Here is a 56,666-nt window from a genome sequence, read left to right as displayed (position 1 = left end):
CCCCACGCCCCCTCGCGTCAGCCCGTACCCGCTTATGGCCGCCCGCCGCGTGTCCCCTAGGGAAGAGCTCATCCGCCGGGTCGAGATGCCGGGACGGCCGCGCGCCGAGAATGGACAGGTCAACTGACCCCGTCTCAGAAGAGAGAGCCCGAACCGTCATGGCCCGACGTCTCACCCCTCTTGTCGTTCTCTCCTGCACGGCGGCGGCCCTGCTGACGGCCGGCTGTTCGATGGTCGACGGGCCGACGAAGAAGGCCGAGCGGACGTACACGCTCGACGGCGAGGTCAAGGTCGTCGACGCCGCGACCAGCGGCGGGAACATCACGATCGTCCCCATGGAGAGCGGCGGCGGACCGGTCCGGGTGACGGAGAAGTACGAGTACAGCAGCCGGAAGCCCAGCCCCGAGCACAGCCTCAAGGACGGCCGCTTCAAGCTGGAGCGCGACGACTGCGGCGGATCGGGCCACCGGTGCACGGTGAACGTCGAGGTGCTGGTGCCCCGCACGGTGGCCGTCGACCTGCGCACCAGCGGCGGCAACATCACCGTGCGCGGCACCTCCGGCGAGATCGCCGCGCACACCAGCGGCGGCGACATCACCATCGAGGACTCCGCGGCGAAGAAAGCGGTCGCGCGCACGAGCGGCGGCAACGTCACGGAGACCTTCACCGTCACCCCGGACCGGGCGGAGGGCCGCACGAGCGGCGGCGACGTCAAGATCCACGTGCCGCGCGACTCCTACGCGGTGGAAGCCTCCACATCGGGCGGCACCCGCAAGGTCACGGTCCCCACGGACGACCGCTCCTCACACAGGATCACGGCGCACACGCAGGGCGGGGACGTGACGGTGGCGTCGTGAGAAGCGCACACCGGCCCGCACCCGGTTGCCGTACGGTGATCGGGGACCCTTGGGAGGACTCATGACCACGCAGCCGGTTCACGACGGTGGGGCGCTGATCCCCAGACCCGAGAAGACGTTTCCCGCGCTGCGGGCGGCTCTCGCGCAGGTCGCGCCGTCGCGGCTGGCGGAGATGACCTCGGAGCGGGACACGGTCTTCACGATGGCCACCCAGTCCAACAGCTTCGGGCCGATCGCCATGTTCCAGCTGAAGTGGGCCACGGTGATCGAGATCGAGCGGTACCCCGGCGTGGCCCGGCGGCTGCGCGCGGCCGAGCACGCCGCCCAGACGCTGGACCGCGAGGACCCGGCGTGGCGGGCGGCCATGGACGAGATCCGGGAGATCATGGACGCCGCCCGCGCGCAGGTCACCGGTGGGTGACTGGGGCTGGGAGTACGACCCCGACGCCCGGCACGTCATCGGCGACACCCCGAACCTCGCCTTCGTCGCGCGGGTGGAGGAGCGCGCCGACGAACTCGTCCGGGCCGCGGCCGCCCTCTATCTCGACGGCACGGCGTATCAAGGGCCGTCACCCGGTGTGCGGGAGGAAGTCATCCCCGCCGGGATGTTCCAGTACCTGACGGTCGTCCGGCAGCAGCGCCTGTACATCGTCCAGGTCACCGCCTGGCCCCTCTGACCGCGGGCGTGCGGGACATTCCGGGGTGACCGCCGTCCGGCCGCGGCTGTCGGTGCCCCGTCGTACGCTGGGACCCAGCCCCGGCCCGTATCCACGCGTCGGGTCGTTCGCGTTGCCCACCCCCGGGACGGAAGCCCTTCATGAGTCTGCACGGTCTGCTCGACGCCGTCGTCAATGATCCGGCGCTCGCCGAAGCGGTGAAGGCCGCCGCCGACGGTCACCGGCCGCATGTCGACCTGGTCGGTCCGCCCGCCGCGCGCGCCTTCGCCGTCGCCGCCCTCGCCCGCGAGGCGGGGCGGCCCGTGCTCGCGGTGACCGCCACCGGGCGGGAGGCGGAGGATCTGGCCGCGGCCCTGCGCTCGCTGCTGCCGCCGGACGGCGTCGCGGAGTATCCGGCCTGGGAGACGCTGCCGCACGAGCGGCTGTCGCCGCGTTCGGACACGGTGGGCCGGCGGCTCGCCGTGCTGCGCCGGCTGGCGCACCCGAGCGCGGACGACCCGGCGGCGGGTCCGGTGAGCGTGGTCGTCGCGCCCGTGCGCTCCGTGCTCCAGCCGCAGGTCAAGGGGCTCGGCGACCTGGTGCCCGTCTCCTTGCGCACCGGGCAGAGTGCCGACCTCGGCGAGGTCACCGAGGCGCTGGCCGCCGCCGCGTACGCCCGGGTCGAACTGGTCGAGAAGCGCGGCGAGTTCGCGGTCCGCGGCGGCATCCTGGACGTCTTCCCGCCCACGGAGGAGCACCCGCTGCGGGTGGAGTTCTGGGGCGACGACGTCGAGGAGATCCGCTACTTCAAGGTCGCGGACCAGCGGTCCCTGGAGGCCGCCGAGCACGGCCTGTGGGCGCCGCCCTGCCGTGAGCTGCTGCTGACCGACAGCGTTCGCGAGCGGGCCGCCGCGCTCGCCGAGGAGCACCCGGAGCTGGGCGAGCTCCTCGGCAAGATCGCCGAGGGCATCGCGGTGGAGGGCATGGAGTCCCTCGCCCCGGTCCTGGTGGACGACATGGAGCTGCTGCTGGACGTCCTCCCGGTGGGCAGCATGGCGGTCGTCTGCGACCCGGAGCGGGTGCGGACCCGGGCCGCCGATCTCGTGGCCACCAGCCAGGAGTTCCTGCAGGCGTCCTGGGCGGCGACCGCGGGCGGCGGCGAGGCGCCGATCGACGTGGACGCGGCGTCCCTGTGGGGCATCGCGGACGTCCGCGACCGGGCGCGCGAGCTGGGCATGATGTGGTGGTCGGTCAGTCAGTTCGCCTCTGGCGACAATGGACTCAGTGCTGCTGATGAGGAGGGTGACGGCGACACCCTCAAGCTGGGCATGCACGCCCCCGAGAGCTACCGCGGCGACACCGCCCGCGCCCTGGCGGACACCAAGGGCTGGCTGGCCGACGGCTGGCGCACCGTCTTCGTCACCGAGGGCCACGGCCCCGCGGCCCGTACGGTCGAGGTGCTGGGCGGCGAGGGGATCGCGGCCCGGCTGGACGCCGACATCGACGCTCTCGCGCCGTCCGTCGTGCACGTCTCGTGCGGCAGCCTCGACAACGGCTTCGTCGACCCCGGCCTGAAGATCGCCGTGCTCACGGAGACGGACCTCTCCGGCCAGAAGTCGGTGAGCAAGGACCTGGGCCGGATGCCGGTCCGCCGCCGCAAGACCATCGACCCGCTGACGCTCCAGGCCGGTGACTACATCGTCCACGAGCAGCACGGCGTCGGCCGCTACGTCGAGATGGTGCAGCGCACCGTCCAGGGCGCCACCCGTGAGTACCTGCTGGTGGAGTACGCGCCCGCCAAGCGCGGCCAGCCCGGCGACCGGCTCTACATCCCCACCGACCAGCTGGAGCAGGTCACGAAGTACGTCGGCGGGGAGGCGCCCACGCTGCACCGCCTGGGCGGCGCGGACTGGACGAAGACGAAGGCGCGGGCGAAGAAGGCGGTCAAGGAGATCGCCGCCGACCTGATCAAGCTGTATTCGGCGCGGATGGCCGCGCCCGGCCACACCTTCTCCCCGGACACCCCCTGGCAGCGCGAGCTGGAGGACGCCTTCCCGTACGCGGAGACGCCCGACCAGCTCACCACCATCGCCGAGGTCAAGGAGGACATGGAGAAGTCCGTCCCCATGGACCGCCTGGTGTGCGGCGACGTCGGTTACGGCAAGACGGAGATCGCGGTCCGCGCGGCCTTCAAGGCGGTGCAGGACGGCAAGCAGGTGGCGGTGCTGGTGCCCACCACCCTGCTGGTGCAGCAGCACTTCGGCACCTTCTCCGAGCGCTACTCCCAGTTCCCGGTCGTGGTGAAGGCGCTGTCGCGCTTCCAGACGGACACCGAGGCGAAGGCGGTGCTGGAGGGGCTGCGGGACGGCTCGGTCGACATCGTCATCGGCACGCACCGGCTGTTCTCGTCGGAGACGAAGTTCAAGGACCTGGGCCTGGTCATCGTCGACGAGGAGCAGCGCTTCGGCGTCGAGCACAAGGAGCAGCTGAAGAAGCTGCGTGCCAATGTCGACGTGCTGACGATGTCCGCGACGCCCATTCCGCGCACGCTGGAGATGGCCGTCACCGGCATCCGCGAGATGTCGACGATCACGACCCCGCCGGAGGAGCGGCACCCGGTGCTGACCTTCGTCGGTCCGTACGACCAGAAGCAGATCGGCGCGGCCATCCGGCGCGAGCTGCTGCGCGAGGGCCAGGTCTTCTACATCCACAACCGTGTGGAGTCCATCGACCGGGCGGCCGCGCGGCTGCGGGAGATCGTGCCGGAGGCCCGGATCCAGACGGCGCACGGGCAGATGGGGGAGAGCGCGCTGGAGCAGGTCGTGGTCGACTTCTGGGAGAAGAAGTTCGACGTGCTGGTCTCCACGACGATCGTGGAGTCGGGCATCGACATCTCCAACGCCAACACCCTGATCGTGGAGCGCGGTGACAACTTCGGCCTGTCGCAGCTGCACCAGCTGCGCGGCCGGGTGGGCCGCAGCCGCGAGCGCGGTTACGCCTATTTCCTGTATCCGCCGGAGAAGCCGCTCACCGAGACCGCGCACGAGCGGCTGGCCACGATCGCCCAGCACACGGAGATGGGCGCGGGCATGTACGTGGCGATGAAGGACCTGGAGATCCGCGGCGCGGGCAATCTCCTCGGCGGCGAGCAGTCCGGTCACATCGCGGGCGTCGGCTTCGACCTCTACATCCGGATGGTCGGCGAGGCGGTGGCCGACTACCGCGCTTCGCTGGAGGGCGGCGTGGAGGAGGAGGCGCCGCTGGAGGTGAAGATCGAGCTGCCGGTGGACGCGCACGTCCCGCACGACTACGCGCCGGGCGAGCGGCTGCGCCTCCAGGCGTACCGGGCGATCGCCTCGGCGAACAGCGAGGAGGACATCCGCGCGGTCCGCGAGGAGCTCACTGACCGCTACGGCAAGCTGCCGGAGCCGGTGGAGAATCTGCTGCTGGTCGCGGGCCTGCGGATGCTGGCGCGCGCGTGCGGGGTCTCGGACATCACCCTCCAGGGCGCGAACGTGCGGTTCGGCCCGGTGGAGCTGCGGGAGTCGCAGGAGCTGCGGCTGAAGCGGCTGTATCCGCGTACGGTCATGAAGCCCGCGACGCAGCAGATCCTGGTGCCGCGCCCGGCGACCCGCCCCATCGGGGGGAAGCCGCTGGTGGGCCGGGAGCTGCTGGCGTGGACGGGCGAGTTCCTGACGACGATCCTGGGGTCGTGAGGCCGGTCACGGCGCGGTCGGCCGCACCCGTTCGAGTACGGCGTAGCCGCCGTCGCTGCCCAGGAGGGTGTAGCGGGCGCCGGGGTGCAGCTTCTCGGCGTCGGCTATGAGGTCGGCGGGTGCCCTGCCGTCGAGGACGTGCTGGGCCACGTAGTCGGGGGTGATGCCGCGGGTGTCGCCGATCCAGAAGACGCGGCAGCGGCCCGCGAGCCGGCTGATGGGGCCGACGTCGGATTCGACGGTGGCGTCGTCGGGGATGCGGCCGAGCAGTTGCTCGGCGGCGCGCACGCTGTCGGTCACGCGGTAGGTGGCGCCCTGGGTCAGGGAGTACAGCGGCAGCGAGGCGGTGAGCGCGAGCGCGGCGGCGAGGACGGCGCCGGGCAGGTGGCTCGCGTAGGAGCGCAGCCAGGGCCGGGGGCTGCGGCCGGCGCCGGTGAGCGCGTCGGTGAGGGCGATGAAGACGACTGGCATGAGGACGGCGCTGTAGTGCCAGTCGGTGCCCCAGTAGTGCTCCTCGTGGGAGACGAACCGCCAGCCGAGGGTGGGCAGGGCGACGATCAGCAGGGGTGAGCGCAGGGCCAGCAGTCCGGTGGTGGGCAGCAGGGTCCACAGCAGGGTGCGCACCGCGGTGTCGAGGGGGATGACGGGGGCGGGGCCGTCGCCGCCCTTGAGCTTGTCCCAGTAGTCGTACGCGCCGCCGCTGTTGAAGCTCGGGATGATCACGCCGAGGGTGAGGGCGGTGGCGGCGAGCCCGAAGGCCAGCAGGCCACAGGCGAGGGCGGTGGCGCGGGTGTCGCGCTGTTTTCCGGAGCGCAGCCGGACGAGAATGAGCGCGCCGATGGCGGCGGCGGTGATGCCGAGGTCCTCCTTGACGAGGACGAGCGGCGCGGCCCACCAGACCGCGGCCTTCCACCGCTTGCGGACGACCGCTTCCAGGGAGAACGCCAGCAGCGGCATGGCGAACGCGATCTCGTGGAAGTCGAAGTCGACGGCGCGCTGCACCCCCCAGGACAGTCCGTACGCGATGCCGATGGCCAGCCCCCGCTTGCGGCCCAGCAGCCCGGCCGCGAGCCGGGCCACCGGTATCGCGGACAGGGCGAACAGCGCCGCCTGGACGACGAGCAGGGTGACGGGGGAGGGGAAGAGCCGGTAGAAGGGCGCGACGAGCGCGGTGACCGGGCTGAAGTGGTCGCCGAGGATGTTCGTGCCGGGGCCCTTGAGGTCGACTACGGGCGCCTGGAGGTGGGCGTAGCCGCGTATCGCCTGTTCGAAGATGCCCAGGTCCCAGGACATGGTGAGCATGCGGCGGTGCCGGCACACGGACAGCGCGGTGAAGAGGACGAAGAGGGCGCCGGCCAGCCAGTACGGGTCGAGCCGGGGTGCGCGCAGGTTCGTGCCGGGCCGGGTGCGGGGTGCTTCCTCGGCCGCTCGCCGGGCGGGTGCCGGTCCGGTGGCGGCTGCGGCCGAGTCCATGCGGGTGTCCTCTTCTTCTCTGGTTCTTCTCTGGTCTTCTCCGGGGCTCCGGGGGTCTCCGGGGCCTCAGTGAAGTGTCCAGGATGCGGCGTGTCCCTGTGACGGCTGTCGGAAATCTCCGCGCGGACACGGTCGCGGGGTGTCCGGCCCTTTCAGAGGGACGAGTGGCGGCTCTGTGTGGTTCAACCCGATTCGGCCGGTCTTCGATCGATCTTGCTTTCGCTCCGGGCGGTGTCAGGCGGTCTTCTTCCAGTTCGCGCAGCCGTTGGTCTTGAAGTACGCGTCCTGGGGGGTGATCGTCACGATGCCGCTGCCGGTGACGTTCTCGTTGGCCTCGATGGAGTCCATGCCGTGCAGGGCGTCCTTGTCGCGCTCCCAGTAGCAGCCGGACTTGTTGCCGTCGGCCTTGTAGGTGCCGGGGGCGATGTCGACGCCCACGCGGTACATGCCGTTGCCGGACACCTCGCTCTTCGGGGTGCCGGTCTTCTCGTCGGTGACGAGGTTCCAGCCCTTGCAGCCGCGGGTCTTGAAGAGCTTGTCGTCGGCGGCGATCGTCACATAACCGGAGCCCACGACGTTGTCGTTGGCGAGGATGGAGTCCAGCTCGCCCTTGGAGTCCTTGGCCCGCTCCCAGTAGCAGCCGAGCTTGTTGCCCGTGGAGCGGTAGGTGCCGGGCTTGATGTCCTTGCCGACCTGGTAGGTGCCGCTGCCGGACATGTCGGCCTTCTTCTTCGCCTTGTCGCCGCCCCCGCTCTTTTCCGCGGTGTTCTCCGCACCGGTGGCGGCGGTGGCCTTGTCGTCGCCGTCACCGCTGCCGCCGCCGACAGCGGCGCCGACGGCGATCACCGCGACGATCGCGCCGGCCGCGGTGAGCACCTTGTGCCGGGCGAACCAGTTCCGCTGCCCGGGCTGGTGGTGGGCGTGGTGAGCCATGACTGACACCTTTCGGCGTGGAGGAGTTCAATGAACCGATGGGTCAATCACAACAGACGCTGTGAACCGAGTCAACATGGTTCACAGGGATTGGTCGATTCACGCCTGTGAAGGGGTTCGCCCCACCCCCGCGGGTATGCTCGGCACCACAGCGAATGGCTCGAAAGACGATGGGAACGAGGGGGAGGAGCCCGGTGCCGGACAGCGCAGCCGAGGTGACCGCGGCCGGAATCGCCCGGCTGGCCGGAGTGGGCCGGGCGGCGGTCAGCAACTGGCGCCGCCGCCACGCCGACTTCCCCCAGCCCGTCGGCGGCACCGAGACCAGCCCCGCCTTCGCCCTCGCCGAGGTCGAGGACTGGCTGCGCCGCCAGGGCAAGCTCGCCGAGGTGTCCCCGGACGAGCGGACCTGGCAGCAGCTCACGGGCCACCCCGCCGGAGCGGCCACCGCCCTCCGGCACGCGGGCGCCGTCCTCCTCCTCGTCCGCGACCGGCCCGCCACCTGGCTCCGGCTGGCCGCGCTCACCGACTCCGAGCTGGCCGCGGAACTGCCCGCCGCCCTGGACGCCGTGCTCACCGCCCGGCTCGGGCGGGGCCACCCCGTCGCCCTGCCCACCGCCGACGGACTGGCCGCCTCCACCGCCCTCGTGCGCGGCGCCGCCGAACTCGCCGCGCACCGCGGCGCCGACGGGGTCTACGAGTTCCTGCTCGGCCGCCACCTCGACGCCAACCCCCGGCAGTACACCCTCACCCCGCAGGGCCCCGCCGAGCTCATGGCCGACCTCGCCCGCGGCACCGGCCACCGGGCGAAGGGCACCGTCCTCGACCCCGCCTGCGGCACCGGCGGCCTGCTGCACGCGGCGGCCGCCCCCGGCGTCACCCTCCACGGCCAGGAGACCGACCCCGACCTCGCCGCCCTCACCGCGCTCCGCCTCGCCCTGCGCACCGACGCCCCCGTACGTGTCCACGCGGGCGACAGCCTGCGCGCCGACGCCTTCCCGGAGACGGCCGCCGACGCGGTCCTGTGCCACCCCCCGTTCAACGAGCGCAACTGGGGCCACGACGAGCTGGCCTACGACCCCCGCTGGGAGTACGGCTTCCCCGCCCGCACCGAATCCGAGCTCGCCTGGGTCCAGCACGCCCTCGCCCGGCTGCGCGACGGCGGCACCGCCGTCCTGCTGATGCCCCCGGCCGCCGCCTCCCGCCGCTCCGGCCGCCGGATCCGCGCCGACCTGCTGCGCCGCGGCGCGCTCCGCGCCGTCATCGCCCTGCCCGCCGGCGCCGCCCCGCCCTACGGGATCCCCCTGCACCTGTGGGTGCTGCGCAGGCCCGGCGCCCACCAGTCGCCCACCCCGCACGTCCTCCTCGTCGACACCACGGGCACCGCCGCCGGCGCCACCGGCACCCCCGGACCGGCGCCCGCGGGCCGCGACAAACTGCCCTGGCAGGCGGTGCGGACCGCGGTCCTCGACGCCTGGGAGGACTTCGACCGCGACGGCACCGTGCCGGAGAGGCCCGGAGCCTGCCGCTCCCTGCCCGTCATCGACCTGCTCGACGACGATGTGGACCTCGCCCCCGCCCGCCACCTCCCGCCGCCCGCCCCCGGCGGCGGCACCGCCGAGCTCGCCGACGTCCACGACCGGCTCACCCTCGCCCTGCGCCGCACGGCCGAACTCGCCCCCGCCCGGCCCGCCGCCCCCGCCGACCCGGCCCGCTGGCCCACCACCACCGTCGGCGAACTCGCCCGCGCCGGAGCCCTGGTGCTGCGCGCCGGCGGCCCCGGCGCCGTGCCCGGCCCCGGCGAGCCCGCGCCGCCCGTCCTCACCGACCACGACGTGAAGTCCGGCGGCGCGCCCTCCGGCACCCTCCCCGAGGGCCCCGCCGAGGAACCCGTCCTCCTCCGGCGCGACGACGTCGTCGTGCCCGTGCTGGGCGACGTCACCGCCGCCCGCGTCGTCGACGAGGCCACCGCCGGAGCCGCACTCGGGCGCGGGCTGTTCCTGCTGCGCCCCGACCCGGCCGCGCTCGATCCCTGGTTCCTCGCCGGATTCCTGCGCGGCACCGCGGGCCGCCGCCAGGCCAGCAGCTACGCCTCCACCGCCACCCGCCTCGACGTGCGCCGCCTCCAGGTCCCCCGCATGCCCCCCGCCGACCAGCACCGCTACGGCGAGCGCTTCCGCGCGCTCGCCGCCTTCGAAGCGGCACTGCGCGACGCCGAACGCCTCGGCGAGCACCTCGTGCAGGGGCTCTACGACGGGCTGGCGGACGGAACGGTCCGGCCGGAGTGACCTGTTACACCGTCTGATCCGTACAACTGGGGCAGCCGTGCCGGAGTCGGTAGATAGGCTCAGGTACAACCAGGACCCCAGGAGCAGCAATGAACGGCCCCGGCCACACTCCGCCTCGGCGACCCAGCAGGGAAATGGTGATCACCATTCGGGTGGTCGTCATCGTGCTCACCGTGTGCCTGGTGGGGATCCTGTGCTGGGTGCCGGTGCTCCGGCTCGCGATCGTGCGCCGACGGGCCCAGGACTGGGCGCTGTTCTGGGTCGTGCTGGTGGTGTCCTTCGGACTGCTGTCGATGATGCGTCCGTCCCTGAGCGGCACCGGCTGGGACGACGCGGGCCTGGCCGGCCTGATGCTCCTCGCCGCGGCCACGCTCACCCACTACATCCGCGGCGACGTGAGGTTCCAGCGGGAACAGGGCGGCGGGCCGCAGGTCCTGGCCGCCCCGGCGTTCCCGGCCGCCCCGCCGTACGGTGGCGGTTACGGCTACCCGCAGCCGCAGCCGCAGCCGCAGCCGCAGCCGCAGCCGCAGCCGCAGCCGCAGCCGCAGCCGCAGCCGCAGCCGCAGCCGCAGCCGTACGCCCCGCCGCAGTCGCAGCCGTACGGTCAGGCGCCCGCTCCGGACCTGCACCAGCACCTGACGCAGCCTCAGAGCATGACGCCCCCTCAGCCCGCGCCCGTCCCGGGGCAGATGGGCAACCCGCAGTACGCGCCGCCTCAGCCGCCGCCCCCGCGCCGCCCCCGGCACGCGCGGCCGCAGCCCTCGCCGGAGTCGGCGCAGGCCATGACCGCGGACCAGGCGCCGCCCATGCCCCGGCGGCCCGGGCCCCCGCAGCCCCCGCCCGGGCCGCCCGGCCACCGGCCGCAGGCAAGGCCCCACCAGCCGCAGCGCATCGACCAGGTGCGCGCGGAACTCGACGAACTCAGTGATCTGCTCCGCAGGGAGCCCCGGGACCACAGGGAGCACGGGCAGTGAACGGCCGTGTCATCGCCGACCGCTACGAACTGTCCACCGTCATCGGCCAGGGCGGCATGGGCCAGGTCTGGACGGCCTACGACCGCCGCCTGGACCGCCGCGTCGCCGTCAAGCTGCTGCGCCCCGACCGGATGGCCGGGACCGAGGGCGCCGACGAGATGCGCCGCCGCTTCGTCCGCGAGTGCCGCGTCACCGCGCAGGTCGACCACCGCGGTCTGGTCACCGTCCACGACGCGGGCAGCGACGGCGAGGAGCTCTACCTCGTCATGCAGTACGTCGAGGGCGCCGACCTCGCCGACCACCTCGCCGAGCACGACCCCTACCCCTGGCAGTGGGCCGTCTCGGTGGCCGCGCAGCTCTGCTCGGTGCTCTCCGCCGTGCACGCCGTGCCGATCGTGCACCGCGACCTCAAGCCGCGGAACGTCATGGTCCGCCCGGACGGCTCCGTGCTCGTCCTCGACCTCGGCGTCGCGGCCGTCCTCGACGCCGACACCACCCGCCTGACCCGCACCGGTTCCCCCATCGGCAGCCCCGCCTACATGGCTCCCGAGCAGGCCATGGGCGGTGCCGTCGGCCCGTACACCGACCTCTACGCGCTGGGTGTGCTGCTGCACGAACTCCTCAGCGGCGAAGTGCCGTTCGCCGGGTCCACGGCCCTGGGCGTGCTGCACCGCCACCTCTACGAGCCGCCGATACCCGTGCGCAGGCTCCGCCCGGAGGTGCCGCAGGCGCTCGAGGAGCTCGTCCTCCGGCTGCTCGCGAAGGACCCGCTGCACCGCCTCGCCGACGCGCAGGAGGCCTACCGCGCCCTCGCGCCCCTGCTCCCCGTGCCAGGGCAGGCGGGCGGCGCGCCGCTCGGGCCGATGAACCCCACCCGCCCCTTCCTCCTGCCGCACGCGCCCTGGCCCGAACGAGCCGCCACCGCCTCCGGCCCCGTGCCGCCCGCCGCGACCGCGCTCGTCGGCCCGCCGCCCCCGGCCCCCAGCGGCCCCGATGTCGCCGAGGCCGTCGAGGAGGTCAAGCGCCTGCTCGACCAGGGCGGCATCACCCAGGCGGTCGACCTCCTCGGCTCCATCCTCCCGGCCGCCGCCGCGGAACACGGCGAGCGCTCCACGGTCGTACGGACCCTGCGCAAGCAGTACGCCGCCACCTTGATGGACGACGGCCAGTACCGGCGCGCCCTGCCCGAACTGCGGCTGCTCGCCGAGGAGTACGCGGCCGAGAGCGGCCCGCACGCGGCCCGCCAGGTGCTGCGCTTCCAGTACGACGCCGCCCAGTGCCTGGAGCAACTGGGCGAGGCCGTCGCCGCCCTGACGGAGTACCGGGCGCTGCTCCCGCTCTTCGAGCGCCACCCCGACGACCCCGCCACCCCGCTGGAGATCCGCCGCCGCGTGGGCCATCTGCTGCTGTCACTCGGCGACCGGCAGGCCGCGCACGACACGCTGGCCGCCCTCCTCCACGACGCGGAACGGCTGCACGGACCGCACCATCCGCTGCCCGCCGAGATCCGGCACACCCTCCGATGGCTGGGCCAAGTGAGGGCCTGAACACCTCAACCACCCGCGAATCGTTGGTCGTACGGGTGGCCCGGACCACACGGACTCCCTAACATCGATCACCACCAGGTCCAGGTACCGTCGCACGATCTCTGCCGGGAGGCTCCATGATCCGCCGAAGGACCGCGCTCTCCGTCTCCGCCGTCGCCCTCCTCGCCGCGGCACCGGCCCTCACCGCCTGCGGCTCGGCCGCGCACCCGGGCGCCGCGGCCGTCGTGGGCAAGGACCGGATCACCGTCACCCAGCTCCAGAGCCAGGTGTCGGACGTACGCGACGCGCAGCGGTCCTCCCCGCAGGGGCAGCAGCTCATGGCGAACAGCGCCCGGCTCGGCCAGGACACCCTCATCCGGCTCATCCAGTACCGCATCGTCGAGCGGGCCGGCAAGGACAACGGCATCGAGGTGACCCGCCGCGAGCTCCAGGAGCAGCGCACGGCGGTCGAGCGGGCGAACGGCGGCGCGACCGCGGTGCGCGGCCGCTTCCTGACGCTCGGCATCGCCCCCGACCAGATCGACCAGGCCCTGACGATGGACCTCACAAGGGCGAAGCTGGACGCGAAGTTCGGCACGGCACGGACGAACGAGATCCTGATGCGGACGTCCGAGGCGATGCGCGTGGATGTCAACCCGCGCTACGGCGTCTGGGACGCGAAGAGGGGAACGGCGCAGCCGTTGCAGGAACCGTGGCTGCACGTGACCCAAACGGCGCTCGACTCCCGGGGCTCCGCCCCGGCCCCCGAGGCACGCTGAAGCCAGCTGCGGTTCGCGAAATCAGCCCGTCCGGCGTTTGAGGACAGCGCGCGGAGCGTGCTTCGGGGTCTGGGGCGGAGCCCCGGCCTCGGCGGAGCCGAGCATCAGATGCTGTGGGAAGGGGCGGGGTGGGGGAAAGGCCCGCCGCAGGCGTGACGGCGCCGCACATGTGAGCCCGCCCAGAACAAGCCGTAGGGTCGGAGCGTGAACGACTCCGGCCGCATCATCCTGCTCACCACCAGCCACCGCGTAGCCCCCGGCCTCCTCTCATGGCCCGCCTGGCAGGCCATGCGCGCAGCCGACCGCGTCCTCTGCTCGGACCCGGCGCACCCGCAGCTCCCCTACCTGCGGGAGGCCGGGATCGACGTCGAGCACGCCTCGGCCACCGCCCGCGAGCTCGTGGACCACTGCGTGGCGGGCGGCCGGGACGTCGTCGTCCTCACCTCCGCCGAGGGCGACCCCGCGCTCACCGACGGACTGGCCCGGCTCGCCGGCTCCGGCCGCGAGAACATGCCGGCCCTGGAGCTGCTCCCCGGCGCGTACGACCTGCCGGGCGCCCGCCTCCTCGACCTGGTGCAGGTCATGGACCGGATCCGGGTCGCCTGCCCGTGGAGCGGCATCCGCACCCACGAGGACCTGGCGAAGTACGGGCTGGAGGAGACGTACGAACTCCTGGAGGCCATCGAGACCGGCGACCGGGAGTCGCTGCGCGAGGAGCTGGGCGATGTGCTGCTCCAGGTCGTCTTCCACGCCCGGATCGCGCAGGACGACCCGGACGAGCCGTTCTCGGTCGACGACGTGGCGGGCACGATCGTCGACAAGCTCATCCACCGCCACCCGCACGTCTTCGGCGAGGAGTCCGCGCGGACCCCGGAGGACGTCAAGGCGCACTGGCTGCGGGCGAAGGCGGACGAGAAGCGCCGCGACTCGGTGACCGAGGGCGTGCCGCTGGGCCAGCCCGCCCTGGCCCTGGCCGCGAAGCTGGCCTCGCGGGTCCGGACGGAGGGCATCGACGTCACGCTCCCGGCGGGCGACGGCGTCGGCTACGACCTGCTGGCACTGGCGGCCCGGGCGGAAGCGGACGGGGTGGACCCGGAAACGGCGCTGCGGGCGGCGGCCCGTGTCTATCGCGACGCGATCCGCTCGGCCGAGGGCGCGGGATAGCGGCCGGGCACCCGTTCGGCCTATAAATCGACTTTTCCGGGGGGTCGGCGGGTACCCGAGTCCCATGCGCATCGAGCACACCTTCCTCGCCGCCCCCGACTGGCTCGGGGGTATCGCCCAGTTCATCGTCGGCATCTGTGTCGTCGCCCTGCTGATCATCGCCGTCGTCGTCGGCTTCCGGAAGCGCGACAAGGAGCCGCCCCCGCCGTCCCAGCCCCAGCGGCGCTCGGGCGCGTGGCAGACGCGGCAGGAACACGACACGGGCCCGGTCTCGCCCGACCACGGCCCGGGCCACAACGACGACGAGGAAAACGTGGTCGGCTATGTCACCGAGCACCGCGAATCCGACGAGCTCCACCCCGAGGCGGAAGGGGAACGCGTCCTCCCGCACGAGGTCAGGAACCCCGGCAGCCACGCGGAGGAGCTCAGCGAGGAACGCAAGAAGTGGAACCCGGGCGGCAGCGGCGGCTTCGGCAGTGGCGGCGGAGGTCATACGTGACCTGGGCAAAATCAGCCCGTCCGGCGCTTGAGGACACCGCGCGGAGCGCGGTCCGGGGTCCGGGGCGGAGCCCCGGTTTCGGGAAGGGGCGGGGCTGGGGAACAAGCCCGCCGCAGGCGTGACGGGCCCGCACCCGGAAGCGGACCGCACTCCGCCCGGTAGCGTCAATGACGTGCAAGACAAGACCACCCCCACCCCCGTCCCCGCCCTCTTCACCTGGGAATTCGCCGCCGACCCCTACCCCACCTACGCCTGGCTCCGCGGACACGCCCCCGTGCACCGCACCGCCCTCCCCAGCGGCGTGGACGCCTGGCTGGTCACCCGCTACGCCGACGCCCGGCAGGCGCTCGCCGACCAGCGGCTGTCGAAGAACCCCGTGCACCACTCCGAGTCCGCCCACGGCAAGGGCAAGGTCGGCATCCCGGGCGAGCGCAGCGCCAATCTGATGACGCACCTGCTCAACATCGACCCGCCGGACCACACCCGGCTGCGCCGGCTGGTCTCCAAGGCGTTCACGCCGGGGCGCGTCGCCGAGTTCGCGCCGCGGGTCCAGGAGCTGACCGACCGGCTCATCGACGACTTCTGTGAGAAGGGGAGCGCCGACCTCATTCACGAGTTCGCCTTTCCCCTCCCCATCTACGCCATCTGCGACCTGCTCGGGGTGCCGGGCGAGGACCAGGACGACTTCCGCGACTGGGCGGGCATGATGATCCGCCACGGCGGCGGGCCGCGCGGCGGTGTCGCCCGCGCGGTGAAGAAGATGCGCACCTATCTGGCGGAACTGATCCACCGAAAGCGGGAGAACCCCGGCGAGGATCTGATTTCCGGGCTGATCAGGGCAAGCGACCACGGTGAGCACCTCACCGAGAACGAGGCCGCGGCCATGGCCTTCATTCTGCTCTTTGCGGGTTTTGAAACAACTGTGAACCTGATCGGTAACGGTCTCCACGCCCTGCTGCGCAATCCCGGGCAGCGCGAGCGGCTCCAACTAGCGCTGGCCGAGGGGGACGAGAGCCTGCTCGCCACGGGGGTGGAGGAACTGCTGCGGTATGACGGCCCGGTGGAGCTCGCGACCTGGCGGTTCGCCAAGCAGGAGCTGACGATCGGGGGGCAGCGCATCGCCGAGGGAGACCCCGTGCTGGTCGTCCTCGCGGCCGCCGACCGGGACCCCGAGCGGTTCGCCGAACCGGACACCCTCGACCTCTCCAGGGCCGACAACCAGCACCTCGGGTACGGGCACGGAATCCACTACTGTCTGGGTGCTCCGCTCGCCCGGCTGGAGGGCAGGACGGCGCTGGCGACGCTGCTGCGCCGCCTTCCTGACCTGCGGTTGGCCGTGGATCCGGAGGAGCTGCGCTGGCGCGGCGGGCTCATCATGCGCGGACTGCGCACACTGCCGGTCGAGTTCGACGTCCCCGCGGGATGACCCTGCGTCAACTGGCGTGACCGCCGCGTGACCTCCGCTACACCGGCTTGTGACTACCGTGGCCCGTCGCTATGTTCGACGACCATATTCGCCGCCACACGAGAGGCCATCGCATGCGCTCCGGGAACGGTCGACATCGTCGCCCCCGTCAGGTACCCGCCGTCGTGGTCGCAGCGGGGGTGACGGGGTCGGCCCTCGCCATGCCGCTGCTCGCGGCCACCGGCGCCAACGCCGCCGACGCCCCCACGTGGGACCGCGTCGCCCAGTGCGAGAGCGGCGGCACGTGGAGCACCAACTCCGGCAACGGCGCGTACGGCGGTCTGCAGATGACCCAGGAGCTCTGGGAGCAGTACGGCGGCCGGACGTACGCCCCGCGCCCCGACCTCGCCAGCCGGCAGCAGCAGATCGCCGTCGCCGACAAGGTCCTGAACGCGAACGGCACGGGAGCCTGGCAGGCCTGCGGTACCTCCGCGGGTCTCGCCAAGGACGGCAAGGCGCCGGACGTGAACCCCGGCAGTGCCAAGGAACCCTCGTACGACGCTCCCGCGCCGCGCGCGCCGGAGCACGCGCCTTCCGCGCCCACGACGGGCGGCTCCGCGCCGTCGGGCTCCACCGCCTCCCCGGCTGCCCCGGCCTCGCCGTCCGCAAACCCGGACGCGAAGCCTTCTCCCGGGACGCCCTCGCCCGCCATGAGCGGCAAGCCGGACGGCGGCAAGCACCGCAAGGACCCGGGCGGCCCGACGACCGGTCCCTCGACCGGCCCGACGGGCGACCCCACCGAAATCCCCACGCCGGGAACGCCGTCCACGCAGCCGCCGGCCAACCCGCCTTCCGGTACGGGTCCCGCGGACCCCGCAAAGCCGGATTCGCCGTCCGCCGAAGCCCCGGAGTCCGGTTCCGGCGCGGGCTCGGGCAAGCACCGCGCCGAGCCGTCGCGTTCGGACGACGGGGGCCGCGCCTCGCGGGGCGGCGGTGATTCCCGCGCCGCGAAGCCCGGCGCCGGCGACTACACCGTGCGGCCGGGTGACAATCTGTCAGTCATCGCGGAGGCCCACTCCGTTAATGGCGGATGGCATTCCCTGTACCAGCGCAACGAGAAAGTTGTCGGTTCCGATCCCGATCTGATCCTTCCTGGTCAGCGGCTTGAGGTCGGCAAATAGACCGGCAGTTCGGGGGGAATGTCCGTTCCAGTCGAAAGTGAGACATGGGTCTCGTTGAACTCTCGCGGAACGGACCCCTCCAAAACTTGACGGACCCGCTTTCACCTGCGGAAATGTCAGGTTTCTCTGGGTAACAAGAGGCAACTGTGGCTGGAAAGAGGGGTTTGAACCCGTCGGCCCAAAGTGCTTACCGTCATGACCGCTCGCCACCGCGAGCACCACGGTCGCCACGCCGAATCCTGCCGGCGACCGGCGGAGTCGTCGCGAAAGCGCCGTAGGCAGGAGCGGGGGAACCAAGGTAGGCGCCGGAACGGCCCGCGAGGACCGGGACGGCTAGGGGTGAAGCCGAGTGTGCTCGCACACGAGGCCGGGCGAACTCACAGCCCGAACCCGACAGCTCACCTCGTAGGCGTCGGTGAGGAAACGACTCATGTCCAAGGGCAAGCACCGTCGTCCGTCCAAGGCCGTCCGCATCGTCACGCTCGCCGGTGTCACCGGCGCCGCGGTCGCGGCCCCGCTGATGATCGCGACCTCCGCGAACGCCGCCTCCGTCCAGACCTGGGACAAGGTCGCCCAGTGCGAGTCCGGCGGCAACTGGTCCATCAACACCGGCAACGGCTACTACGGCGGCCTGCAGTTCTCGCAGTCCTCCTGGAACGCCGCCGGCGGCCAGTCCTACGCCGACCGGGCCGACCACGCCTCCAAGTCCCAGCAGATCGCCGTCGCCGAGAAGCTGCTCGCCATGCAGGGCCCCGGTGCCTGGGGCTGTGCCGGCGCGGGCAACCTGACCTCCGGTGGCGCGAAGGCCGACGTCGACACCTCCGACGACTCGTCCTCCGCCTCCCGTGGCACCTCCACGAAGTCGCACGCCGACCGCAGCGAGCGCCAGACCGCGCCGAAGAAGACCACCCCGAAGCACGCCGCTCCGCAGGCGCAGACCGCCGACGAGGACGAGTCGGAGGCCGCCCCGGCCCCGAAGCAGACCGCGCCGAAGCACGCTGCCCCGAAGCCCGTGAAGCAGGGTGACGGCGAGTACGAGGTCAAGGCCGGCGACACCCTCTCCAAGATCGCAGACGCCAAGAAGGTCAAGGGCGGCTGGGAGAAGCTCTACGACCTGAACAAGAGCATCGTGGACAACGCGGACCTGATCTACGAGGGCCAGCACCTGCACCTCAGCTGATCCCCGCCCACAGCGGCACCGCCCCGCTCCGACGCGTACCCCGAGCGCGCCGGAGCGGGGCTTCGCCGTTCCCGGGGCCCCCGGGGAGCGCGAGCCGCGGGCTTCATCGCTCAGCGAACATTGCCGCTGTTCGCCCCGCGATCTGCACGTTTATGCCATTTTTCGCCCCACGCGGTGTCCCGACGGCAGGGCAACCCCCCGCCGCCCGTTAGGCTCGTGCTCGCAGAACTCCAGACACACACGAAGGAGACCCTCGTGCCGTCCATCGACGTCGTCGTAGCTCGCGAGATCCTCGACTCGCGAGGCAACCCCACGGTCGAGGTCGAGGTCGGCCTCGACGACGGCTCCACGGGCCGTGCCGCCGTGCCGTCCGGTGCCTCGACCGGTGCCTTCGAGGCCATCGAGCTCCGTGACGGTGACAAGAACCGTTACCTCGGCAAGGGCGTCGAGAAGGCCGTCCTGGCCGTCATCGAGCAGATCGGCCCGGAGCTCGTCGGCTACGACGCCACCGAGCAGCGCCTGATCGACCAGGCCATGTTCGACCTGGACGCCACCGACAACAAGGGCTCGCTCGGCGCCAACGCCATCCTCGGCGTCTCCCTCGCCGTCGCGCACGCCGCGTCCGAGGCCTCCGACCTGCCGCTGTTCCGCTACCTGGGCGGCCCGAACGCGCACCTGCTGCCCGTTCCGATGATGAACATCCTCAACGGTGGGTCGCACGCCGACTCCAACGTGGACATCCAGGAGTTCATGATCGCCCCGATCGGCGCGGAGTCCTTCTCCGAGGCCCTGCGCTGGGGCGCCGAGGTCTACCACACCCTCAAGTCCGTCCTGAAGGCCAAGGGCCTGTCCACCGGCCTCGGCGACGAGGGCGGCTTCGCCCCGAACCTGGGCTCCAACCGCGAGGCCCTCGACCTCATCCTCGAGGCCATCAAGCAGGCCGGCTACACCCCCGGCCAGGACATCGCGCTCGCCCTGGACGTCGCCGCCTCCGAGTTCTACAAGGACGGCTCGTACAACTTCGAGGGCAAGTCCCGCTCGGCCTCCGAGATGACGGACTATTACGCCGAGCTCGTCGCCGCGTACCCGCTGGTCTCCATCGAGGACCCGCTGTTCGAGGACGACTGGGACGGCTGGAAGACCCTCACCGAGCGCCTCGGCGACAAGGTGCAGATCGTCGGCGACGACCTGTTCGTCACCAACCCCGAGCGCCTCGGCCGCGGCATCGAGGAGGGCGCCGCCAACGCCCTGCTGGTCAAGGTCAACCAGATCGGCTCGCTGACCGAGACCCTCGACGCCGTCGAGCTGGCCCAGCGCAACGGCTTCAAGTGCATGATGTCGCACCGCTCCGGCGAGACCGAGGACGTCACCATCGCCGACCTCGCCGTCGCCACCAACTGCGGCCAGATCAAGACCGGCGCCCCGGCCCGCTCCGAGCGCGTCGCGAAGTACAACCAGCTGCTGCGCATCGAGGAGATCCTCGACGACGCCGCGGTGTACGCCGGCCGCAGCGCGTTCCCGCGCTTCAAGGGCTGAGCACCCCGCCTCACGGGCTGACCCCCGCGGGGAAGAAAACCTCCCGGCGACAAACGGCAGCCTCACTACGTCCCCGGCCACGGTCCCGTACCGTGGCCGGGGACGTACGTTCGTAGCGGCTGTCGGGTGACCACGGGGAGGCGAAGTGGCGGGCGACCGGTTCTCGACCGCGGCCAGGCTCAAGGCGCTGGTGCGGGGCCCGCGGGCCCGGGTCTATCGCGCGAGGACCCGCCGCCGCGGCAGGCTCACCGGGCGCGCGGCGCTGCTCGCGCTCGTCGTCTGCTCCCTGGTCGTCGCCCTCGCCTACCCCATGCGCCAATGGGTCACCCAGCGCTCGGACATCGCCGACCAGCGGCACCGCACCGAGCAGGCCCGCAAGCAGGTGCAGCGGCTGCTGGACGAGAAGGCGCGCCTGGAGGACCCGGCGTACGTCGAGCAGCAGGCCCGCGAGCACCTGCACTATCTGCGCCCCGGCGAGACCGGCTACAGCGTGGTCGACGGCAGCGGCGCCGCCCGGCGGCCCAAGGACCAGGGCGCCGCCGACCGGCCCTGGTACAGCAACCTCTGGGACGGCGTGGACCAGGCGGACGCCTCGGGCGCCTCCGGGCCCGGCCGCTGACCGCACCGCACCCCCACTTCCACCGAGATCGAGTACGAGCGAGCACATGGACACCCCTCCTCCGAAGACCGAGCCCACCGAGCCCACCGACGCGGACATCGCGGCGTTCAAGGAGCAGCTGGGCCGCCCGCCGCGGGGCCTGCGCGCCATCGCCCACCGCTGCCCCTGCGGCAACCCGGACGTCGTCGAGACCCAGCCTCGGCTGGAGGACGGCACGCCCTTCCCGACGCTCTACTACCTGACCTGCCCGCGGGCCGCGTCCGCGATCGGCACGCTGGAGGCGGACGGCGTCATGAAGGAGATGACGGAGCGCCTGAAGACCGATCCGGAGCTCGCCGCCGCGTACGAGAAGGCGCACGAGGACTACATCACCCGCCGTGACGCGATCGAGGTCCTGGAGGGCTTCCCCAGCGCCGGTGGCATGCCGGACCGGGTCAAGTGCCTGCACGTGCTCGTGGGCCACTCGCTGGCCGCGGGCCCGGGCGTCAACCCGCTGGGCGACGAGGCGATCGCCATGCTGCCCGAGTGGTGGGCCAAGGGTCCGTGCGTGAACCCGTGCGGAGGCGAGGAGAAGTGACCCGCGTAGCCGCCGTCGACTGCGGCACGAACTCGATCCGTCTGCTCGTCGCCGATCTCGACCCGGCGACCGGTGACTTCACCGAGCTGGACCGGCGGATGCGGATCGTCCGGCTCGGCCAGGGCGTGGACCGCACGGGCCGGCTGGCGGACGAGGCGCTGGAGCGCACGTTCGCCGCGTGCCGGGAGTACGCGGAGGTGATCCGCGACCTGAAGGCCGAGCGGACCCGCTTCGTGGCGACCTCCGCGTCCCGTGACGCCGAGAACCGCGAGGAGTTCGTGCGCGGGGTCGTGGAGATCCTGGGCGTGGCGCCCGAGGTGATCACCGGCGACCAGGAGGCGGAGTTCTCCTTCACCGGCGCGACCAAGGAGCTCACCGGCCGCGACGACATGGCCAGGCCGTATCTGGTCGTGGACATCGGCGGCGGCTCCACGGAGTTCGTCGTCGGCGGTGACCACGTGCTGGCCGCGCGCAGCGTGGACGTCGGCTGCGTCCGCATGACCGAGCGTCATCTCGCGGTGGACGGCGTGGTCGCCGACCCCCCGGCGGCCGGCGGGCTCGCCGGGATGCGGGCCGACATCGAGGCGGCGCTGGACCTGGCGCAGGAGACCGTGCCGATCGGCTCGGCGCACACCCTCGTCGGCCTGGCCGGCTCGGTCACCACGGTCGCGGCGATCGCGCTGGGGCTGCCGGAGTACGACTCCGCGGCGATCCACCACGCACGGATCTCGCTGGCCCAGGTCCGGGAGATCACCGGGATGCTGCTGGAGTCGACGCACGAGCAGCGCGCGGCGATCCCGGCGATACACCCGGGCCGGGTCGACGTGATCGCGGCGGGCGCGCTGGTGCTGCAGTCGGTGATGGAGCGGACGGGCGCCCAGGAGGTCGTGGTGAGCGAGCACGACATCTTGGACGGCATCGCCTGGAGCATCGCCCGAGAGGGCCGCTGACGGGCCCCGCAGGGGCTCCTGAGGGCCCCTGCGGGGGCCTTCGGAGGCCCTTCCCGGGCCCTCGCCGAAGAAAGTTCGTGAAATCCTTCACATGAAAAATCGGCGCGTTCGGCAAGCGGAAGCGCCGAAGTGCCCCGTTTGGGTCGTTCCAAACCTTCGGCGGTCGGAAAGCGTCTGGTATCGGCTGAGTTAAAGAGACGTTTATGCGAGCTGTCGTACGGCAGTGGTCTACCCGGCGGCGGTGCCGCAAGCCCAGTTCAGCAGGGGTGACCAACGCATGCGCCGACGCGGTGGTTCCCTTTCGGGGGTATGGCATCGGTCACGGCGGCGGCGGAGTGTAGCAGACCCCTCCCGACTCCTTGTGAAGGGGCTCACGAGCACCCCCGTCCGGAGTGCTGGATACTCGAAACATGAGCACCACGGAGCGTCCACGGATCCTCGTAGTAGGCGGTGGGTACGTCGGCCTGTACGCGGCGCGCCGCATCCTTAAGAAGATGCGGTACGGCGAGGCGACCGTCACGGTCGTCGACCCGCGCTCGTACATGACGTACCAGCCCTTCCTGCCCGAAGCAGCTGCCGGCAGTATCTCCCCCCGCCACGTCGTGGTGCCGCTGCGACGCGTGCTCCCCAAGGCGGAGGTCCTCACCGGCCGCGTCACGACCATCGACCAGGACCGCAAGGTAGCCACGATCGCGCCGCTCGTCGGCGAGGCCTACGAGCTGCCCTTCGACTACCTGGTCGTCGCGCTCGGCGCCGTCTCCCGCACCTTCCCGATCCCCGGCCTGGCCGAGAACGGCATCGGCATGAAGGGCATCGAGGAGGCCATCGGCCTGCGCAACCACGTCCTCGAGCAGCTCGACAAGGCCGACTCGACCACCGACGAGGAGATCCGCCGCAAGGCGCTCACCTTCGTCTTCATCGGCGGCGGCTTCGCCGGCGCGGAGACGGTCGGCGAGGTCGAGGACATGGCCCGCGACGCCGCGAAGTACTACCCGAACGTCAAGCGCGAGGACATGCGCTTCGTTCTGGTCGACGCCGCCGACAAGATCCTTCCCGAGGTCGGGCCGAAGCTCGGCGCGTACGGCAAGGAGCACCTGGAGAGCCGTGGGGTCGAGATCCACCTCTCCACCTCGATGGACTCCTGCATCGACGGCCACGTCGTGCTGAAGAACGGCCTCGAGGTCGACTCCAACACGATCGTGTGGACCGCGGGCGTCAAGCCCAACCCGGCGCTGGCCCGCTTCGGCCTGCCGCTCGGTCCGCGCGGCCACGTCGACACCTCCGAGACCCTCCAGGTCCAGGGCACCGACTACATCTGGGCCGCGGGCGACAACGCCCAGGTCCCGGACATGATCGGCCGCAAGGCGGGCAACGAGAACGCCTGGTGCCCGCCGAACGCCCAGCACGCGCTGCGCCAGGCCAAGGTTCTCGGCGACAACGTGGTCTCGGGCATGCGGGGCTTCCCGCAGAAGACGTACGAGCACGCCAACAAGGGTGCGGTGGCGGGCCTCGGCCTCCACAAGGGCGTCGCGATGATCGTCATGGGCAAGATGAAGATCAAGCTCAAGGGCCGTCTCGCCTGGTACATGCACCGCGGCTACCACGGCATGGCCATGCCGACCTGGAACCGCAAGATCCGCGTCTTCGCGGACTGGACCCTGGGCATGTTCCTCAAGCGCGAGGTCGTCTCGCTCGGCGCCATGGAGAACCCCCGCGAGGAGTTCTACGAGGCCGCCAAGCCCGCCCCGCAGATGAAGAAGGACGCCCCCGCCGACAGCACGAAGGCGAAGGCTTCCTGACCTCGGGTCACCGCCGCGGCGTCCCCGCGGTCAACTTGCCGGAAGGCGTCCACCAATCCGTGGGGTGGGCGCCTTCCGGCGTATCCGGTCACGCACCGCCGATCTAATCTGACGGAACGGGACTACCGGACCCGCTCTTGGTGTTTAGGTGTCAGTTGAACGTTTCTCCTGACCTTGCATCATGGAGGTGTGCGACATGGCCGACGCCGCTCGACGGCTCACCACGCTCGTGGAAGACGTGCTGGGAACTCCGCTCCCGGTCCGGATCCGCGCCTGGGACCGCAGCGAGTACGGCCCTCCGGGTACCCCCACCCTCGTCATCCGCCACCGCCGCGCCCTGCGCCGACTGCTCTGGAAGCCCGGTGAGCTGGGCCTCGCCCGCGCCTGGGTCGCGGGCGACATCGACGTCGAGGGCGATCTCTACCGAGCGCTCGAACTGCTCGCCGGCACCCTCTGGGAGCGCGGCGAGGACACCGACCGGCGCAGTGGCCTCGCCGCCCTGCTGACCGCCGCGCGCGACCCGCGCCTGCGGGCCGCGGCCGCCGAACTGGCCAGGCTGGGCGGCCCCGGCCTCCCGCCGCGCCCCCCGCGCGAGGAGGCCCGCAGGACCGGCGGCCGCCTGCACACCCCGCGCCGCGACAAAGAGGCCATCAGCCACCACTACGACGTCGGCAACGCCTTCTACGAGAAGGTCCTCGGCCCCTCCATGGTCTACTCCTGCGCCTACTGGGAGAGCCCCGACAGCACTCTCGAGGACGCCCAGCGGGCCAAGCTCGACCTGGTCTGCCGCAAGCTGGACCTCCGGCCCGGACAGCGGCTGCTGGACGTGGGCTGCGGCTGGGGCTCCATGGTGCTGCACGCGGCCCGGGAGTACGGCGTCGGCGCGGTCGGCATCACCCTCTCCGAGGAGCAGGCCGCGTACGCCCGAAAGCGCGTCGCCGAGGCCGGTCTGACGGACCGTGTCGAGATCCGGGTGCAGGACTACCGCGAGATCTCCGACGGCCCCTTCGACGCCGTCTCCTCGATCGGCATGGCCGAGCACGTCGGCTCCGCGCGCTACGCGGAGTACGCCGCCGACCTCTTCGCCCTCCTCGTGCCGGGCGGCAGGCTGCTCAACCACCAGATCGCGCGGCGGCCGCTGATGGACGAAGAGGCGTACGAGACGGACGAGTTCATAGACCGCTACGTCTTCCCGGACGGCGAGCTGGCGCCGGTCGGCCGGACGGTGGCGCAGCTGGAGGAGGCCGGGTTCGAGGTCCGGGACGTGGAGGCGATCCGCGAGCACTACGCGCTGACGCTGCGTCAGTGGGTGGCGAACCTGGAGACCCACTGGGACGAGGCCGCGCGCCTGACGTCCCCCGGCCGGGCACGGGTCTGGCGTCTGTACATGGCGGCCTCCGCGCTGTCCTTCGAGCGCAACCGCATCGGCGTGAACCAGGTCCTGGCCGTCCGCACGCCGGAGTCCGGTGCGTCCGGTGTGCCGCTGCGGGCGCGGGACTGGCGCGGCTGAACGCAGAACGGGCTGGAATCAGCTGAGTTCAGCCGATTCCAGCCCGTCCGGGTGCTGGCGCGGAACTACTCCGCCTTGATCGCCGACAGCATGTTCAGCTTGGCGGCCCGGCGGGCGGGCCACAGGGCGGCCAGGACGCCCACGAGGGCGGCCAGCAGGAGGAAGACGAGCATCCGGGTCCAGGGGAGGACCAGCTCGAAGTCGGCCATGGACTTGCCTATCAGGCGGCCGCCGGCCCAGCCGAAGAAGACGCCGAGGCCGATGCCGAGCACACCGCCGAAGAGCGAGATGATCAGCGACTCCAGGCGGACCATCCGCTTGATGCCCTTGCGGTCCAGGCCGATGGCCCGCAGCATCCCGATCTCCTGGGAGCGCTCGAAGACCGACATCGCCAGGGTGTTGATGACCCCGAGCACCGCCACGATCACGGCCATGGCGAGCAGCCCGTAGAGGATGTTCAGCATCATGTTGATCGCCTTGGCGATCTCGTTGGAGATGTCCTGCTTGGTCTTGATCGCGATGGCGGGGTTGTCGCCGAGCGTCTTGGCGATCGAGTCCTTGGCGGAGGAGCTGACCCCGGCCTTGGTCTTGACCAGGACCTGCATGTCGACGATCTCGGACTGGTGCGGCGCCAGGGTCGTGTTGTCGACCATGATGCCGCGGATCAGGTCGTTGCCCTTGTAGACACCGGAGACCGTCAGCCTGCCCTGCTTGCCGTCCTCGAAGGTGGTGGCGAAGGAGGAGCCGAGCTTCCAGCCGTGGTTCCGGGCGGTCTTGTCGTCGACGACGGCCTTGCCGCCGGAGAGCCCGGCGAAGGAGCCGGCCGTGAAGTCGACCTTCGTCAGGTCGGCGATGCTCTTGCCGTTGACACCGGTCAGCGACTGGCGGCCGCCGTCGATGCGGGCCTCGGACGTCCGCAGCGGGCTGACGGCGGCGACGTCGGGGCTGGCGCCGAGCTTCTTCTCCACGTCCGGGGAGAGCGGCGTCATGCTCGCCATGGAGACCGTGTAGTCGGCCTTGATGGCGCCGGAGGCCATCTTGTCGATGGCGACCTGGAGGCTGCCGGCGAGCACGGTCATGCCGGTGATCAGCGTCAGGCCGATCATCAGGGCGGAGGCGGTCGCGGCGGTGCGGCGCGGGTTGCGGACCGCGTTCTGCCGGGCGAGCTTGCCGGAGATCCCGAAGGGGCGCAGCAGCGGCCCCGCAGCGGCGATCAGCGGCCGGGACAGCAGCGGGGTCAGCACGAAGACGCCGATGAGCAGCAGACCCGCGCCGAGAGCCATGATCGACTGCGAGCCGGCGACGAGGACGAGCGCGGCGCCGAGGCCGCTGAAGGCCGCGCCGATGCTGTTGCGCACCACGAGGGAGCGCGGGGTGGCCACCGCGTGCACGCTGTTCATCGCGGCGACCGGCGGGATCTTCGCGGCGCGGCGGCCGGGCAGCCAGGCGGCGAGCATGGTGACCACGACGCCGACGGCCAGCGAGGCGACGACCGTGCCGGGGGAGACGACGAGCGGGCCGTCCGGCAGGCTCGCGCCCGCGGAGTTCAGGATCGAGCGCAGCCCCGCGCCGATGCCGATGCCCGCGACGAGACCGGTGACCGCGGCGACCACGCCGACGACGAACGCCTCGAGGAGGACGGAGCGGGTGACCTGGCCGCGGCTCGCGCCGACGGCGCGCATCAGCGCGAGCTCCTTGGTGCGCTGGGCGACCAGCATGGTGAAGGTGTTGGCGATGATGAAGATGCCCACGAAGAGGGCGATGCCCGCGAAGGTCAGCAGGGTGGTCTTCATCGTGTCCATGCCGGAGGCGATGAGCTTCGCCTGGTCCTCGGCCAGCGTCTTGCCGGTCTGGGACTCGGTGTCGCGCGGCAGGACCTTGTCGACCGCGGCCTTGAGGGCGGTCTGCGAGGTGCCCGCGGCGGCCTTGACGTCGATCTCGCCGAACTCGCCGGCCTTGGCGTAGTACTTCTGCGCCGTGGCGGTGTCGAAGAGGGCGAGGCTGCCACCCGCGGCGACGTTGCCGTCGTCGGTGGTGAAGATGCCGGTGACCTTCTGCTCGAGGACCGGGCCGTCGACGGACATCCGTACGGTGTCGCCGACCTTGTACCCCGCGCGGTCCGCGGTCTTCGCGTCGAGGGCGACCTCGTTCGCGGCCTGCGGGGCGCGGCCGGACTTCATCGGATAGCGGGGGTCCTTGCCGTCCGCACCCGGGTAGTAGTTGGCGCCGGAGGAGTTGAAGCCCTCGCCGACCAGCTTGCCGTCCTTGCCGGAGACGGCGGCGAAGCCGTTGACCGAGCCGGTGACCGCGGCGGCGCCGGGCACCTTGGCGATCTTGTCGAGGGTGGCCTGGGTGAGCTTGGGCGCGGCGCCCGGGTTGCCCTTGTCGCGGTCCTCCTTGTGCGGGGTGACGGCGACGTCGACGCCGGTGAAGCCCTTCTCGGAGCTCTTCTGGTAGGCGTCGGAGATCGTGTTGGTGAAGACCAGGGTGCCGGAGACGAAGGCCACGCCGAGCAGCACGGCGAGTACGGTCATCAGCAGCCTGGCCTTGTGCGCGAGCACATTGCGCAAGGCGGTACGGAACATGGGCGGTCAGTCCTGGGGGAGTGGGCTGGCGTGAGCTGGCGGTGCGGGCTGCGTGATCAGCTCGTACGGCCCTTGGCGTCGAAGCGCTTCATGCGGTCGAGGACGGCGTCGGCGGTGGGCCCGTGCAGCTCGTCGACGATGCGGCCGTCGGCGAGGAAGACGACGCGGTCGGCGTAGGAGGCGGCGACGGGGTCGTGGGTGACCATGACGACGGTCTGGCCCAGCTCGCGGACGGAGTTGCGCAGGAAGCCGAGGACCTCGGCGCCGGAGCGGGAGTCGAGGTTTCCGGTGGGCTCGTCGGCGAACATGATCTCGGGCTTGCCGGCCAGGGCGCGGGCCACGGCCACGCGCTGCTGCTGGCCGCCGGAGAGCTGGTTCGGCCGGTGCTTCAGGCGCCCGGAGAGGCCGACGGTGTCGACGACCATGTCCAGCCACTTCTGGTCGGGCCTGCGGCCGGCGATGTCCATGGGGAGCGTGATGTTCTCCAGGGCGGTCAGGGTCGGCAGCAGGTTGAACGCCTGGAAGATGAAGCCGATCTTGTCGCGCCGGAGGCGGGTGAGCTTCTTGTCGCCCAGGTTGGTCAGCTCGGTGTCACCGATGCGGGCGGATCCGCGGGAGACGGTGTCGAGGCCGGCCATGCAGTGCATCAGCGTGGACTTGCCGGAGCCGGAGGGGCCCATGATCGCGGTGAACTCGGCCTGCCGGAACTCCACGGAGACCGAGTCCAGCGCGACCACCTGGGTCTCGCCGTGTCCGTAGACCTTGGTGAGATCCGTGGCGTGGGCCGCCACCGCGGTCGGGCGGGCGGCGGTCTGGACGCCGAGGGGGGAGCTGGAGGGGTGCACGGTGGAGCGCTCCGATCGGGACGGGTGCGGGGGACTTACACCATCGTCCGTGGTGGAACGCTCCGGGGGATCAGCCCCAGCTACCGTTCCCGGGGCAGACCACGGAGGTATCCGGGAGGGGCCGCATCCTCCTTGGGTATGACGGGTACCCCGGCCCCGCGGGGTCGCGGGGGCGTCGAGATTGCGACAATTCCGGTCGGCGCCGGGGGCGGGGCACGGAGCAGGGGGTATCGGCCCGTGGCATGTGCCTTTGACGCGGTCCTTGCGCTGATGCACCCTCAGTTGCCAATAAAATAAGACAACCTCGGGTCCTCGTTCCGCTGTTTGGGGGGCGCTCCCGGGCTAGGCTCATCCTGCTCTCCTTGTAAGAGAGGCTCGCGCGCCTTCCCGCTCGCACGCCCGAGAGCCCTGCCCGGATGGTGGAATGCAGACACGGCGAGCTTAAACCTCGCTGGCCCTTCGGGCCGTGCCGGTTCAAGTCCGGCTCCGGGCACTCTTCTGCTTCATGGCGCCCACTCTCCGTAGGGAACCGACTGCCCCCGGTTCTCGTTCTCCTCCAGAGGCAGGGGAGAAAAGATCGTCCCCCGGTACGAGCCCGTTCCTTTGCCCAGCCATTACCCTGGTTCGCAAGGCCGCGCACGGTGGCCATGGAGGAGTGAGATGAGGAGCAGCAACCCGGTCTTCTCGCGAGGGTGGCGCGACAACAACGGCTACGCGGGCTTCACACCCGGGCCGCAGGCCGGGACCGCGGCCCAGGGCAACCCGTACGCGAGCGACCCCTACGCGCAGCCCACCAACCCGTACGCACAGGGCGGGCCGGACCTCCGGCAGGGCGCCCCCGCCCAGCCGGGCCGGATGACGATGGACGACGTCGTCATGCGTACGGCGATGACGCTGGGCCTGGTCGTCGTCGGTGCCGCCTTCGGCTGGGTCACCGACCTGCCCCCGATGCTCGGCTTCGGCGCCGCCATCGTCGCGGCGGTGCTCGCCATCGTCCAGACGTTCAAGGCGAAGCCCTCCCCGGCGCTGATCCTCGGCTACGCCCTCTTCGAGGGTGTCTTCCTCGGCGTCGTCAGCAAGGCGTACAACCACTACGCGGACGGCGCCCCCGTGCAGGCGGTGCTGGGCACGATGGCGGTCGCCGTCGGCACCCTCGTCGCCTACAAGACCGGTCTGATCCGGGTCAACAACCGCTTCTACCGCGTGGTGACGGCCGCCGCCATCGGCTTCTTCCTGCTGATGATGGTCAACCTGCTGTTCGCCGCCTTCGGCGGCGGTGACGGCCTCGGCCTGCGCAGCGGCGCGCTCGGCATCGGCGTCGGTGTCATCGGCGTGCTGCTCGGCGCGGCCTATCTGGCGATGGACTTCAAGGAGATCGAGGACGGCGTGCGGTACGGTGCCCCCCGCCACGCCTCCTGGAGCGCCGCCTTCGGCCTCACCATGTCGCTGGTGTGGATCTACCTGGAGATGCTGCGCCTGGTCTCCATCCTCAACGGCGACGACTGACCCCACGGGGCGGTCGGCGACGGCTGACGAAGGGCCCGGGAGCCACCTGACAGGTGGCTCCCGGGCCCTTCGCCGTGGGTGCCCCGTTGCGCGCCGTCGTGTCTGTGTCGGGGTGACCTTGAGTGTGTACGTCCGCTACCGCAGCTTGCGTGCCGCCCGCCGGAGGTCGTACTCGTGGACTATGGCCTTGGCGTGGCCATAAGCGAGGTCGTGCTCTCCGCGCAGCCAGCTGACCTTCTCCTCGAAGCGGAGGAGCGAGGGGCCCTCTTCGACCGTGCGCAGCCAGTCGGCGACTTCACGGCCGGTGCAGTGAGGGATTCGGGAGAGCAGATTCCGGTGGGTCTCGTCGGAGAAGACGTGGGACATCGGCGCCTCCGGACGCGTCGGATGATGGTCCTTCCTGTCACCGTGCCTGAGTGTTCAGACGTTGGCAACAGTCCGTCCACAGCGCATAGGCTCACGCTGTGGATGATGTGACGTCTCTTCTGGCCGCCGTGGACGGTTTCGCCGACCGGCTGCGTGCCCTGCCGCAGTCCCGCCTGAGCAGGGGAGCCGCCGCGGACGCGCTGGCACTCGCTCGCGAGTTGGCCGCGTGGACCCAGCGCATCGAGGAACCGGAGGTCACCGAACCGAGGGAAATGCCGGAAGCGGGCATGTTCGCGGTCGCCGACCAAGTGGCCGTGGCCGGTCACGATTTGGCCGAAGCGCTCACCGCGGGCGGCGGAAAGCCGCTGCCCGACGGGGTCGGGGCGGCCGAGGCGACCGCGCTGATCGAGGCCGCGGCGCAGCGCTGCGGGCTGTGACCGGGGCCGCCCGCTACAGCGAGGCGATGACCCGGTCGGCGAGTACGTAGATCCGCTCCGCCGCGCAGCCGAACGTCAGGGAGTACGCGCCGGACACACCGGAACCGCCCAGCAGCACCGGCGCGTCCCCGGCGCGCAGCGCGTCCGCGAGGCGCTCGGCGGTCTCGCGGTGGCCGGGGGTCATACAGATCGTGGTGCCGTCGGCGAAGACGTAGACATCGAGGGTGCCGAGCGGGCCGGGGCGCACGTCGGTGAGCGGTATACGGGCATCCGCGAGCTCGGTGAGCCGCTCGACGGTGCTCTCGTGGTCGCCCACGAGCGGCATGGGCGTGAAGTCGGGGTGCGAGGGGTGGCGGCGGCGCGCGGCGGCCAGCTCCGGGGACTCCGCGGCCTCGGACTCGGCCGCCGGGTCGAGCGGCTCCAGCCCGACGAAGTCGGCCTGCCGGGGCAGGTACGGGCCGCCGTACGGGCCCTCGGGGGACATCAGGTCGTCACCGAACCCGGGCAGCCCGCCCAGCAGTGACGGGGCGTCGGCGGCGGTGCTGAGGTCCCGGCTCTCCTGGGCGGCCCAGAACGCGCGGGCCTCGGCCAGCTCCCGCTCCCGCTCCTCGGCGAGGGCGTCGGCGACGGCCGCCCGTATCTCGGAGAGCTCCGCGGCGGGCGCGGTGCGCGCGGCGGGCACCGGGGCGGGGGCGCGCCGGTCGGCACCGGCGGCGGCCGCGAGGTCGGCACGCAGGGCGCTGATCTGCCGGCGGAGGCCGCGGGTGCTGTGCAGGGCGGCGGCTCCCGCGGCCGTCGCCGTGGCAGCGGCCAGCAGCAGGGCAAGGTTCATGGCGCTCACTGACGTACTCCCGGTTGCTATGGATCCCCCAGATTCCTACCTCAGGTTGACGGCCCGCGTCGTACGGGCACAGTGCAAAACGTCATGAAATGGACGGGACTTAGGGCCCGGACGTTGTTCCTTCAACATCCCTGACCTGGGGAAACGAATCGCCCTCACGACGTTGGTCACATCATGGGGGCGATTCGGTCACGTTCACATACGGAATGCCGTGTAACTGTTCGTGATCAGCTCAGCCGCTCGATGACCATCGCCATGCCCTGGCCGCCGCCCACGCACATCGTCTCCAGGCCGAACTGCTTGTCGTGCCACTGGAGCGAGTTGATGAGCGTGCCCGTGATGCGGGCGCCGGTCATGCCGAAGGGGTGGCCGACCGCGATCGCGCCGCCGTTGACGTTGACCTTGTCCAGGTCGGCGCCCAGCGCGCGGTAGGAGGGGATGACCTGCGCCGCGAACGCCTCGTTGATCTCGATCAGGTCGATGTCGCCGATGCCGAGCCCGGCCCGCCGCAGCGCCTGCTCGCTCGCCGCGACCGGGCCGAAGCCCATGATCTCGGGGGAGAGGGCGGAGACGCCGGTGGAGACGATCCGGGCGAGGGGGGTGAGGCCCAGCTCCCGCGCCTTGGTGTCGGACATGATCACCAGGGCGGCGGCGCCGTCGTTCAGCGGGCAGCAGTTGCCCGGCGTGATCAGGCCGTCGGGGCGGAAGGACGGCTTCAGACCCTGGACGCCCTCCATGGTCACGCCCGCGCGCGGGCCGTCGTCCTTGGATACGACCGTGCCGTCGGGGGTGGTGACCGGGGTGATCTCGCGCTCCCAGAAGCCCTTCTTGATGGCTTCCTCGGCGAGGTTCTGCGAGCGGACGCCGAACTCGTCCATCTCCTGGCGGGTGATCCCCTTCAGGCGGGCCAGGTTCTCCGCGGTCTGGCCCATCGCGATGTACGCGTCCGGCACCAGGCCGTCCTCGCGCGGGTCGTGCCACTCGTCCGCCCCCTGCTCGGCGCGGGCCACCGTACGGGCCTCGGCCTCGGCGAAGAAGGGGTTGTGGCTGCCCGGCATGCCGTCGGAGGAGCCGTTGACGCTCCGGGAGACCGTCTCGACGCCCGCCGAGATGAAGACGTCGCCCTCGCCGGCCTTGATGGCGTGCAGCGCCATCCGCGACGTCTGCAGCGACGAGGAGCAGTAGCGGGTGATCGTGCAGCCCGGCAGGTGGTCCATGCCCATCTGCACGGCCACGATCCGGCCCAGGTTGTGGCCCTGCTCGCCGCCGGGCAGGCCGCAGCCGAGCATCAGGTCGTCGATGTCGCGCGGGTCGAGCTCGGGGACCTTGGCGAGGGCGGCCCCGATGATCGTCGCGGTCAGGTCGTCGGCCCGCATGTCCTTCAGCGAGCCCTTGAAGGCGCGACCGATCGGGGAACGGGCGGTTGAGACGATCACGGCTTCGGGCATCACGGCTCCAGGGGCGTGAGAAGGCTGGACTCTCATGGAAGTTACCCGCGCGTAGGTCCGTGGTCACGGGGACATCACTGTGATGCGGACCTCTTTTCTAAGCGTACGCTCAGGCTGCGCGGGTTGAATCAGCCCGTCCGGCGTTTGAGGACGCGCCCGCAGGGCGCTCCCGCCGCAGGCGGCAACGGACCCGCACCCGGAGGTGGCAGCCCGCAAGGGCTAGCCGCGCGTCGCGCGGGACCAGACGTGGTGCGGGGTCGCCTCCGTGTGGGACGGCAGGCGACGCCGCTTGCGGTGCTTCAGGAGCGCCCAGCGCCCGCGCGCCGCCGTCACCTCCGTACCACCCTCCGCCGCCGCCTCGGCCGCCGCACGGGCCACCGGCAGGATGCCCTCGCGGCGCGCCGCGTCCGGCCGTTCCTCGTCCTCCGGCCACAGGCCGAGCGCCGCGCAGAGCGTGGGGAGTACGGCCATGGCCGCCGTCGCGTAGCCCTCGGCGGAGGGGTGGTAGTTGTCCGGACCGAACAGCTCCCGGGGGTTCTGTTCGAACTCAGGCCCCAGCAGGGCGCCCAGCGAGACCGTACGGCCCCCGGCCTCCAGCACCCCTATCGTCTGCGCCGCCGCCAGCTGCCTGCTCTGCCGCCGCGCCACCCACCGCAGCGGCTGGTAGACGGGCTCGATCGTGCCCAGGTCCGGGCAGGTGCCCACCACGACCTCGCAGCCGGCCTCGCGCAGCCTGCGGACGGCGTCGGACAGCAGGCGCACGGAACGGGCCGCGGGCATCCCGTGGGTGACGTCATTGGCGCCGATCATGATCACGCATACGTCGGGGGCGCGCTCGCCCTCCTCGACCAGCAGGGTCACCTGGCGGTCCAGGTCGTGGGACTGGGCGCCGGACAGCGCCACGTTGCGCAGCTGCACCGGCCGCTCGGCGACCGCCGCGAGCCCCGAGGCCAGCAGGGCCCCGGGCGTCTGGCGGGGCCGGTGCACGCCCTGGCCCGCGGCCGTGGAGTCGCCGAGGACGCCCAGCAGCAGCGGCTCGCGGCCGAGCCGGTGGACGAAGGCGGAGCCGTAGCGGCCGTCCGCGTGCGGCGGCGGCTCGTGCCGCCCGCCGACGATCCGCCGGGCCAGGCGTGCCTCCGTGAGCAGGATGCCGAACGCGGTGGCGCCCAGCAGCCCGATTCCGCCGCCGCCGTACGCGGCGGCCGCCGCGATCCGCCGTGCCGCTCGCGCCCTCGACATGGACATGGTGCGCTCACCTCCTGCTCTGGTTCTTTCCCCGCCCCGCCCCTTCCCATAACTGGGGGCTCCGCCCCCAGACCCCCGGGGGTGCGCAGATTCAGCCCGTCCGGCGATTGAGGACGCTCCCGCAGGGAGCTCCCGCCGCAGGCGGCAACAAACCCGCACTCGACGACCAAGATCCACCCCGTCCCCGCCCAACGGCAAGCGCACCCGCATAGGCTGGAGATATGGGCACGCGACTGACCGCTAGTGCCCCCGACCGCGGAGATCACCGTGCAGTATCACGATTCGATGATTGAGCTCATTGGCAATACCCCGCTGGTGAAGCTCAACAGCGTGACCGAAGGCATTCAGGCCACTGTCCTTGCCAAGGTCGAGTACCTCAACCCCGGTGGTTCGGTGAAGGACCGCATCGCCGTGCGGATGATCGAAGCCGCGGAGAAGTCCGGCGAGCTCAAGCCGGGCGGGACGATCGTGGAGCCGACCTCCGGCAACACGGGTGTGGGGCTTGCGATCGTGGCCCAGCAGAAGGGCTACAAGTGCATCTTCGTCTGCCCGGACAAGGTGTCCATGGACAAGATCAATGTGCTGCGGGCCTACGGTGCCGAGGTCGTGGTCTGCCCGACCGCCGTCGCTCCCGAGCACCCCGACTCGTACTACAACGTCTCGGACCGCCTCGTCCGTGAGACGCCCAACGCCTGGAAGCCCGACCAGTACAGCAACCCCAACAACCCGCTGTCCCACTACGAGACCACCGGTCCGGAGATCTGGGAGCAGACGGAGGGGAAGATCACCCACTTCGTCACGGGCGTCGGCACCGGCGGCACCATCAGCGGCACCGGCCGCTATCTGAGGGACGCCAGCGGCGGCAAGGTCAAGGTCATCGGCTCCGACCCGGAGGGCTCGGTCTACAGCGGCGGTTCGGGCCGTCCGTATCTGATCGAGGGCGTCGGCGAGGACTTCTGGCCGACCGCCTATGACCAGTCCATCGCGGACGAGATCGTTCCGGTTTCCGACAAGGACGCCTTCCAGATGACGCGCCGCCTCGCCAAGGAGGAGGGCCTGCTGGTCGGCGGCTCCTGCGGCATGGCCGTCGTCTCCGCGCTGCGCGTCGCCGAGCGGCTCGGCCCGGACGACGTCGTGGTCGTGCTGCTGCCCGACAGCGGTCGCGGTTACCTCAGCAAGATCTTCAACGACGAGTGGATGGCCAACTACGGCTTCCTGGACGAGGGCGGCGCCACCGCCCGCGTCGCCGACGTGCTCAAGCGCAAGGACGGCGAGCTCCCGTCGCTGGTGCACATGCACCCCGAGGAGACCGTCGGCGAGGCCATCGAGGTGCTCCGCGAGTACGGCGTCTCGCAGATGCCCATCGTCAAGCCGGGCGCGGGTCACCCCGATGTGATGGCCGCCGAGGTCGTCGGCTCGGTCGTCGAACGGGAGCTGCTGGACGCGCTGTTCACCAAGCGCGCCTCGCTCTCCGACCCGCTGGAGAAGCACATGTGCGCCCCGCTGCCGCAGGTCGGTTCCGGCGAGCCGGTCGCGGACCTGATGGCCGTGCTCGGCACCGCGGACGCGGCGGTCGTGCTGGTCGAGGGCAAGCCCAAGGGCGTGGTGAGCCGTCAGGACCTGCTCGCCTTCCTCGCCGAGGACGCGAGCGCCGCCGCGGCCAAGTAGGCCCGCACCGCCGCCGCGTGGGCCCGCCGCCGTCAAGTGAACGGCAAGAGGCGCAGGCGATCCGTAAAGGGTACGTATGCGTCACGCGCCCGCAGCACGGACTTAACAACGGTCCGGCATATTGAGGGGTGTCGGCAGGGAGAACGCTCCCGGCCGGCGCCCCGAATACGGCGGCAGGACCTCCGGAGCGGCTCCCGGACTCCACAGCCGTCCGGATGCGGAGGACCGGCCCAGGCCGGGGCCCGTGTCCTCGCGGGGACCGCCGTCGTCCCGATCCCGGCCTCGGCCGGGGTGCGGCGGTTCCCGCGCTTCCCCACCGCATCCCGACGGAGCGTCACTTCCAGTCGGAGTCCTGGTCCCGCTTCTGGCGGCCCGGCCAGGGGAACGCCCCCGACACATTCAGGGCGTTGACGCCCACGATGCCCGCCCAGCACACCAGCAGGCCCGGCAACTGTGCGTTGACCACGGCGATGGCGGACAGCGGGATCGCCAGCACCAGGGAGATCGCGGCGAAGCCGAAGCGCTCGCCGAAACTGCCGATGCCCACCTCGCCCGCCCCGGTGCGGGCGCCGCGGGCGACGCTCATCTGCTGTTCGGCGAGGTGCCTGCGCACCCGTCGGTCGATCGCCTCGTCGAGCTTGCCGTCGACTTTCTCCAGGAAGCTGTCGACCAGCTCCTGCTCGTACTCCGGCCCCAGCTCCTTGCGGGTCTGGAGCGTCGTGTCGAGTTCCTTGCGCAGTTCGGTCTTGAGGTCAGGGTCATGGGCCGTCATGGCTATGACGATACGGTCGGAGCGGCCCCGCGTCGCTGGGGCCAGCACCCGTATCCGCAGTGGGGGATGTCCCCGGGCCTCCCCCGGACCGCCCCCGTGGAAGGAGCAGTACGTGCACGGACCGACCGTACCCCTGCTTGCGTCCCTGACCGCCGGGACCGACTCCGCCGACGCCCTCACCGTCGCCGGGCGCCCCTGCTCGCGCGAGGAACTGCTGGGCGCCGCCCGCGCGGTGGCCGCCCGCGTCGCAGGCGCGCCCTGTGCGGCCGTGCAGGCGGAGGCGACGCTGGAGACCGTGGTGGCCGTCGTGGGCGGACTGCTCGCCGGGGTGCCCGTGGTGCCCCTGCCGCCGGACGCCGGGCCCGCCGAACGCGACCACATCCTGCGGGACTCCGGCGCCGCGCTGGTGCTGGGCCCCGGGGGAGACGTTCCCGTCGACATACGGGAGCGGGCCGACTGGACCGGCCCCGAGCCGGATCCCGCGGCCACCGCCCTGATCCTCTACACCTCGGGCACCACCGGGTCCCCCAAGGGCGTCGAGATCCCGCGCGCGGCCGTCGCCGCGGGCCTGGACGGGCTGGCCGACGCCTGGCAGTGGAGCGCCGAGGACACCCTCGTGCACGGCCTGCCGCTCTTCCACGTGCACGGCCTCGTCCTCGGCGTGCTGGGCGCGCTGCGCACCGGCAGCCGCCTGGTGCACACCGGCCGCCCGACCCCCGGGGCGTACGCGGCGGCGGGCGGCAGCCTCTACTTCGGTGTGCCGACCGTGTGGTCCCGCGTCGTCCGCGACCCGGCCGCCGCCCGCGCGCTGGGCAAGGCGCGGCTGCTGGTGTCGGGCAGCGCCGCGCTGCCCGCGCCCGTCTTCCGTGACCTGGAGGAGCTCACCGGGCAGCGGCCCGTCGAGCGCTACGGCATGACCGAGACCCTCATCACCCTCTCCACCCGCGCCGACGGCGAGCGCCGCCCGGGCTCGGTGGGCCTGCCGCTGCCGGGCGTGCGGACGCGGCTCGCGGAGGCCGAGAACGGCATCGGCGAGCTGGAGCTGTGCGGGCCGACGCTCTTCGCCGGCTATCTGGGCCGCCCGGAGGCGACCGCGGCGGCGTACACGGCCGACGGCTGGTTCCGTACGGGCGACATCGCCACCGTCGAGCCGGACGGCATGCACCGCATCGTGGGCCGCGCCTCCACCGACCTCATCAAGTCCGGCGGCTACCGCATCGGCGCGGGCGAGGTCGAGAACGCGCTGCTCGACCACCCGGCCGTGAGCGAGGCCGCCGTCGTGGGCGTCCCGCACGACGACCTCGGCCAGGAGATCGTGGCCTATGTCGTGGCCGAAGGGGTGAGCGAGCAGGCGCTGATCGACTTCGTGGCGGGACACCTGTCCGTGCACAAGCGGCCGCGGCGCGTCCGTTTCCTGGAGGCGTTGCCGCGCAACGCGATGGGCAAGCCGCAGAAGAAGCTGCTTCCGCCCGTGTGAGTCCGCCGTGCGAGACGCGCGCCCGTCCCGGGCCCTGCATAATTCCATGCAGAGCCCGGGATCGGTGAATGGCCGATGTGGTCCGGGACCGCGCACCGCCGACGACCGATGGAGGGCCCGATGAGCGACAACGGGGGCGAACCCGAAGCCACCGCACGGCTGCAGAAGCTCTTCGAGGGCCACCGGCTGACCCCCACCCAGCGGCGCATCGCCCACTGCATGGTGCGGCGCTCCGCCGACGCGCCCTTCCTCTCCAGCGTCGAGCTCGCCGAGCTCGCCGGCGTCAGCCAGCCGTCCGTGACCCGCTTCGCCGTCGCCCTCGGCTTCGACGGCTATCCGGCGCTCCGCCGCCATCTGCGCGACGTCGTCCCCGCCGCCACGACGACCGGCGACAGCTCGTACAACGAGTACCAGCAGGCCGTCCAGGCCGAGATCGACAACCTCCGCCACCTCTCCTCGCTGCTCGCCGACCCCGGGCCCGTCGCCCGCGCCGGACAGCTGCTCGCCCGGTCCCGTCCGCTGCCCGTGCTCGGGCTGCGCGCCGCCACCGCGCAGGCCGCCGGGTTCGCCTACTTCGCGCGCAAGGTCCACCCCGACGTGCGGCTCCTGGACGAGGGCGGCACGCTGCTCGCCGACCGCATCGACGCGGCCGTGCGCGCCGGGGCGAGCACCCTGCTGTGCTTCGCGCTGCCCCGCCACCCGCGCGAGGTCGTCGAGGCGCTGGAGTACGCGCGGGGCGAAGGGCTGACGATCGTCACCGTCGCGGACTCCACCTTCGCCCCCGTCGCCCGCCACAGCGACCTCCTCCTCCCCGCAGCCGTCGGCACGGGCCTCGCCTTCGACACCGCGTGCGCGCCGATGCTCCTGGGGCGGGTGCTGCTGGAGTCCATGTGCGACGCGCTGCCGGACGCGCAGGCGCGGCTGGAGGAGTTCGACGCGAAGGCGGCGGCGCGGGGGCTGTTCGTCGAATGAGGGCAGCAGGGACGGAGCGCCGGTGTACGCGCTGTGCTCGGAGCCTCCCACGCGGCGGAGCCGCAAATCGATGCAGCCGGGAAGGGGCGGGGTGGGGAGCAAAACCGCCGGATTCTCAGCCCGCGCTCAGAATCGTTGGCTAACCTGCCGCGTGACGAGACCTGGAACCCGGCGAAAGGGAGGAAACGACGATGGGGCGCGGCTCATACGCACTGGCGCGAGTAGCGGTGATCGTCAGAGCACCCGCCGCATGGCTGTGGTGGCCGGGGCTGCTGAGCGCGGCCGTCGGCGTGCTCGTCCCCGGGCTCACCGGGCGGCGGATCGGGCTGCTCGCCGGAGCGGCCCTCTTCCTGATCGTGGCCGGTGCGGTCTTCCTGGCCCGGCGCGGCCGCTACCGGGAGCTCGCGCGCGGCGCCTCCCGCGCGGGCAGGTCGGTCTTCCTCCAGGACCGCCGGGTGACCGTGCGCAACTGGCGGCGCGCACGCCGCTGGTGGCTGCTGATCGCCTTCCTCGCGGCCGTCGGCTCGTCCTTCGCCGTGCCCGCCGCGGCCGGTCTGGCGCTCGCCGGTGCCGGTGCGGGCCTGTGGGCGAAGGCGCTCTGGTTCGGCGGGCTGGAGCGGAAGGGCGAGTCGCTGCTCTGGGTGCGTACGGAGTGGGCGCAGGGCAGCCCCGTCGCCAAGCCCGTGAGCGGCTATCTCGCCACCGGGCTCGCCGCGGGCGACGCGCTGCCCGGCGGCGCCCGTCGCCCGGGCCGCGGGCCGGGCCGTGCCGCGGGCGGCGCGGCGGTCAGCGCAGCGCGCTGAGCCCGGTGGCGTGGTCGGCACCGCTCTCGGCGACCAGCTCGTCCAGACTCTGCGGGGCGCGCACGGTGACGAATCGCGTGTGACCTTCTGTCGACGCGTAGCCGTAAACCCCCGGGCGGGGCAGTGAGTTGTACGCGAAGTGGTTCGAGAAGTAGTACGCGCCGGTGTCCAGCAGCGCCACATGGTCGCCCGGCTCCAGCGGCGGCAGCGGGCGGTCCACGGCGATCAGGTCGCCCGCGAAGCAGCACGGTCCCGCGACGGTCTGCGGCACCGGCACGCCCCGCTTGGGGCGCCCCTGCGCGTCGTACGCGAGAACCCGCAGCGGCCAGGACTCCGGCGCGAAGACCGTACGCGTGGCCACCTGCGCGCCCGCGTGCGTCACGGCGATCCGGCGGCCGCCCGCCGACTTGGTGTACTCCACCCTCGCCAGCACCATGCCGCTCTTCGCCAGCAGCGACCGGCCGAATTCGGTCACCACGCCGTAGCGGCCGTCGAACAGGCCCGGCACCGTGGCCGCCAGGAGCCGCGCGTACTCCTCGAACGTGGGCGTGACCTCGTCCGAGGCGAAGTTCACCGGCAGGCCGCCGCCGATGTCCAGGGTCCGCACCTGCCGTCGGCCCACAGTCCGGTTGATCTCCTCGGCCAGTTCGTACACGGCCCGTACGCCCTCCGCCATCAGCGGCGGCGGGCAGCCCTGCGAACCGACGTGCGCGTGCAGCCGGGTCAGCCACGGCCGCTCCACGAATGCCCTCACCAGCCACTCCCGCGCTCCCTCGTCCCGCAGGGCAACCCCGAACTTCGAGGTCTCCGTGGCCGTGCTCAGGGCCGCGATGCTGCCGGTGCCGATCTGCGGGTTGACCCGGATCCCGATCGGGGAGGCCGTGGGTGCCTCCCCTGTGAGCCGGTCCAGGCGGGCGAGCTCCTGTCCGTTGTCCGCGTTGACAGCGATGCCGTGCGCCAGTGCCTCGCGCAGTTCGTCCGTGGTCTTGGCGGGGGAGTCCAGGACGATGCGGTCCGGCGGGACACCGGCCCTGCGGGCCAGGGCCAGCTCGCCGGGGCTGGCGACCTCGCAGCCGATGCGCGCTCCGGCGAGCAGGTGGAGCACGGGGATCAGTGGCGCGGCTTTGACGGCGAAGGTGTGGAGGGTGCCGGGGCCGGGGAAGGCGGTGTGGAGGGCTGTGGTGGTGCGGCGGATGTGCGCTACGTCCAGGAGGCCGGCAAGGGGATCGCGGGGGCCGACGACGCCCTGCGCGACGGCTTCGCGTACGGCCAGGTCTCTGGTGGTCATGGGGGCTCCCTTTCGGTGGCTCCGTACTGATTGCCCCGAAGTCGCGCGGCGAATACCCGGCAGGGCCCACTTCCATTTCCGGCGGGCCGACCTGTTGACTGGCGGTATTCACTGCCACAAGATGTGAAGTGTTCTATTCAATGGATCTCTTCAGACCACCGGTTCTCACCGGAGCAGCGCCAGGGAGGCAGGGCCCATGTCCGGACCGCGACCCGTCCGAGCACCGCGAGGCACGCAGCTGAGCACCCTGGGGTGGCAGCAGGAAGCCGCCCTGCGCATGCTCCAGAACAACCTCGACCCCGAGGTCGCCGAGCACCCGGACAAGCTGGTCGTCTACGGCGGCACCGGCAAGGCGGCCCGCGACTGGCGCTCCTTCGACGCCATGGTCCGCACGCTGCAGACGCTGAAGCAGGACGAGACGATGCTCGTCCAGTCCGGCCGCCCGGTCGGTGTGATGCAGACCCACGAGTGGGCCCCGCGCGTCCTCATCGCCAACTCCAACCTCGTCGGCGACTGGGCCAACTGGGAGGAGTTCCGGCGTCTTGAGGCCCTCGGCCTCACCATGTACGGCCAGATGACGGCCGGTTCGTGGATCTACATCGGCACGCAGGGCATCCTCCAGGGCACCTACGAGACGTTCGCCGCCGTCGCCGCCAAGCTGCATTCAATGGGTAAAGGAGGGGTCGGCGGCACGCTCGCCGGGACGATCACCCTGACCGCCGGGCTCGGCGGCATGGGCGGTGCCCAGCCGCTCGCCGTCACCATGAACGACGGCGTCGCCCTGTGCATCGACTGCGACCCGCGCGCCATCGAGCGCCGCATCGAGCACCGCTACCTCGACGTCAAGGCCGACTCCCTCGACCACGCCCTCCAGCTCGCGGTCGAGGCGCGCGACGCCCGCCGCCCGCTGTCGATCGGCGTCCTCGGCAACGCGGCGGAGCTCGTGTCGCAGCTGCTCGCCATGAACGCGCCCATCGACATCGTCACGGACCAGACCTCCGCCCACGACCCGCTCGCCTATCTGCCGGTCGGCGTCGACTTCGACGAGATGGCCTCGTACGCGGCCGAGAAGCCCGCCGACTTCACCCAGCGCGCCCGGGAGTCGATGGCCCGTCATGTGGAGGCCATGGTCGGCTTCATGGACGCCGGGGCCGAAGTCTTCGACTACGGCAACTCCATCCGCGGCGAGGCACAGCTCGCGGGCTACGACCGGGCCTTCGCGTTCCCCGGCTTCGTGCCCGCCTACATCCGCCCCCTGTTCTGCGAGGGCAAGGGCCCCTTCCGGTGGGCGGCGCTGTCCGGCGACCCCAAGGACATCCACGCCACGGACAAGGCGATCCTCGACCTCTTCCCCGAGAACGAGTCCCTCGCGCGCTGGATCAAGATGGCGCAGGAGCGCGTCCACTTCCAGGGCCTGCCGGCCCGCATCTGCTGGCTCGGCTACGGCGAGCGGGACCGCGCGGGCGAGCGCTTCAACGACATGGTGGCCTCGGGCGAGCTGTCCGCGCCGATCGTCATCGGCCGCGACCACCTCGACTGCGGCTCGGTGGCCTCCCCCTACCGCGAGACCGAGGCCATGCTGGACGGCTCCGACGCGATCGCCGACTGGCCGCTGCTGAACGCCATGGTCAACGTGGCCTCCGGCGCGTCCTGGGTCTCCCTCCACCACGGCGGCGGCGTCGGCATGGGCCGCTCCATCCACGCGGGCCAGGTGACGGTCGCCGACGGCACGCCGCTGGCGGGCGAGAAGATCCGCCGCGTCCTCACCAACGACCCGGGCATGGGCGTCATCCGCCACGTCGACGCGGGCTACGACATCGCGGAGTCGGTGGCGGAGGACCGCGGCGTCCGCGTCCCGATGCGGGAGGGTGACACGGCGTGACGGACCCCCGAAGCCGGGGCTCCGCCCCGGACCCCGGGCACGAGCAGGTTGTGGGCAGTCGTCCCGCAGGGCGGGACGGGTGGGCACAACCCGACCACCGGGCCGCACCCGCCCACGTACCCTCGTTCCACGAGATGTGGCAGGACCTGCGCCCCCTCGGGCGGAACCCCGAGACCAACGGTTACCGCCGTTACGCCTGGACCGCAGCAGACACCGACTGCCGCGCCTGGTTCCGGGCACAGGCGGAGTCCAGGGGCCTCGCCTACGAGACGGACCGCAACGGCAACCAGTGGGCCTGGCTCGGCGACCCCACCGCGGGCGACGCCGTCGTCACCGGCTCCCACCTGGACTCCGTCCCCGACGGAGGCGCCTTCGACGGCCCCCTCGGCGTCGTGTCGTCCTTCGCCGCGCTCGACGAGCTCCGCGCCCGCCGCGCGCGGCCGACCCGCCCCCTCGCCATCGTCAACTTCGGTGACGAGGAAGGCGCCCGCTTCGGGCTCGCCTGCGTGGGCTCCCGCCTGACCGCCGGACAGCTCACCGTCGACAAAGCCCACGCGCTGCGCGACGCGGACGGGGTGTCCCTGCCGCAGGCCATGGAGCGCGCCGGACACGACCCGGAGGCCATCGGCGCCGACCCCGAGCGCCTCTCCCGCATCGGCGCGTTCATCGAGCTGCACGTCGAACAGGGCCGGGCCCTCGCCGACACGGAGCACCCCGTCGGCATCGCCTCCGCCATCTGGCCGCACGGCCGCTGGCGGTTCGACTTCCACGGCGAGGCCAACCACGCGGGCACCACCCGCATCGAGGACCGCCGCGATCCGATGCTCACCTACGCCAACACCGTCCTCGCCGCCCGGAAGAAGGCCCGCCTCGCCGGTGCCCTCGCCACCTTCGGCAAGGTCAGCGTCGAGCCGAACGGCGTCAACGCCATCCCCTCCCTGGTCCGGGGCTGGCTCGACTCCCGCGCCGCCGACCAGGACACCCTCGACCTGGTCGTCGCCGAGATCGAGAAGGCGGCCCTGGAGCGCGGCGAGCGCGACGGCATCGACGTGGCGGTCACCCGCGAGTCCTTCACCCCCGTCGTCGAATTCGAGCACGCCCTGCGCGACGAGCTCGGCCGGATCCTGGGCAAGACCGGCCGCGCGGACCTCCCGGTCCTCGGGACGGGCGCGGGACACGACGCCGGAATCCTCTCCGGAGCCATCCCGACCGCCATGCTGTTCGTACGCAACCCCACGGGTGTCTCCCACTCACCCGCCGAAACGGCGGCCGAGGACGACTGCCTGGCCGGGGTGACCGCACTCGCCGACGTACTGGAGGGCCTGGCGTGTCGCTGACGAGGCAGACCTACTGGGCGGAGCACGCCCTCCTCGACACCGGGGTCGAGCCCGGCGTGGTCGTGGAGACCGGCGACGACGGCCGGATCTCCGCCGTGCGCCGGGGCGTCACGGCTCCGCCGCCCGGCGCGGTGACGCTGCGCGGACTCACGCTCCCCGGGCTCGCGAACGCCCACTCCCATGCCTTCCACCGCGCCCTGCGCGGCGTCGTCCAGGCGGGCCACGCCACGGCCGCGCCCGCTCGGCCGCACGGCGGGCGGGCCGCGGCGGAGGCCGCCGAGCGGGCGCCCGGCAACTTCTGGACCTGGCGCGAGGTCATGTACGGCGTCGCCGACCGCCTCACCCCCGAGTCCTACTTCGCGCTCGCCCGCGCGACCTACGCCGAGATGGCCCTCGCCGGCATCACCGCCGTGGGGGAGTTCCACTATCTCCACCACGCTCCCGGCGGCGGGCACTACGGCAACCCCAACGCCATGGGCGAGGCCCTGATCGCGGCCGCCGCCGACGCGGGCATCCGCATCACCCTCCTCGACACCTGCTACCTCTCCTCCGGCTTCGGCGCGGAGCCCAACCAGCACCAGCTCCGCTTCAGCGACGGCACCGCCGAGGCGTGGGCCGAGCGCGCCGCCGAGCTCAAGGGCGACGGCAACACCCGCATCGGCGCGGCCGTCCACTCCGTGCGAGCCGTGCCCGTCGACCAGCTGGGCACCGTCGCCGCCTGGGCGCAGGAGCGCGATGCCCCGCTGCACGTCCACCTCTCCGAGCAGACCGTCGAGAACGACGCCTGCGTCGAGGCCCACGGCTTCACCCCGACCGCACTGCTGTCGGACCACGGCGTGCTGGGGCCGCGCACCACGGCCGTCCACGCCACCCACCTCACCCCGGGCGACATCCGCCTCCTCGGTCACTCGCACACCGGCATCTGCATGTGCCCGACCACGGAGCGGGACCTGGCCGACGGCATCGGCCCCGCCCACAAACTCCAGAGCGCGGGCTCCCCGCTCTCGCTGGGCAGCGACAGCCACGCCGTCATCGACATCCTCGAAGAGGCGCGCGCGATGGAGCTGGACGAGCGGCTGCACTCCCACACCCGCGGCCACTGGACGGCGGCTCAGCTGCTGCGCGCCGCCACCGCCGACGGCCACGCGGCCCTCGGCTGGGACGACGCGGGCCGCATCGAGCAGGGCGCGCTCGCCGACCTCACCACGATCGCCCTCGACTCGGTGCGCACCGCGGGCCCGCCGCCGCGGCTGGGCGCCGAGACGGCCGTATTCGCGGCGACCAACGCGGACGTGCGGGACACGGTGGTCGGCGGCCGCCATGTCGTGCGCGAGGGAGCGCACCAGCTCGTACCGGACGTGGCGGGCGCTCTCGCCGAGTCCATCGCGGCCCTCCGCGACTGACGTCCCGGGCCGCCCGGGCGCCCCGCCCGGCGCCTCCCGTCAACCGAACCCGGCAGAACCCGAAGGAGTGCCGCGCCACCATGGCGACCACGGTGATCACCAACATCAGCAGTCTCGTCACCAACGACCCCTCCCTCGGTACAGGCCCCCTCGGCACGGTCCAGGACGCGGCCGTCGTCATCGACGGCGACCGCGTCGCCTGGGTCGGTGCTTCAAGCAAAGCACCCGCCACTGACAATCGCGTCGACGCCGGCGGCCGGGCCGTGCTCCCCGGCTTCGTCGACTCCCACTCGCACCTGGTCTTCGCGGGCGACCGCACCGCGGAGTTCAACGCCCGCATGTCCGGGCAGAGTTACAGCGCGGGCGGCATCCGCACCACGGTGGCCGCCACCCGCGCCGCGAGCGACGAGGCGCTGGAGGCCAACCTCCTCCGCCACCTGCGCGAGGCGCTGCGCCAGGGCACCACCACCCTGGAGACCAAGTCCGGCTACGGCCTCACCGTCGAGGACGAGGCCCGCGCCCTGCGGATCGCCGCGGCCCACACCGACGAGGTCACCTACCTCGGCGCCCACATCGTCTCCCCCGACTACGCCGACGACCCCGCCGCGTACGTCGACCTCGTCACCGGCCCGATGCTCGACGCCTGCGTGCCGCACGCCCGTTGGGTCGACGTGTTCTGCGAGAAGGGCGCCTTCGACGGCGACCAGGCCCGTACGATCCTCGCCGCCGGAGCCGCCCGCGGGCTGATCCCCCGCGTGCACGCCAACCAGCTCTCGTACGGCCCCGGCGTCCAGCTGGCCGTCGAGCTGGACGCGGCCTCCGCCGACCACTGCACCCACCTCACCGACGCGGACGTCGACGCCCTCGCCAACGGGAACACCGTGGCCACGCTGCTGCCCGGCGCGGAGTTCTCCACGCGCGCCCCGTGGCCCGACGCGCGCCGCCTGCTCGACGCGGGCGCCACCGTCGCCCTGTCCACGGACTGCAACCCCGGCTCGTCCTACACGAGTTCGGTGCCCTTCTGCATCGCCCTGGCCGTGCGCGACATGGGCATGACCCCCGACGAGGCCGTCTGGTCGGCGACGGCGGGTGGCGCGGCGGCCCTGCGCCGTACGGACATCGGCCGCATCACCCCCGGTGCCCGGGCCGACCTCAGCCTCCTCGAAGCCCCCTCGCACGTCCACCTCGCCTACCGCCCCGGGGTCCCCCTGGTCTCGGCGGTCTGGCGCTCGGGCGTACGCGAGCTCTGACCGGCGCCCGCCGCCGGAACCCCGAGTCGCCTTCAGGGGGACCTCTAAGGGGTCGCCGTCGCGCGATCATTCCTGGTCATGATCATGTCGAGGTGGGGTGCGGCATAGGTTGATGGTGCATCAGCCAGTCGCCACCGAGAGGCATCCGATCATGCGCCGCCGAACCGCCGCCGTTTCCGTAGTGCTCGCCGCCGCGGCCCTCGCCCCCGCCGCCGGGCCCGCCGTCGCCGCCGCGCCCGCCGCCCGCGGCGCCGACCGGGCCGCCCTCCAGCGCGCACTGGACGGAGTGATAGCCGAGGGCGTGCCCGGTGCGGTCGTCGAGGTGCGTGACGGCGGCGGCGTCTGGCGCGGCGGCAGCGGTGTCGCCGACCTCACGGACGGGCGCCGGGCGCGGCCGGGGGACCGGTTCCGGGTCGGGAGCGTGACCAAGAGCTTCGTCGCCACGGTCGTCCTCCAGCTCGTCGCCGAGGGCAAGGCCGGGCTCGACGACCCCATCGGGCGCCACCTCCCCGGCCTGGTCCCGGACACGGCGAAGGGCACGCCCGTCACCGTACGGCAGCTGCTCGACCACACCAGCGGACTCGCCAACTACATCGACGTCCTCCGGCGGGAGAACGATCCGGTGCGCACCCTCCAGCACTCCCACCACACGCCCCGCGAGCTGGTGGACATGGCGATCCAGGAGCCGCGCACGTTCGAGCCCGGCGAGGCGGGCAAGTGGGCGTATTCCAACACCAATTACGTCGTCCTCGGCATGCTCGTCGAGAAGCTCACGGGCACCACCCTCGACAAGGCGATCACCCGGCGCATCGTGCGTCCGCTCCACCTCACCGGCACGTCCGTCCCCACCTCCGAGCGGCTGTCCGGCCCCCACCTGCACGGCTACGAGCAGTTCCCCGGCGAGAGCGCCCCCACCGACTTCGCCGACTTCAGCCCCACGGCCTTCTGGGGCCCCGGCAACATCGTCTCCACCACCGCCGACCTGAACCGTTTCTACCGCGCGCTCGCCGGCGGCAAGCTGCTCCCCTCGCACCTGTGGCGCGAGATGAACACCCTGCACGACACGGACCGCGGCGAGAACCGCAAGTACGGCCTGGGCCTGGAGAGCAACTCCGGCTACTGCCCCGGCGAGAAGCCGGTCTGGGGCCACACCGGCAGCGTCCCCGGCTACAACACCTTCAGCTTCACCTCGGCCGACGGCGAGCGCCAGATCACCCTCGCCCTCTCGAAGGACATGACCAAGACCCCGCAGGCCGACGCCGCGGCCCTGAAGGTGTTGTCCACAGCGCTGTGCACGAAGTAGCCCCGGGCGCCCCGCGTCACACGGGCGGGACGACATCCGGGCCGATCGCCGGGGTGTCGTCCTCGTGCTCGTCCTCGCACGGAGGGAACCGCCTGCAGAAGAACCCGCGCCCCCGGCACGCCGTGCACGTGTGGGCCGCGGACATCTCCCCCGCCTGGCACGACTGACTCACATAGAGCGTGAGCGCCTGGTAGTACCCGCTTCCCCGGCACCCCTTGCAGAAGTGATGCGGGCCGGTGCAGCACTCTTCGCTCATGTCGCCGATGATCCTCCGAGACGTCGCTACGCAGGGATGCTTCGTACTCGTCTCCCTCTTTCTGCGTACGCGGGTCGGTGCGGCCCCGGACGCCGGCCTCGAGGGTCAGCGGAGGATGCCCTCCAGGAATTCGCCGCTGAGCCGGGCCACGGCCATGACGTCCAGCTGGTAGTTGACGTACCGGCCGCGCCGCCGTGTCGTGATCAGGCCCGCCTTCTTCAGCACGGACAGATGGCGCGAGACCTCGGGCGCGCTGATGCCCAGGACCCCGGCCAGCTCCCCCGTGGTGTGCGGGGCGCGCGCCGTGCTGCGGCACAGCCTGATGCGTACGGGGTGGGCCAGCGCCTCCAGGCGCAGCTGGAGCAGTTCGACCGAGGCGGGTGGGGGCAGGTCGGGGGAGCCGACCGGGTAGTGGACGACCGGGCGCCAGCCGGGCCGGTGCAGCACCATCAGGTGCGGCCAGCCGAAGCGCGAGGGTACGAACGTCAGGCCCGCCCCCACGGCGGGGTCCACCGCCGTGGCGTGCCCCTCGGCCAGCTTGTCGACCCGGATGAGCGTGCCGCCCTCCTCCAGGGTGATCGCGGGAGAGACCGCGGCCAGCGCCTCGCCGAGCCCTTTGCGGCGCAGCAGTTCCGTCTTGTGCCGGGCGTCGGCGGCCAGCGTGGGCTCGGCCTCGCGCCAGATGCCGGCGAAGAAGGCGTCGTCGCAGTCCTCCACCAGGCGGCGCACCCAGGCGCGGATGGCGGCGGGGTCCTTCAGGAGCCGCTCGGCGAAGTCCATCTGCCGGGGGCCACGGGCCGCCGCCAGCTCCAGCGTCCTGGCCCGGGTGGGCAGGTCGGCGACCGGCGAGGGGCCGCCCTTGTCGTACGACGCGAGGCAGGCGAACTCCAGGGCCGTGGTGACGAACTGTTCGTCGTCCAGCCGGTCCAGCTGGTCCAGTTCCTCGGCGAGCGTCCGGCCCGTCCTGCCGTCGCCGCCGCGCAGCCCTGCGAAGGGCATGAAGAGGTCCGAGAACGTGTGCCGCCACAGGAAGTCCGCTTCGCGCAGCCGCTCGGCGAGATCCTGCCGGAGCGCGGCGGTCGTGGCCGTGGCCCAGCCGGCCAGCCCCGGGTGGTGGCCGGGCTCGGACAGGACGTGCAGCGCGAGGCACAGCTCGGCCAGCGGCGACGCTTCGAAGACGATGCGCTCCGGAGGCAGGCGGGTGATGTCTATGCTCACGCTCATGGCGCCATCTTGCACTTTCCGCTGGATGCGGGGGCGGCGGATTGACGGCCGTTGCGAATTGGCGCCTGGTTTGTCCTCAAACGCCGGACGGGCTTGATTTGGCTGATATCGCGGTCAGGCGTGAAGTCCCCGTACGGGTGAGGACCCGTCCGGCCGCGGCCGGACGCGGGGCCCGGCGCGGGACCATGCCCGGGTGAACGTCAATCAGAGCCGGCCGCCCCTGGTCAGGTGCAGGCGCTGCGGCAGTCCGATGTGGTGGGACGTCACCTACCCGTACGCGCCCGTCTGGTACTGCTCGACCTGCGATCACCCCCCGGAGCGCCGCCGCAGCGCGCACGCCGCGCCGCCACGGTGCCCCGAGGGGTGTGCGAGTGCCGTGATCCAGACCGGTGACGACGGCAGCCGACAGTTCGTCTGCCATCGCAAATGACCCGTTGCGATCGACCGCCGCGAACGATCGGATCGCAGACGTCCGGATCATTCCTCGATCATCAGCCCCCGACGCAGCCGCACCAGCGTGCGCGACAGCAGCCGCGAGACGTGCATCTGGGAGATGCCCAGCTCCTCACCTATCTCCGACTGCGTCATGTTCGCGACGAAGCGCAGGGAGAGGATCTTCCGGTCCCGGGGCCGGAGTTCGGCGATCAGCGGCTTGAGGGACTCCACGTACTCGATGCCCTCGAGGCCGTGGTCCTCGTAGCCGATGCGGGCCGAGAGCGTGCCCTCGGAGTCGTCGTCCTCGGCGGGCTGGGCGTCGAGCGAGCTCGCGGTGTACGCGTTGCTCGCGGCCATGCCCTCGATGACCTCTTCCTCGGCGATGCCGAGCCGCTCGGCGAGCTCACCGACCGTGGGGGCACGGTCGAGCTGCTGCGCCATCTCGTCGCGGGTCTTCGCCAGTTCGAGGCGGAGCTCCTGGAGCCGCCTGGGTACGCGCACGGACCAGCTCGTGTCACGGAAGAACCGCTTGATCTCGCCGATGATCGTCGGCATCGCGAAGGTGGGGAACTCGACGCCCCTGCCGAGCTCGAAGCGGTCGATCGCCTTGATCAGGCCGATCGTGCCGACCTGGACGATGTCCTCCATCGGCTCGCTGCGGGTGCGGAACCGCGAGGCGGCGAACCTCACCAGGGCCAGGTTGAGTTCGACCAGCGTGTTGCGGACGTACGAGTATTCGTGGGTGCCCTCTTCCAGCTCCGCGAGGCGGGCGAAAAGGGTCTTGGACAGGGCCCGCGCGTCGTCCGGCCCCACCTCGTCGTACGGCGGGATCACGGGGAGCCCGGAATTCTCGGGCGCGATCTGTTCGGGCGGAGTTGTCGACGACGCGGTCTCCCGAAGGGTTCCGGTGCGCGATGCGTCGAGCCGGGGTGACATGGTGTCCTCCATCATTCTCGGCATATGGCCGCCGATGCCTTGACTTCTTGCTGCGGTTTGCGGCGCCTCCAAAGCCGTCCGTGGTGGATGTCCTCTACTAGCCCTATCGGTCTTCACCACTCCATGGCAAGTCCGTGTTATCCCGCTTTGTCCGTAAATAACGGATGTTCGGCTACCGGACGCCGTATCGAAGGCGTAGTGTTCCGACCTGTCCACGCAAGCAACCGGGAAGGGATGCGCATGGACCGCGAAATGGTCGGCAGTGCGAACAGGGGCCGGCTGAATGTGGAGGTCCGGCGCCACGGAGCGAGCGCGATCGTGACGCCGAGAGGTGAGCTCGACCACCACACGGCGGAGCTGCTGCGAGAGCCCCTCGAAGCCTGCGTCGGCGAGATCAGCGCGCGCGTGGTCGTGGACTGCTCGAAGCTGGAGTTCTGCGACTCCACCGGGCTCAATGTCCTGCTGGGCGCCAGACTGACCGCCGAGGCCGCGGGTGGGGGAATCCACCTCGCCGCCATGCAGCCGGTCGTCGCCAGGGTCTTCGAGATCACGGGCGCCGAAGCCGTCTTCACCGTGCATGACACACTCGATGCGGCCATCGCCGAGTGACCGGCGTCACCTCCCCCACCTGTGTGTAACCCCCCGGGTTACCCGTGTCGCAGGAGTCGCGCCGAAGAAGTGGGTGTTCCCGCGGATCGGTCGGGCAGAAGTCTGCTGAATCTGTTCAATGTGCCTGGTATCCAACAAATTCTTTCTGAGTCGGTGAATCGGTGAGGTGAAGCGCTGATGAGCACCACGCGGCCGTACCCGCCGCCGGGCGAGCCCGGTCCGGACGCGGGCGGCGCTTCCCCCGATCACCTCCCGCCACCGGGGGGACAGGTCCGTCGGCTCCGCCTCGTCGGGGCCAGCGGCGCCGTACCCAGGGCCCGTGACTTCACCCGCCAGGCGCTCCACGACTGGGGCTGGCTGCCCGCCGCCACCGCCGACCACCGCGCGGCCGCCGAGGACGTCCTGCTGGTCGTCTCCGAGCTGGTCACCAACGCCTGCCTGCACGCCGACGGCCCGGAGGAGCTGCGGGTGAGCTTCGCGGGCAAGGTGCTGCGGCTGGAGGTCGTCGACCTCGGCGCCGGGACCCCCGCACCCCGCACCCCGCACCGCGCGGGCCGCCCGGGCGGCCACGGCATGTTCATCGTGCAGCGGCTCTGTCTGGACTGGGGAGTCGTGCGGAACGAGAGCGGCGCCGGCAAGACGGTCTGGGCGGAGCTCGCCGCACCCGCGTGACCCCTCGGCGGCCGTGAGCGCGGCGCGTTCCGTGTCTTCCCTCCGCAAGGTCCCCGGCGTACTGTCGGCGCCCGATCTGATGTGCCGTCAGTGATGCACGGCTACGGCACCGGACGAGAGGGGAACCCGAGGTGTACCGCATCCAACGCCGTCCCACTCGCCGCACGGGCGCGCTCGCGCTCGCCGCGACCGTGGCCGGAGGGGCGATCCTGCTGGTCGCACCCGCCGCGCACGCCGACACGGTCGACGTCGACTATCAGTGCAAGACCCCCATCGGGGACAAGAGCGCGGTGTCGCCCATCGACATCAAGGGCGTCGCGAGCGGCGATTCCTACAAGCTCACCATGTCCTTCCAGAAGGGCGTCTCCTCCAGTCCCATCCCGCTCGGCAAGGGCGCGATGAAGCCGAGCGCGGTCATCAAGCTCGGCGGTGCGGAGAGCGGCACGGTGGCCGTGGACGGCCCCGCCAACTCCGAGGAGATCCCCGCCAACACCCCCATCAAGATCAGCGACTTGTCGGGCACCTACACCCCGAAGAAGAGCGGCACCGTCACTTTCACCGCCTCCACCCTCACGATCTCGGCCCTCGGCACGACGACGACCTGCACGCCCTCCAACAACCCCAAGCCGTCACTGACGCTGGACGTGAAGGGGCCGGGCGGCTCGTCGACGGGCGGTTCGACCACGGGCGGCTCCACGAGCGGGGGCTCGACCACGGGCGGTTCCACGACGGGTGGTTCGGGCGGCTCGGGCAGCACGGGCGGGTCCGGTGGTACGGGCGGTACGGGCGGTACGGGCGGGTCGACGGCGACCGGCGGCTCCTCCGGCGGCGGCCAACTGCCCCAGACCGGACCGGCGGACTCCGCGGTGGCCCTGGGCACGCTGGGCGGAACGGTCCTGCTGACGGGCGTGGCGGGCGCACTGTGGCTGACGAGGCGCAGGTCGGCGTAGCCGCTTCGGGGGGCCGGGGGTCTCTCCCTCACGCGGCGGAGCCGCAAATCGACACAGCCGGGAAGGGGCAGGGCTGGGGGAAAACCGCCGTCCGCCGACGCACAGGGGAGCCGCCCATGAAGCCGCACCACCTCGCAGCCCTGTCCATAGGCGTGCTCCTCCTCGCCACCCCCACCGCATTCGCCGGAGCAAAGCCCTGGACCACCGCCCCCGCCCCCGCGGGCAAGGGCGCGCCCCGCCCCGACGACCGCTCGTCCTTCTACCTGGAAGGCGACCCCGGCACCGTCTTCGAGGACAAGCTCTCCCTCGTCAACCCCGGTGACACCGCGCGCTCGCTCGACGTACACGGCGACGGCCCGTGGATCGCCCTCGCCGCGCGCCGCGTGCGGATCCCGGCCCGTACCCGCGCGGACGTCCCCTTCACCGTGGCCGTACCGAGCGCCGCGGAGCCGGGCGACCACTCGGGGGCGCTCGTCGTCAGCGGGGAGGGGCGGCAGGTGCGCGTACGGCTGGGGCTGCGGGTGACCGGCGCCCCCGCGCTGCGCGCGCTCGCCGTGGAACACGTACGGGTCGGCCGCGAGGGTGGCGGCGCGGTCATCCGTTACGCGCTGGTCAACCGCGGCAACACCGTGCTCTCCCCGCGCCTGGCGATCCGCGCGGACGGCCTGTTCGGCACGGTCCTGCGCCGTACGGCGGCGGGCGTGCCCACGGAGCTGGCGCCCGGCCGGAGCGTACGGCTGACGGAGAGGTGGCCGGACGCGCCGCGCCTGGACTCCGTACGGGTCCACCTGACGGCCACCGCGCCCGGCGCCGCCCGCGCGACCGCCTCCGGTTCGTACACGCCCCTCGTGTGGGTGCTCCCGGTCCTCGGCGGGTTCGCACTGGCCCTCGCCGCGGCCACGGTCCTGCTCGTACGGCGCTTCCGCCGCGCCCGGCGTACGGGAGCGGCGGCGTGAACGCCCGCCGGGCGGGCGGCGTCGCGGTCCTGCTGGCGCTGGTGTTCATGCTGCTGCCCGCAGGGCGGGCGGCCGCGGACGGGCCCGCCCTCCGGCTGGACCGGACCGAGGCGGGCAAGGGCGCCGACATCACGGTGAGCGGCACCGGTTGGCGCCCGCGCACCCTGCTCACGCTGCTCATCTGCGGCCAGAACATGATCGGCGGCACCAACACCTGCGCCAACGCCGACGGGCGCACCGTGACCACCGGCGCCGACGGCCGCTTCAGCAGACGGATCCCGGTCGCCGAGCCGCCCAGACCGTGCCCCTGCGTGGTGCACGTGGCGACGGTCTCGGGCGACCCGACGGCCGCGGACGCGGTCTTCAAAGTGGCCGGACACCCCGTCGCGTCCCTGCCGCGGCAGCCCGGCGGTGAACGGCTCGGCGTCCTGGACGCGAGGCTGGAGGGTTCGAGCGGCCTGCTCACGTGGTTCGGCGCGCCCCCGCACCGACGGCTGGTCGTCACCGTCGGCAACCTGGGCTCCGAGCCCGCCAAGGACCCCGTCTTCCGGCTCGGCACCTCGCACGGCGTGCTCGCCCCCGAGTGGGAGAAACAGCGCTGGCGCGGCACGATCGCCGCGGGCGCGCGGGCGCGGGTCCCCATGGACGTGGAGCTTTCGGCGGGCGCGTACGGCGACTACCTGGTCTCCCTCGAATACGGCGACAAGGTGCTGATCGAGCAACCGTGGGACGTGAGCCGCCCGTGGGGCGTGACCCTCTTCTGGATCCTGCTGTGCGTGGTGATCCCGGCGGGGGTGTTCCGCCTGGGCATGCTGCTGGTGAACCGCGTACGCCCACGCCCTCCCGCTCCGACCGCGCCCCGCACGGCCCCGGGCGGCCCACTGCCGTGGTTCACACCGGAGAGGGACCCGGAGGGACGGGAGGGCCCGCCGAGTCCTTGAGCGGATGGCCCAGTTGGCGTCGCCCGCACGTCAGGACCTTCTGGTCCGCGCCGCGGCAATGCCGGGGAGGTGGCTCAAGGGCTGATCCGAGCCCCAAGCTATGAGGCCCGGATCGCAAAACCCTCGGCATTCAGCGTCTGGGTTCCGGCCTACGGATTCCCGGTCCTGGGCGGCTTCACCGTACCGGATTCCTGAGGCGGGCGCTCGCGGCGGTTGTTACAGGTGGCCTCCGGCCGCTCTGAGCTCGGCGACGAATTCGGTCCATGCGGTCGGCTCGAATATGAGGGCGGGGATACGGGGGCTCTTGCTGTCGCGTATGGGGATGGCACCGGAGGGAGCGAGGGCGGGGGCCCACTCAAGGCAGTTGTCGCCTCCGTTGCCACTGAAGCTCGATTTGACCCACTCGACGCCGGACAGATCAAGGGTGGTGCTCATCAGGTAAGGCCTCCATGACGGACCGGATGAAAGCCGCCGAGTCACCCGGCGACAGTGCGGATGCGCTTAGCCTTGATCCACCGCCGGACGCCTTGTGGATAACGTCTTGGAAAACAAGAAAGTGCCTTGTGACCTGCAATGATGGGAGTTCTTCAGGCTTCCAGCACGCATAATCAGCAAGGCACTTCCGAGATGCAAGTTTCCC

Annotated in this window: 50 protein-coding genes, 1 tRNA gene and 1 riboswitch (1 of these 52 cut by a window edge); of the genes, 37 read left to right on the top strand and 14 right to left on the bottom strand. The window is 72.0% G+C overall.

Annotation, left to right across the window (positions count from 1 at the left end):
* Window positions 1-158 precede the first annotated feature (158 nt).
* The 4 genes from DXZ73_RS18965 to mfd all read left to right on the top strand — a co-directional run bounded on the left by DXZ73_RS18965 (window position 159) and on the right by mfd (window position 5,229).
* Window positions 159-857 (top strand): DUF4097 family beta strand repeat-containing protein, encoded by a 699-nt coding sequence (locus DXZ73_RS18965; protein ID WP_116212168.1) that lies wholly within the window; start codon window positions 159-161, stop codon window positions 855-857.
* 61 nt (window positions 858-918) lie between these two features.
* Window positions 919-1,278, top strand: coding sequence for a hypothetical protein (locus DXZ73_RS18960; RefSeq protein ID WP_116212167.1), 360 nt, complete (start codon window positions 919-921; stop codon window positions 1,276-1,278).
* Window positions 1,271-1,534 (top strand): hypothetical protein, encoded by a 264-nt coding sequence (locus DXZ73_RS18955; protein WP_116212166.1) that lies wholly within the window; start codon window positions 1,271-1,273, stop codon window positions 1,532-1,534. Before DXZ73_RS18960 ends, DXZ73_RS18955 begins: the two co-directional genes overlap by 8 nt.
* A gap of 140 nt (window positions 1,535-1,674) precedes the next feature.
* Window positions 1,675-5,229, top strand: a complete 3,555-nt coding sequence (mfd, locus tag DXZ73_RS18950; RefSeq protein ID WP_116212165.1) for a transcription-repair coupling factor — start codon at window positions 1,675-1,677, stop codon at window positions 5,227-5,229.
* 6 nt (window positions 5,230-5,235) lie between these two features.
* Here the strand turns inward: mfd and DXZ73_RS18945 are convergent, their stop codons facing one another.
* Both DXZ73_RS18945 and DXZ73_RS18940 read right to left on the bottom strand, forming a co-directional pair.
* On the bottom strand, window positions 5,236-6,702 hold the full coding sequence (locus DXZ73_RS18945; RefSeq protein WP_116212164.1) for a DUF2079 domain-containing protein: 1,467 nt from the start codon (window positions 6,700-6,702) through the stop codon (window positions 5,236-5,238).
* 234 nt (window positions 6,703-6,936) lie between these two features.
* Window positions 6,937-7,635, bottom strand: a complete 699-nt coding sequence (locus DXZ73_RS18940; RefSeq protein WP_116212163.1) for a hypothetical protein — start codon at window positions 7,633-7,635, stop codon at window positions 6,937-6,939.
* 170 nt (window positions 7,636-7,805) lie between these two features.
* Between DXZ73_RS18940 and DXZ73_RS18935 the strand changes: the two genes are divergently transcribed.
* The 15 genes from DXZ73_RS18935 (at window position 7,806) to DXZ73_RS18865 (ending at window position 25,619) form a co-directional block, all read left to right on the top strand.
* Window positions 7,806-9,920 carry an N-6 DNA methylase gene (locus DXZ73_RS18935; protein ID WP_205519353.1) on the top strand — a complete coding sequence of 705 codons (2,115 nt, stop codon included), beginning with the start codon at window positions 7,806-7,808 and terminating at the stop codon, window positions 9,918-9,920.
* Window positions 9,921-10,054: 134 nt separating this feature from the next.
* A complete protein-coding gene (locus DXZ73_RS18930) occupies window positions 10,055-10,894 on the top strand; it encodes a hypothetical protein (protein ID WP_116212162.1) in 840 nt (279 codons plus the stop codon).
* Window positions 10,891-12,441, top strand: coding sequence for a serine/threonine-protein kinase (locus DXZ73_RS18925; RefSeq protein ID WP_116212161.1), 1,551 nt, complete (start codon window positions 10,891-10,893; stop codon window positions 12,439-12,441). Before DXZ73_RS18930 ends, DXZ73_RS18925 begins: the two co-directional genes overlap by 4 nt.
* 116 nt (window positions 12,442-12,557) lie before the next feature.
* Entirely contained in the window at window positions 12,558-13,199 is a 642-nt protein-coding gene (locus DXZ73_RS18920) for a SurA N-terminal domain-containing protein (protein ID WP_116212160.1), read from the top strand.
* A gap of 204 nt (window positions 13,200-13,403) precedes the next feature.
* Entirely contained in the window at window positions 13,404-14,363 is a 960-nt protein-coding gene (locus DXZ73_RS18915; protein ID WP_116212159.1) for a nucleoside triphosphate pyrophosphohydrolase, read from the top strand.
* Between the two features lie 64 nt (window positions 14,364-14,427).
* Entirely contained in the window at window positions 14,428-14,862 is a 435-nt protein-coding gene (locus DXZ73_RS18910) for a DUF6479 family protein (protein ID WP_116212158.1), read from the top strand.
* Window positions 14,863-15,034: 172 nt separating this feature from the next.
* On the top strand, window positions 15,035-16,288 hold the full coding sequence (locus tag DXZ73_RS18905; protein WP_116212157.1) for a cytochrome P450 family protein: 1,254 nt from the start codon (window positions 15,035-15,037) through the stop codon (window positions 16,286-16,288).
* Between the two features lie 164 nt (window positions 16,289-16,452).
* The gene (locus DXZ73_RS18900) at window positions 16,453-17,448 is read left to right on the top strand and encodes a transglycosylase family protein (protein WP_338059127.1); all 996 of its coding nucleotides are present in this window, start codon (window positions 16,453-16,455) and stop codon (window positions 17,446-17,448) included.
* Between the two features lie 260 nt (window positions 17,449-17,708).
* Window positions 17,709-17,875, top strand: a riboswitch (cyclic di-AMP (ydaO/yuaA leader).
* A gap of 3 nt (window positions 17,876-17,878) precedes the next feature.
* On the top strand, window positions 17,879-18,628 hold the full coding sequence (locus DXZ73_RS18895) for a transglycosylase family protein (protein WP_116212155.1): 750 nt from the start codon (window positions 17,879-17,881) through the stop codon (window positions 18,626-18,628).
* Window positions 18,629-18,883: 255 nt separating this feature from the next.
* The gene (gene eno / locus DXZ73_RS18890; RefSeq protein ID WP_116212154.1) at window positions 18,884-20,164 is read left to right on the top strand and encodes a phosphopyruvate hydratase; all 1,281 of its coding nucleotides are present in this window, start codon (window positions 18,884-18,886) and stop codon (window positions 20,162-20,164) included.
* Between the two features lie 145 nt (window positions 20,165-20,309).
* Window positions 20,310-20,783 carry an FtsB family cell division protein gene (locus DXZ73_RS18885; RefSeq protein ID WP_116212153.1) on the top strand — a complete coding sequence of 158 codons (474 nt, stop codon included), beginning with the start codon at window positions 20,310-20,312 and terminating at the stop codon, window positions 20,781-20,783.
* Between the two features lie 46 nt (window positions 20,784-20,829).
* Complete coding sequence (locus DXZ73_RS18880) at window positions 20,830-21,360, top strand: DUF501 domain-containing protein (protein ID WP_116212152.1); 531 nt, start codon at window positions 20,830-20,832, stop codon at window positions 21,358-21,360.
* A complete protein-coding gene (locus DXZ73_RS18875; protein WP_116212151.1) occupies window positions 21,357-22,310 on the top strand; it encodes a Ppx/GppA phosphatase family protein in 954 nt (317 codons plus the stop codon). Before DXZ73_RS18880 ends, DXZ73_RS18875 begins: the two co-directional genes overlap by 4 nt.
* Before the next feature lie 410 nt (window positions 22,311-22,720).
* Window positions 22,721-24,109 carry an NAD(P)/FAD-dependent oxidoreductase gene (locus tag DXZ73_RS18870; RefSeq protein ID WP_116212150.1) on the top strand — a complete coding sequence of 463 codons (1,389 nt, stop codon included), beginning with the start codon at window positions 22,721-22,723 and terminating at the stop codon, window positions 24,107-24,109.
* Window positions 24,110-24,305: 196 nt separating this feature from the next.
* On the top strand, window positions 24,306-25,619 hold the full coding sequence (locus DXZ73_RS18865; RefSeq protein WP_116215703.1) for an SAM-dependent methyltransferase: 1,314 nt from the start codon (window positions 24,306-24,308) through the stop codon (window positions 25,617-25,619).
* 65 nt (window positions 25,620-25,684) lie between these two features.
* Here the strand turns inward: DXZ73_RS18865 and DXZ73_RS18860 are convergent, their stop codons facing one another.
* Window positions 25,685-28,204, bottom strand: coding sequence for an ABC transporter permease (locus DXZ73_RS18860; RefSeq protein WP_116212149.1), 2,520 nt, complete (start codon window positions 28,202-28,204; stop codon window positions 25,685-25,687).
* 56 nt (window positions 28,205-28,260) lie between these two features.
* Window positions 28,261-29,049, bottom strand: coding sequence for an ABC transporter ATP-binding protein (locus tag DXZ73_RS18855; RefSeq protein WP_116212148.1), 789 nt, complete (start codon window positions 29,047-29,049; stop codon window positions 28,261-28,263).
* 410 nt (window positions 29,050-29,459) lie between these two features.
* Here DXZ73_RS18855 and DXZ73_RS18850 point away from each other — a divergent pair.
* Both DXZ73_RS18850 and DXZ73_RS18845 read left to right on the top strand, forming a co-directional pair.
* Window positions 29,460-29,542, top strand: a tRNA-Leu gene (locus DXZ73_RS18850).
* 167 nt (window positions 29,543-29,709) lie between these two features.
* Complete coding sequence (locus tag DXZ73_RS18845; RefSeq protein ID WP_116212147.1) at window positions 29,710-30,555, top strand: Bax inhibitor-1/YccA family protein; 846 nt, start codon at window positions 29,710-29,712, stop codon at window positions 30,553-30,555.
* Window positions 30,556-30,690: 135 nt separating this feature from the next.
* Here DXZ73_RS18845 and DXZ73_RS18840 read toward each other — a convergent pair whose 3' ends face one another.
* Entirely contained in the window at window positions 30,691-30,921 is a 231-nt protein-coding gene (locus DXZ73_RS18840) for a DUF4287 domain-containing protein (protein WP_116212146.1), read from the bottom strand.
* A gap of 98 nt (window positions 30,922-31,019) precedes the next feature.
* Between DXZ73_RS18840 and DXZ73_RS18835 the strand changes: the two genes are divergently transcribed.
* Window positions 31,020-31,358, top strand: coding sequence for a hypothetical protein (locus tag DXZ73_RS18835; protein ID WP_162890252.1), 339 nt, complete (start codon window positions 31,020-31,022; stop codon window positions 31,356-31,358).
* A 13-nt stretch (window positions 31,359-31,371) separates the two neighbouring features.
* On the opposite strand, the gene DXZ73_RS18830 is transcribed toward DXZ73_RS18835, so the two are convergent.
* From DXZ73_RS18830 to DXZ73_RS18820, 3 genes are all read right to left on the bottom strand, one after another.
* Window positions 31,372-32,199 (bottom strand): hypothetical protein, encoded by an 828-nt coding sequence (locus tag DXZ73_RS18830; RefSeq protein ID WP_116212144.1) that lies wholly within the window; start codon window positions 32,197-32,199, stop codon window positions 31,372-31,374.
* A 227-nt stretch (window positions 32,200-32,426) separates the two neighbouring features.
* On the bottom strand, window positions 32,427-33,647 hold the full coding sequence (locus DXZ73_RS18825) for an acetyl-CoA C-acetyltransferase (RefSeq protein ID WP_116212143.1): 1,221 nt from the start codon (window positions 33,645-33,647) through the stop codon (window positions 32,427-32,429).
* 219 nt (window positions 33,648-33,866) lie between these two features.
* Window positions 33,867-34,892 carry an SGNH/GDSL hydrolase family protein gene (locus DXZ73_RS18820; protein WP_116212142.1) on the bottom strand — a complete coding sequence of 342 codons (1,026 nt, stop codon included), beginning with the start codon at window positions 34,890-34,892 and terminating at the stop codon, window positions 33,867-33,869.
* Window positions 34,893-35,159: 267 nt separating this feature from the next.
* Here DXZ73_RS18820 and DXZ73_RS18815 point away from each other — a divergent pair, with 267 nt between their 5' ends.
* Window positions 35,160-36,560, top strand: coding sequence for a cystathionine beta-synthase (locus DXZ73_RS18815; RefSeq protein ID WP_116215702.1), 1,401 nt, complete (start codon window positions 35,160-35,162; stop codon window positions 36,558-36,560).
* 334 nt (window positions 36,561-36,894) lie between these two features.
* Here DXZ73_RS18815 and DXZ73_RS18810 read toward each other — a convergent pair whose 3' ends face one another.
* Window positions 36,895-37,332 (bottom strand): hypothetical protein, encoded by a 438-nt coding sequence (locus DXZ73_RS18810; RefSeq protein ID WP_116212141.1) that lies wholly within the window; start codon window positions 37,330-37,332, stop codon window positions 36,895-36,897.
* Between the two features lie 112 nt (window positions 37,333-37,444).
* Between DXZ73_RS18810 and DXZ73_RS18805 the strand changes: the two genes are divergently transcribed.
* The 3 genes from DXZ73_RS18805 to DXZ73_RS18795 all read left to right on the top strand — a co-directional run bounded on the left by DXZ73_RS18805 (window position 37,445) and on the right by DXZ73_RS18795 (window position 40,584).
* Window positions 37,445-38,809 carry an acyl-CoA synthetase gene (locus DXZ73_RS18805; protein WP_240351407.1) on the top strand — a complete coding sequence of 455 codons (1,365 nt, stop codon included), beginning with the start codon at window positions 37,445-37,447 and terminating at the stop codon, window positions 38,807-38,809.
* Between the two features lie 120 nt (window positions 38,810-38,929).
* Window positions 38,930-39,781 carry a MurR/RpiR family transcriptional regulator gene (locus tag DXZ73_RS18800; protein ID WP_116212139.1) on the top strand — a complete coding sequence of 284 codons (852 nt, stop codon included), beginning with the start codon at window positions 38,930-38,932 and terminating at the stop codon, window positions 39,779-39,781.
* A 191-nt stretch (window positions 39,782-39,972) separates the two neighbouring features.
* On the top strand, window positions 39,973-40,584 hold the full coding sequence (locus tag DXZ73_RS18795; protein WP_116212138.1) for a hypothetical protein: 612 nt from the start codon (window positions 39,973-39,975) through the stop codon (window positions 40,582-40,584).
* On the opposite strand, the gene DXZ73_RS18790 is transcribed toward DXZ73_RS18795, so the two are convergent.
* Entirely contained in the window at window positions 40,568-41,872 is a 1,305-nt protein-coding gene (locus tag DXZ73_RS18790) for a diaminopimelate decarboxylase (protein ID WP_116212137.1), read from the bottom strand. The two genes, DXZ73_RS18795 and DXZ73_RS18790, sit on opposite strands and share 17 nt — an antisense overlap.
* A gap of 196 nt (window positions 41,873-42,068) precedes the next feature.
* Here DXZ73_RS18790 and hutU point away from each other — a divergent pair, with 196 nt between their 5' ends.
* The 5 genes from hutU (at window position 42,069) to DXZ73_RS18765 (ending at window position 49,047) form a co-directional block, all read left to right on the top strand.
* On the top strand, window positions 42,069-43,754 hold the full coding sequence (gene hutU / locus DXZ73_RS18785) for a urocanate hydratase (RefSeq protein ID WP_116212136.1): 1,686 nt from the start codon (window positions 42,069-42,071) through the stop codon (window positions 43,752-43,754).
* A gap of 134 nt (window positions 43,755-43,888) precedes the next feature.
* The gene (locus DXZ73_RS18780; RefSeq protein WP_116212135.1) at window positions 43,889-45,091 is read left to right on the top strand and encodes an allantoate amidohydrolase; all 1,203 of its coding nucleotides are present in this window, start codon (window positions 43,889-43,891) and stop codon (window positions 45,089-45,091) included.
* On the top strand, window positions 45,082-46,494 hold the full coding sequence (locus DXZ73_RS18775; RefSeq protein ID WP_205519183.1) for a formimidoylglutamate deiminase: 1,413 nt from the start codon (window positions 45,082-45,084) through the stop codon (window positions 46,492-46,494). The genes DXZ73_RS18780 and DXZ73_RS18775 overlap by 10 nt, the downstream gene beginning before the upstream one ends.
* Window positions 46,495-46,574: 80 nt before the next feature.
* Complete coding sequence (gene hutI / locus DXZ73_RS18770; RefSeq protein ID WP_116212134.1) at window positions 46,575-47,744, top strand: imidazolonepropionase; 1,170 nt, start codon at window positions 46,575-46,577, stop codon at window positions 47,742-47,744.
* 151 nt (window positions 47,745-47,895) lie between these two features.
* Window positions 47,896-49,047 carry a serine hydrolase domain-containing protein gene (locus tag DXZ73_RS18765; RefSeq protein ID WP_162890251.1) on the top strand — a complete coding sequence of 384 codons (1,152 nt, stop codon included), beginning with the start codon at window positions 47,896-47,898 and terminating at the stop codon, window positions 49,045-49,047.
* Window positions 49,048-49,063: 16 nt separating this feature from the next.
* On the opposite strand, the gene DXZ73_RS18760 is transcribed toward DXZ73_RS18765, so the two are convergent.
* The 3 genes from DXZ73_RS18760 to DXZ73_RS18750 form a co-directional block, all read right to left on the bottom strand.
* Complete coding sequence (locus tag DXZ73_RS18760; RefSeq protein ID WP_116212132.1) at window positions 49,064-49,303, bottom strand: hypothetical protein; 240 nt, start codon at window positions 49,301-49,303, stop codon at window positions 49,064-49,066.
* Between the two features lie 105 nt (window positions 49,304-49,408).
* Window positions 49,409-50,527 carry a DUF5937 family protein gene (locus tag DXZ73_RS18755; protein WP_162890250.1) on the bottom strand — a complete coding sequence of 373 codons (1,119 nt, stop codon included), beginning with the start codon at window positions 50,525-50,527 and terminating at the stop codon, window positions 49,409-49,411.
* Between the two features lie 477 nt (window positions 50,528-51,004).
* Window positions 51,005-51,898, bottom strand: a complete 894-nt coding sequence (locus DXZ73_RS18750; protein WP_425315849.1) for an RNA polymerase sigma factor SigF — start codon at window positions 51,896-51,898, stop codon at window positions 51,005-51,007.
* Window positions 51,899-52,138: 240 nt separating this feature from the next.
* Between DXZ73_RS18750 and DXZ73_RS18745 the strand changes: the two genes are divergently transcribed.
* From DXZ73_RS18745 to DXZ73_RS18725, 5 genes are all read left to right on the top strand, one after another.
* Window positions 52,139-52,507, top strand: coding sequence for an STAS domain-containing protein (locus tag DXZ73_RS18745; RefSeq protein WP_116212131.1), 369 nt, complete (start codon window positions 52,139-52,141; stop codon window positions 52,505-52,507).
* 177 nt (window positions 52,508-52,684) lie between these two features.
* Window positions 52,685-53,179: an ATP-binding protein gene (locus DXZ73_RS18740; RefSeq protein ID WP_116212130.1), complete on the top strand. Its 495-nt coding sequence runs from the start codon at window positions 52,685-52,687 to the stop codon at window positions 53,177-53,179.
* 131 nt (window positions 53,180-53,310) lie between these two features.
* A complete protein-coding gene (locus tag DXZ73_RS18735; RefSeq protein WP_240351406.1) occupies window positions 53,311-54,129 on the top strand; it encodes a peptidase in 819 nt (272 codons plus the stop codon).
* A 116-nt stretch (window positions 54,130-54,245) separates the two neighbouring features.
* Window positions 54,246-55,085, top strand: coding sequence for a hypothetical protein (locus DXZ73_RS40095; protein ID WP_116212129.1), 840 nt, complete (start codon window positions 54,246-54,248; stop codon window positions 55,083-55,085).
* A gap of 47 nt (window positions 55,086-55,132) precedes the next feature.
* Window positions 55,133-56,026: a neocarzinostatin apoprotein domain-containing protein gene (locus DXZ73_RS18725; protein WP_116215697.1), complete on the top strand. Its 894-nt coding sequence runs from the start codon at window positions 55,133-55,135 to the stop codon at window positions 56,024-56,026.
* A 216-nt stretch (window positions 56,027-56,242) separates the two neighbouring features.
* Here the strand turns inward: DXZ73_RS18725 and DXZ73_RS18720 are convergent, their stop codons facing one another.
* Window positions 56,243-56,461 carry a DUF397 domain-containing protein gene (locus DXZ73_RS18720; protein WP_116212128.1) on the bottom strand — a complete coding sequence of 73 codons (219 nt, stop codon included), beginning with the start codon at window positions 56,459-56,461 and terminating at the stop codon, window positions 56,243-56,245.
* Window positions 56,462-56,653: 192 nt separating this feature from the next.
* Here DXZ73_RS18720 and DXZ73_RS18710 point away from each other — a divergent pair, with 192 nt between their 5' ends.
* Window positions 56,654-56,666, top strand: the start of a protein-coding gene (locus DXZ73_RS18710; protein WP_116211950.1) for an IS1380 family transposase. The gene runs 1,379 nt beyond the window's last position; the window shows 13 of its 1,392 coding nt (coding positions 1-13); its start codon is at window positions 56,654-56,656; its stop codon lies off the right edge, out of view.

This window comes from Streptoverticillium olivoreticuli subsp. olivoreticuli (genome assembly GCF_003391135.1).
Lineage (GTDB): Bacteria > Actinomycetota > Actinomycetes > Streptomycetales > Streptomycetaceae > Streptomyces > Streptomyces blastmyceticus.
This window is presented reverse-complemented; position numbering and strand designations above follow the sequence as displayed.

Bases quoted from the DNA above. Each gene is read 5' to 3' on its own strand.
- DXZ73_RS18845 (WP_116212147.1), top strand. From the start codon at position 29,710: ATGAGGAGCAGCAACCCGGTCTTCTCGCGAGGGTGGCGCGACAACAAC.
- DXZ73_RS18760 (WP_116212132.1), bottom strand. From the start codon at position 49,303: ATGAGCGAAGAGTGCTGCACCGGCCCGCATCACTTCTGCAAGGGGTGC.
- DXZ73_RS18825 (WP_116212143.1), bottom strand. From the start codon at position 33,647: ATGCCCGAAGCCGTGATCGTCTCAACCGCCCGTTCCCCGATCGGTCGC.
- DXZ73_RS18725 (WP_116215697.1), top strand. From the start codon at position 55,133: ATGCTGCTGCCCGCAGGGCGGGCGGCCGCGGACGGGCCCGCCCTCCGG.
- DXZ73_RS18935 (WP_205519353.1), top strand. From the start codon at position 7,806: ATGGGAACGAGGGGGAGGAGCCCGGTGCCGGACAGCGCAGCCGAGGTG.
- DXZ73_RS18880 (WP_116212152.1), top strand. From the start codon at position 20,830: ATGGACACCCCTCCTCCGAAGACCGAGCCCACCGAGCCCACCGACGCG.
- DXZ73_RS18895 (WP_116212155.1), top strand. From the start codon at position 17,879: ATGTCCAAGGGCAAGCACCGTCGTCCGTCCAAGGCCGTCCGCATCGTC.
- DXZ73_RS18940 (WP_116212163.1), bottom strand. From the start codon at position 7,635: ATGGCTCACCACGCCCACCACCAGCCCGGGCAGCGGAACTGGTTCGCC.
- DXZ73_RS18745 (WP_116212131.1), top strand. From the start codon at position 52,139: ATGGACCGCGAAATGGTCGGCAGTGCGAACAGGGGCCGGCTGAATGTG.
- DXZ73_RS18945 (WP_116212164.1), bottom strand. From the start codon at position 6,702: ATGGACTCGGCCGCAGCCGCCACCGGACCGGCACCCGCCCGGCGAGCG.
- DXZ73_RS18865 (WP_116215703.1), top strand. From the start codon at position 24,306: ATGGCCGACGCCGCTCGACGGCTCACCACGCTCGTGGAAGACGTGCTG.
- DXZ73_RS18795 (WP_116212138.1), top strand. From the start codon at position 39,973: ATGGGGCGCGGCTCATACGCACTGGCGCGAGTAGCGGTGATCGTCAGA.
- DXZ73_RS18960 (WP_116212167.1), top strand. From the start codon at position 919: ATGACCACGCAGCCGGTTCACGACGGTGGGGCGCTGATCCCCAGACCC.
- DXZ73_RS18740 (WP_116212130.1), top strand. From the start codon at position 52,685: ATGAGCACCACGCGGCCGTACCCGCCGCCGGGCGAGCCCGGTCCGGAC.
- DXZ73_RS40095 (WP_116212129.1), top strand. From the start codon at position 54,246: ATGAAGCCGCACCACCTCGCAGCCCTGTCCATAGGCGTGCTCCTCCTC.
- DXZ73_RS18965 (WP_116212168.1), top strand. From the start codon at position 159: ATGGCCCGACGTCTCACCCCTCTTGTCGTTCTCTCCTGCACGGCGGCG.
- DXZ73_RS18800 (WP_116212139.1), top strand. From the start codon at position 38,930: ATGAGCGACAACGGGGGCGAACCCGAAGCCACCGCACGGCTGCAGAAG.
- DXZ73_RS18790 (WP_116212137.1), bottom strand. From the start codon at position 41,872: ATGACCACCAGAGACCTGGCCGTACGCGAAGCCGTCGCGCAGGGCGTC.
- DXZ73_RS18840 (WP_116212146.1), bottom strand. From the start codon at position 30,921: ATGTCCCACGTCTTCTCCGACGAGACCCACCGGAATCTGCTCTCCCGA.
- DXZ73_RS18750 (WP_425315849.1), bottom strand. From the start codon at position 51,898: ATGTCACCCCGGCTCGACGCATCGCGCACCGGAACCCTTCGGGAGACC.
- DXZ73_RS18920 (WP_116212160.1), top strand. From the start codon at position 12,558: ATGATCCGCCGAAGGACCGCGCTCTCCGTCTCCGCCGTCGCCCTCCTC.
- DXZ73_RS18860 (WP_116212149.1), bottom strand. From the start codon at position 28,204: ATGTTCCGTACCGCCTTGCGCAATGTGCTCGCGCACAAGGCCAGGCTG.
- hutI (WP_116212134.1), top strand. From the start codon at position 46,575: ATGGCGACCACGGTGATCACCAACATCAGCAGTCTCGTCACCAACGAC.
- DXZ73_RS18910 (WP_116212158.1), top strand. From the start codon at position 14,428: ATGCGCATCGAGCACACCTTCCTCGCCGCCCCCGACTGGCTCGGGGGT.
- DXZ73_RS18755 (WP_162890250.1), bottom strand. From the start codon at position 50,527: ATGAGCGTGAGCATAGACATCACCCGCCTGCCTCCGGAGCGCATCGTC.
- DXZ73_RS18765 (WP_162890251.1), top strand. From the start codon at position 47,896: ATGCGCCGCCGAACCGCCGCCGTTTCCGTAGTGCTCGCCGCCGCGGCC.
- hutU (WP_116212136.1), top strand. From the start codon at position 42,069: ATGTCCGGACCGCGACCCGTCCGAGCACCGCGAGGCACGCAGCTGAGC.
- DXZ73_RS18720 (WP_116212128.1), bottom strand. From the start codon at position 56,461: ATGAGCACCACCCTTGATCTGTCCGGCGTCGAGTGGGTCAAATCGAGC.
- DXZ73_RS18780 (WP_116212135.1), top strand. From the start codon at position 43,889: ATGTGGCAGGACCTGCGCCCCCTCGGGCGGAACCCCGAGACCAACGGT.
- mfd (WP_116212165.1), top strand. From the start codon at position 1,675: ATGAGTCTGCACGGTCTGCTCGACGCCGTCGTCAATGATCCGGCGCTC.
- DXZ73_RS18930 (WP_116212162.1), top strand. From the start codon at position 10,055: ATGGTGATCACCATTCGGGTGGTCGTCATCGTGCTCACCGTGTGCCTG.
- DXZ73_RS18810 (WP_116212141.1), bottom strand. From the start codon at position 37,332: ATGACGGCCCATGACCCTGACCTCAAGACCGAACTGCGCAAGGAACTC.
- DXZ73_RS18870 (WP_116212150.1), top strand. From the start codon at position 22,721: ATGAGCACCACGGAGCGTCCACGGATCCTCGTAGTAGGCGGTGGGTAC.
- DXZ73_RS18820 (WP_116212142.1), bottom strand. From the start codon at position 34,892: ATGTCCATGTCGAGGGCGCGAGCGGCACGGCGGATCGCGGCGGCCGCC.